The following is a 54010-nucleotide window of genomic DNA, read 5'->3' as shown; positions in this document are numbered from 1 at the left end:
TTCTTAACTCTTAGTTCTTAACTCTTAGTTCTTAACTCTTAGTTCTTAACTCTTAGTTCTTAACTCTTAGTTCTTAACTCTTAGTTCTTAACTCTTAGTTCTTAACTCTTAGTTCTTAACTCTTAGTTCTTAACTCTTAGTTTTTCCTTCCCAAAACGCAAATGTGTCCGAATTTCGAAAACTCGGACAACCACAACCGTAAAATTAATTTTGCTTGCATATACTATGGTAATTTTGAATCATGGAAAAAACCCATGCAATCAAGATTCCGTAAAAATGACTAAAAAAATACTTCTGCTTGCGCTGATTGCGCTTTTTGCATTCGATGTAAAGGCCCAACACTGGAAATGGGATGTGGGCTTGAACAGTACCAAGTACCAGTTCAAGGGGATCACCGGTAACCAGGTCGACTTCTTGAAGCCTACTGGGGGTATGCATGCCTCCTTCCGGTACAACAAGGAGCTAGTCGATACGACCAACCTGATTTCGAAGTTTTCGAAGACGGCCATCTTCTTTGGCAATCACCAAAAGCTTGCGAAAATCGCCAGCTTATTTCGCTATGAGGTGGGTCTGAACCTGAACCAATTCAACGCGACCGGCGATATCCAAAATATCATCTTGAACTATCAAACCAACTTCGCGGGCATCACAGCCGGCTTTGGTCCCGAAGTAAGAATCTACAAAGGCTTCTCCATTGCGGTGCAAGGGAATGTATCCGCCCAAAAGATGTTGACTGGCGTACAAACCCAAATCAGTAATTCCAAAAACATCAATTACGATTTGTCCGATAACGAAAATTTCAATCCCGTACGTGTCATGTTGGGCTACACCGTGGAGATCCACAAGCTACTCTTCGACAAAACTTCCATGTTCGTTCAATACCAAAAAGGCACCACCCTACACGGATGGATCGAGGGAAAAACAAGTTTAAATTTTGCACCTACATCAATAAGCATTGGCCTTAAAATCTCCAAATTCTAAGGTCTCCGTTAACAATTAGTTCTTAAAATACCACCCCGAAAGGGTTTAATATGATGAAAAAATTAGTTCCATTAATTGTTCTCCAGTTAAGTTTATTCGCCGCATTCGGCCAGAAGAAAGGACTTAATTACCAAGCCGTCATCCTCGATCCCAAAACGATCGAAGTTCCCGGAATCGCTGTCACCGGACAGCCGCTCTCCAACGGCAAAGTATGGGTCCGCTTCAGCCTAAAATCAACTGCGGGGATTGACTACGAGGAAACCCAACAAACCACGACGGACGAGTTTGGTTTAATCTCCTTGACGGTAGGTACCGGTATCCCAACCGCCACTTCGAAAGCCAAAATTTTCGATTCGGTGCTTTGGAACTCCGAACTAAAAACGCTCATCGTAGCCGTGAATTTTGACGGTGGAACGAAATACACTGAGGTAAGTAATCAGAGCCTCAACTACACACCTTATGCCTTGTATGCAGAGAGTGTGGACTATAAAAACGTCCGTGATTCACCCAAAAATTTAAGTCAATTCAATAATGACTCCGGATATTTAGTTCCCAAAGATCTCGATCCCTTGAAGAGCAACATTGCTAATAACACGAAGGCAATTGCCGACAACCAAGTGACCAATGAAGGTAAATTTTTAGTCGTAAATCAAACCATTGAAGCCTTAGACAAGAAAGTCAAAACGGATATCACGAACATCAACAATACCCTAACGGATCATGACAGTCGGATTAACAACAATGCGGCCAATATTACGAATACAACCAATAATTTAAGTTCACAGATTGGTCAAGTCCGTAACTTGACAGAGGCAACAGCCAATACGGTGAACAACTTGGGGACTACCTACGAATCAGCGGGTAATAAATCTGCAGCGACCAACTTGGGTGGCGGAAATCCATCGGATGTCCTATTCCCTACCCAACGAGCAGCGAAAACCTACATTGACAATGCCGTTAGCATTGCCGTAGCCTCAGGTGCACCTGATGCGACCACCTTGGCATCTGGTAAAGTTCAATTAACGGGTGATTTAGGGGGTACAGCCACCAACCCAACCGTACCTGGTTTGGCCAACAAAGAAAACATAAACAACAAATCGACAAACGTAGTTGCAGATGGGTCTTCAGATACAAAATATCCATCCGTGCGTGCGATCAAAACCTACGTGGATCAAGCTACCTTGGGGATCGCTCTACAAGCAACCGTGGATGCGAAAGCCGACAAAAACTCCCCTGTATTCACAGGAACACCATCATTACCTTCCGGAACGACGGCGGTAACGCAGAGCCCGGCCAACAACTCCACAGCCATCGCAACAACAGCCTTTGTTCAAGGGGCCATTGCCTCGGCAACCATCGTGGATGCCGATGCGAATACGAAAGGAAAGATTCAATTAGCCGGTGATTTGGGCGGTTCGGCGGCAGCACCAACTGTTCCTGCATTGGCGAATAAAGAAGATGTTTCCAACAAATCGACATCGACAGCTTTAGGTACGAGCAACAGCTTATACCCGACTCAAAACGCCGTAAAAGTTTACGTAGATAACCAAGTAGCTGCTGCAACGATTGCAGATGCGGATGCCAACACCAAGGGTAAATTGCAGTTGGCCGGTGATTTAACAGGTACTGCCGCTTCCCCTGCCATTGCCGCAAGTGCGGTAACCAGTGCGAAGATCGCCGATGGAACGATCGCTACAGCGGATATCGCCGACAATGCCATTACAACGGCAAAAATCACGGATGCTAATGTAACCGATGCGAAAATTGCCACCGTTTCAGGGTCTAAAGTAACAGGTAATATTTCGGGTAACGCGGCCAACGTAACTGGAACCGTGGCTATCGCGAATGGCGGTACGGGTGCGACAACGGCAACGGCTGCCTTGACGAATTTAGGCGCACAAGCTTCTGCAAATTTATCGACAGACATCAGTGCCGACGCAGCCTCCTTGACGAAATACCCAGCCGTAAAAAGCATGAAGGATTACGTAGACAACTCGGTAGCCGCTGCGACGATTGCCGATGCAACGACAAGTTTAAAAGGTAAGATACAGTTAGGGGGTGACTTAGCAGGAACCAACTCGACTGCTGCCTCACCGGTTATTACGGATAACGCCATCACGACAGCAAAAATTAATGCCGACGCGGTAACCAGTGCCAAAATTCTAGATGGAACAATAGCTACAGCAGATATTGCAAATGCTAGCATTACAAATGCCAAAATATCAGGACCTATTTCCATTGCTAATGGAGGTACCGGATCAGCGACCCAAAACTTCGTTGACCTGACGACCAACCAAACTATTGCCGGAACTAAAACCTTCTCCTCTACCATCACAGGTGACATCAGCGGAAACGCAGGAACAGCGACTACTTTGGCCACCGCAAGAAACATCTATGGCAATAGCTTCGATGGTTCTGCAGCCTTGACGGGTGTAATTGCGTCAACCTACGGAGGAACAGGAAATGGATTCACCAAAATCACCGGACCAACCACCTCAGAGAAAACATTTACTTTACCAGATGCATCTGCCACAATCTTAACGAGCAACGCAGCGGTAACCATCGCTCAAGGTGGTACGGGGGCGACAACGGCAGGTGCTGCATTAACCGCATTAGGAGCTCAAGCTACGGCTAACTTAAGTACCGATTTAACTGCTGATGCAGCCTCTACGACCAAATACCCATCGGTAAAAACCATCAAGGATTATGTAGATGCTAGCGTGGTTTCCGCGACACCAGATGCAAGTACGACAACGAAAGGTAAGATTCAATTGGCCGGCGATTTAACCGGAACAGCCGCTTCGCCTGAAATCGCTGCAAGCGCGGTGACCACCGCGAAGATCAACGACGGAGCTGTTAATAGCGCTAAAATTACGGATGGAACTATCGTGAATGCCGACATCAATGCCTCGGCTGCCATTGCGGATACCAAATTAGCGATAATCTCAACAGCAGGAAAAGTAAGCAATTCCGCAACGACCGCAACAGATGCCAATACGGCTTCTGCTATTGTAGCCCGTGATGCCAATGGAAACTTTACCGCGGGTACGATTACTGCGAACGTAACGGGTCTGGCGAGCAAGGCGAGCAACATCAACGGCGGTGGCTTGGGCGATATCCCCTACCAATCTGCTGCGAATACGACATCACTGTTAACCGGATCCACTTCATCAACGAAACAATTTTTAACCCAAACAGGAAACGGTTCTACTTCAGCCGCACCGGCTTGGGCGCGCGTTCAAACCACAGACATCAGTGATTTGGGGGGTAATGTGGGAACATTCTTAGCCACACCAACGAGTGTGAATCTAGCGAATGCGATCACCAACGAGACGGGTACGGGAACCGTCGTGTTCAACACCTCTCCTACCTTAGTGACACCTACCTTGGGTGTAGCATCAGCAACCAGCGTTGCCTTTGCCGGAGCAACCTCAGGAACAGCTACCTTGGCAGCACCCGCCGTGGCCGGAACAACAACGATTACACTTCCGTCGGCAACAGGAACCTTGGCTACCTTAGATGGTACCGAAACCTTGACGAACAAAACATTCACTTCACCCACATTTACCTCACCAGCTTTAGGTACTCCGGCATCCGGTGTTTTAACCAATGCAACGGGATTACCTTTAACAACAGGTGTTACGGGAACTTTGCCAATTGCGAATGGAGGTACGGGTGCAACAACAGCAACTGGCGCCTTGACAGCTTTGGGTGCTCAGGCGAGTGCTAATTTAAGTACAGACATTTCCGCGGATGCCGCATCTACCAGCAAGTATCCAGCCGTGAAGACGATTAAAGATTACGTGGATGCCAGCGTAACATCAGGTGCGCCGGATGCAACGACTACTGTCAAAGGTAAAGTTCAATTGGCAGGTGACTTAACCGGTACAGCCGCTTCTCCTGAAGTTGCTGCCAATGCCATCACGACAGTTAAAATCATAAACGCAGCAATTACTTCAGCTAAAATAGCGGATAGTACCATCGTTAATAACGATATTAGCCCATCGGCTGCCATCGTTGATACCAAATTAGCGACGATTTCGACGGCAGGTAAAGTAAGCAATTCAGCCACAACGGCTGCCTCTGCTAACACGGCATCGGCCATTGTCGCAAGAGATGGAAGTGGTAACTTTAGCGCGGGAACCATTACCGCCGATTTAACGGGTTTGGCGAGCAAAGCGACCAACATCAACGGAGGTGTTATTGGTGCCATTCCCTACCAAAGCGCTGCCAATACCACCAGCTTATTAACAGGTAATACAACTGCAACCAAAAAATTCCTCACTCAAACCGGTGATGGTACCGCAGCTGCTGCGCCCGTTTGGGCAGGCGTTGCTGTTTCGGATATTACCGGAACCTTGCCGGTCGCTAATGGAGGTACGGGTGTAACGACCGTAGCGGCCAATTTGGTTTTCGCAGGTCCTACATCAGGTGCCTCAGCTGCAGCTCCAAGCTTCCGTAGTTTGGTGGCGGCCGACTTGCCTTCAGGTTCGACGAATTACGTGATCAATGGCACGACGCAGCAAGCGAGTACCAACTTCAACATTAGTGGAGCGGGTACGATTGGTACCGACTTAACGGTAACCGGAAATGCAAGCATTGGCGGAACCGCAACCATCACGGGTGCTACAACCCTATCAGCCTTGACAGCTTCGAAAGGTGTATTTACTGACGCGTCTAAACGCCTAACGAGCACAGGAACTTTAGGAACAGACCAAGGAGGTACAGGCATGACATCCTTCAATAGTGGAGGTGCCATGTACGCAACGAGTACATCGGCATTGACGACAGGTACCTTGCCAACCAGTGCCGGGGGGACAGGATTAACATCTTTCACGAGTGGAGGTGCCTTGTACACAACAAGTACAACGGCAATAACATCGGGAACTTTACCGGTTACAGCTGGAGGAACGGGATTAACAAGTTTAACGGCAGGCCGAATTCCCTTTGGAAATGGTACAAGCGCTCTTGCAAATAGCGCCGATTTATTTTGGGATAATACCAATTCCCGCTTGGGTATCTTAACCAATAGTCCATCCACAACCTTCCAGATTGGAGGGGAAACAGCAGAGAATTTGAAATACTATGTTGATGGCAGTAATAATAACACCTTCAAATTGGGATATCGTGCTACAGGCTGGTTGATGCGTGCCGGAACCAATTCAGGTGTCGCAACGGATTTGAAATTTGCTTACATGAATAGCAGTGGTACAAATGACTATTTCACCGTTAGTAGTTTGGGTGGAGCTTCCGTTACAGGTAATTTCAATGTTAGTGGAACAGCCACTGCTGTATCAGGATCATTTACTAACTTAGATTTAGTGAATGGTGCCATACATTACCTTGGTACAGAAAACAAACTCGGCATTTTCACCTCTGCACCATCAAGTAAATTTCAAATTTTTGACGATGGTGCTGGTGATTTTCCATTCAAATATGATGCCGATGGAAATGGAGGAACTTTATCGTTAACCTACCGTAATAAAGCATTCAAAATAATGACGAACCAAAATAGTGGTGTGTTAGAAAACATGACCTACTATTATAACAATGGCACGACTGATACACAAATCATGCAATTAACAAATGCAGGTCAAGTCCGGATTCCTGCATTAATTTTGCCTACTGGTGCTGCAGCTGGAAAATACCTGACTTCTGATGCCAATGGTTTAGCTACTTGGGGAAGCTTAAGCACGGCAAGTGCAAGTGCTTCCGGTCTATTAGCTAGTGCTGATTGGTCAACATTCAATGGCAAGCAAGCGGCTTACACGAATTTAACGACGATTGGTTCATTGAGTAACGGGGCTGGATTCTTGAAAAACACAGGAACGGGAACATTTACCTATGCTAATCCTGCTGTGTCTGAAATCACAGGATTAGGAACAGGCGTTGCAACCTGGTTGGCCACGCCATCCAGTGCAAACTTTGCCGCAGCAATTACGGACGAAACGGGAACGGGATCAGTTGTTTTAGCTACCTCTCCTACTTTAGTCACTCCTACCTTAGGTGTAGCTTCCGCGACTTCGGTAGCATTTGCCGGATCAACATCAGGAACAGCCACAATTTCCGCACCAGCGGTAGCGGGTACGGGAACAGCGATTACCTTGCCAGCGGCATCAGGTACCTTGGCGACTTTAGCGGGTACGGAAACATTAACAAATAAAACCTTAACCTCTCCTATATTCACGGCACCCGCTTTGGGAACTCCGGCATCCGGTGTGTTAACGAATGCAACAGGCTTACCGTTGACAACAGGTGTGACAGGCACCTTACCAATCGCCAATGGTGGTACAGGAGCGACGACTAAGGCAGCGGCATTTGATGCTCTATCACCGATGACAGCTTCGGGAGATATCATTTACGGCGGGGCGAGCGGTACCGGAACGCGTTTGGCGAAAGGAACCGATGGTCAAGTATTAACATTAAGTTCTGGTATTCCGGCATGGACAACTTCTTCAGCAGTAACAAGCGTTGGTGCGATTTCAGGAAGTTCTACAGCAAATGGAGCTAGTATTACTTCCAATGTATTAAACCTTGCTCCAGCCGACGGAACTAACGGGGGTGTTGTAACAACATCAGCTCAAACCTTTGCCGGAATTAAAACATTTGGGAATACAACCAATGCGAGTTCTACCTCAACTGGTGGAGTAATCGTTTCAGGTGGATTAGGGGTAGCCAAAACATTATACGCGGGTGAAGACAGTTACATTAACGGTCTAAAAATTGGAAAAGGAGCTTCTTCACTTGTTACAAACATTGCGATAGGTACATCAACATTAGCAGCGGCAACAACGGGAGATAAGAATGTTGCGATGGGTACAAATGCGCTAGCAGCAACGACAACAGGTGCTGAAAATACTTCCTTGGGTTACAATACGATGGCTGCAAACACGGCTGGTGCTGGAAATACGGCAGTTGGAAGTAATTCCTTAACCGCTTTAAATAATGCAACATCTACGAATGCTTTACGAAATTCAGCCTTTGGCACTAATAGTCTTACAGCCTTAACATCAGGAGCTTATAATACAGGGTTAGGGTCAAACGCATTAGGTAATCTAACAAGTGGATCAAGTAACGTTGCTTTGGGTAATGAAGCCGGGCAATTAATTACAGCAGGAACTTCCAATACTAGTATGACTGGCGGTGTCATCATCGGTGCAGATGCTCGTCCCGCAGCAAGTGGTACGACGAATGAAATTGTCATTGGCTATCAAGCGCGTGGATTAGGTTCTAATACTGCGGTGCTTGGTAATAGTTCAACAACAATAACTTCATTAAATGGAGATGTGCTTATTGGCACAACTACAGATGGAGGTTCTCATAAACTACAGGTAACAGGTGACACAAAACTAACTGGGACATTAACCATTACAGGAGGAACGCCTGGTTTAGGTAAGGTATTAACCTCGGATGCGAATGGATTAGCATCTTGGTCGAACAATGGTGGCGGAGTATTGAGTAAAACTGCCAATTATACCATTGCAACAACCGATAACGCAAATATATTAGTGTTCTCAGGGTCAACAGCTTCTCAAACAATTACCTTACCTAGCGCTGTAACCGTAGGTGCTGGTCGGGAAATCACAATCAAGAATATTGCCAGCGTGTCAGTGAATGTTGGTTCCGCCGGTGGATATGTTATTTCTGATAGTTCAACTACAACAGCCAATACTTTAGCTATCGGTATTGAACCATCCAATAATTGGATTAAGGCAATCTCGGATGGTACGAATTGGATTATTCTACGCGCATTATTCTAATCCTAATATCCTTTGGGCTGTCCCATCAGCTCAAAGGATTTGTTCTAAAATGAATTAATGTCCAAACGTGACATACGATGTTTAAAAAGATACACATACAACTGATTACTTGCTTCTTGCTCTTATCGGGTTCCGTGTGGGCGCAAACGGGTATTGGGACGACAAGTCCGGCAAGTAAATTGCATATTAAATCGAATGGAACAATTCTTCGATTGGAAGGTTCTGACCATGCCTACCTGGAGCTATATCCACAAGGCGCTACAACCCGATATGCCTATTTTGGTTATCCGGGTGCGGCATCAACGCAGTTGACCTTTATGAATCAATTTAGTACGGGGGCTATCGCTTGGGGGACCAACAATATTTCGCGGGTGTTTTTGACATCGAGTGGTCAATTAGCCGTGGGAACCAGTGTGGGTGTTTCTACCCTAACAGTCGGTTCCGCAGATGGCACCGTACCTGGCGAAATAACGCTCAATCCTACAGCTGCTACGAATGAAGGGGGCCAATTAATCTTTAAAAAATCATTGAACGGAGGAACGGTCGACTGGATCCTTGATCAGTACGGTACCACGACATCGGATGCTCGTTTGCGAATTTTTGCAGGAAGTAATGAACAAAATGGCCTAATCATCAAGGAGAACGGGTTTATAGGCATGGGAAACATTGACCCTAGTGTTCGTTTACAAGTTAGTGGCGACATCATCGCAAACTCGATTGCGGGTTCATCGGACGCGCGCTTTAAGACGAACGTCAGCGCGATCGCCAATCCCTTGGAAAAAGTCTTGCAGTTACGTGGAGTGAATTTTGACTGGAATCAAAGCCAGTTTCCGGAGCGTGCTTTCTCCTCCAAGCGGGCTCTTGGATTTATCGCACAAGAGGTAGAAAAGGTATTGCCGGAAGTGGTGGAGACAGAGAAGTCGGCGGATGGCTATAAAGCCGTCCAATACGACAAGGTGGTTGCGCTTTTAGTCGAAGCCATCAAGGAACAGCAAAAGCAGATTAATCGCCTTCAGAAACAAGTCAAGCAACTTAAAAAGAAATCAAACTAGCGTATCAATGAAAAGATTCCTTGTTTTTCTTCTTTTCATTCAGGTATCCAACCTGCTTGCCCAAAGCTCGACGAACAGTGCGGGGTCGGGTATCTTTACCAACTCGGCGGTTTGGACGAGTCCCCGTGATTTGACGGGAACGGCTAACATCCAAAATGGACATACCATTTCCGTACCCGCGGGACATACGGTGTATGCGGATAAGATTACGTTTACAGGAACAGGAAAATTAACACTGACCAATTCGACGAGTAAATGGGTTCCGTCGACGAATTTAAATGCATCACCCCAATTAAATTCGTATAACTATCAGGCGAATTGGTCTGCATCATCCGTTTGGCAAGGTGAATCATTTAATTTATCGCATAACACACCTTGGATCGATTCATACCAAGGGTGGTCGGCGGGTACTTGGAATGCGAACAATTACACAGACTACCTCCAATATGATTTACAGAGCAACTTTTGGATACAGGGAATTATGACCCAAGGTCGGGCCAATAGTGCTCAATGGGTCACAAGAGCCCGCGTAGAAGTAAGTCCAGATGGTATCAATTGGGTAGTTGCCTTGGCTAATAATACAACATTAAATAGTGATCAAAATACCAAGGTAACGAAAATATTTCCGCGCGTTATGTTTGCACGCTATGTCCGAGTATATCCACAGGAAGTTTATGGTTTCGCATCCATGCGTCTAGGTATTTTATTTCGAGATTATCACCTGCGCTCCTGCAATGAAATACTAACTAAATTTCCCGGAGCGGTTTCGGGCGTCTACCCAGTTGACCCCGATGGTGCAACCGGTGCAAGTCCTACGACCACGTGCTATTGCGACATGACAACCGACGGAGGTGGCTGGACCTTGGTATTAAATTACTTACATCAGGGAAATACGAATCCAGCTTTGGCTGAAAAAACGACTTCCCTTCCCTTGCAGGGATCCACAACCTTGGGCACAGATGAATCGGCCAGCGCCACCAACTGGGGACATACAACACCTGCTTATTTGTCTAAATTTCCTATAAATGAAGTAAGGTTTTATGCCAAAACATCAGTTCATAATCGAGTTATTCATTTTAAAACAACCCATTCCAATACAATCAATTATTTCAAAACAGGAACAGGGAGCATGTCAGGTATTTCATCAAATTATACCGCTTTGAGTGGCCATTCGGCATATCTCCCACAAAGTACCGCGAATTACTTTACAGATCAAACAAACTTAGCAATGACTAATTTTCCCTTTTGGCTAAATGGAACTTACCATTGGGGGATTAAAGGATCTGGTAATCGTTGGGAAGTAGATGATTTCCCGAATAACTTTTCATATAGTACTCATCATCAAATTTGGATAAGATAATGCGAATTTTAGCCATCCTATTCTTATTGGTAATTACATACAATTCCTATGCCCAAACAGGTATTGGGACAACAGCCCCTGTTAATAAATTCCAGGTGGAAACAACCACGGCAGATCCAGCCACTTCGGGAACAGCGGCCAATGGAAACTTGCGATTGGGCGGGCTATCCGTGAATCATGTCTTGGATTTTGGCCTAAGCTCTACTTCAAACTTTGCCTGGTTACAGGCTAGGTCCAAGTCGGCCTATGGAACCAACTACCCTATTGTCCTTAATCCGAATGGCGGGGGAGTTGGAATAGGTACATCCTCCCCTTCTTCTACCCTAACGATAGGGAATGCGGCTGGAACCATAGGTGGGGAAATCATTTTAAATCCGACCACCACACAATACGAAGGAGGACAAATTGTATTCAAAAAATCCTTGGTCGGGAGCACGGTCGATTGGACGATCGACCAATATGGGACTACAGCTGTGAACGCTCGATTTAGGATATTTAATGGGGCAAGTGAAACTAATGGCATTGCCATTTTAGAAAACGGGAATATTGGCATGGGGACTGCCGTTCCTACGGCTAAACTAAATTTAGTCGGCGGAGGAATACGAATTTTTGATGGATTTGGTAATAGTACCGCAAGACCTGGCTTGAATACGAGCACCATAGGAAATTATGAGATTAGAGGAGTAGGCGCCGGAGGAGGTTCTACCCAAGGCGATGGGTATGATGATGGTTTTTTACGCTTGTCGGCAGGGGGTGGAACAAATTCAAACACCCAAGCATCGATTGATTTAAGCGGATATTCGAATGTGGCTGATATGGGCAGTAATATTTTGATGCGAACAGCCGGAACGGAACGGTTTCGAATCAATGCCGATGGAAAAATAGGCGTAGGTACTTCAAGTCCTTCCACCATGTTTCACATTCAAAATGGAAATGCCATTGGTTCAGGGGATCCCGGAAATAATACGGTACCTAGTATTTACTTATATAATACCAACTCCGCATCTACCTCTGCTCATTCCATAATGTCAATTCGAACGAATGGTAGTGGTGGTGGTAACCCTTATATATCATACGATATTAGTGGCATTAGAGGCTATTCCATGGGTATCGATAATGCAGATTCGGATAAATTCAAAATTATACCTAATTGGAGTTTTAGCAATATCAACACGCCAATGTTAACGATTGATAGTGACTTACGAGTTGGCATTGGAACGGCATCACCTTCGCGTAGATTACACGTTCAATCCAGTGATAACACGTCGGTCTATGTAGAAAGTACCACGAGCGATAATAATGGGATGGTGATATTCAATGCAAACACAGATCAAAACTGGGGACCTAACTTTCACGAGTTTTTGATGTTTCAAAAACAAGGAAATACAATCGGACAAATTATCGCTGCAAGTAATGGCTCCGCTGTAACCTATAATACCAATTCAGATTATCGCTTAAAAACTGATTTGAGAGACTTTAACGGACTTGATATTATAAATAAAATTAAGACCTATGATTTTGCATGGAAAGAGAATAGCACAAGAATGTACGGTGTTATGGCTCATGAATTACAAGAAATCTTACCTTATGCCGTTGCGGGAATTAAAGATTCTATTGATGTAAATGGCAAAATGATTCCCCAGGGTGTGGATTATGGAAGAATCACACCAGTTTTGGTCAAGGCTATCCAAGAACAAGATGAAACAATTAAAAACCTAAAAAAGGACAAGGAGCGTTTGGAGCAAATGCTGAAAGAAATTCAAGAACGCTTGTTGAAATTGGAAAATAAAGGAAATGAATAAAGGACTATTTATAACGCTGTTCGGGCTAGTTATTTCCATTACGAGCCTTGCTCAAACGGGAATTGGTACGACGACACCCAATGCATCTGCCAAGTTGGATGTGTCAGCAACTGATAAGGGATTCTTACCCCCACGCATTGCCCTAACCGCTTCGAATGTAGCGTCTCCAATAACCTCACCCGCCAACGGTTTATTGGTTTATAATACAGCGACGGCCGGATCTCCACCCAACAACGTTATACCTGGATATTATTTTTGGAATGGGAGTGCTTGGATAAACATGATAGGCTCAACAACCTCAAGTACGATTACGGGCAATGGTACAACAAGTACGATCGCTAATTTTGGTTCGGTCATCAACGAACAGACATCCAATTATACGTTAACAAATATAGATAACGGAGAAATTGTCATCATTAATAGTTCCAGTGCTACAACGATAACTGTACCGTCACTATCGGTGGGTTTCAATTGCTTAATTGTTCAGCGTGGCACGGGCCAAATTACAGTGACCGGATCAGGTGTGACGATCAATAACCGCTATGGATTTACGAAAACGGCTGGCCAACATTCCATTATGACCTTGGTTTGTATTGCAACCGGTGTATTTATTGCCTCAGGGGACATGACGAATTGATATGAAGTTCGTAATTACTATGTTTTGGGGGATATTTTGTGCTTTCATTAGCAAAGCGCAAATGTTCGCGCCCTACCAAGGGGCGCAGAATCAACCCAAAATTCAATTTGATTATTGGATTTACAGTACACATGCCGGAAATGGTAATACCTCGCAATACCTATTAACGCCCAATAGCAAAGCTGAAATGGATAAATTATTCAATACGAATAATTCCAATTCTACCCTCTTTCGTTCTGGTCGGACGAATTCCACTCGAATCTTAGATTGGCTAAACACTTCTGATTTATCATTAATCGGGCTAACAACCCCTAATTCGGGACTGTATTTTGCCATGAAAATCCAAGGCACTTTTATCCCTACGGAATCGGGAAACTACACTTTTTCCTTAGAAGCAGATGATGCGAGTGATTTGATCATTGAGGGAACGACGGTAATCTCCACCTATTCCGGACAAGCCGTTACTCCCTTAGGGACGCGAACAGGTACCCTTTCCGTGGTGGCGGGTCAAAAATATCGCTACGAAATACGGATGCAACAAGGAACGGGGGGTGCCGCAATGCGATTCTATTGGCGTTCTCCGACGCAATCAGCGGTTCCAACAAGCTTTACGAGCGTACATCCGACGAACACCTATTTTGCTGCATGGACACAAAATTTGGAGGAAATGGTCACGATACCGGATCGAGATGGGAGCACCGCAGCGAAAGCCGCACCGAGTGCTAAATACCTACAAACAGCATTCAACAATACGACGGATGGGGTCTATTGGATCAATTTACCCATCGTGGGCCCTACCCAAATCTATTGCCTATTGAGTAACACCATCAATGGAGGCGGTTGGATGATGATGATGAAAGCTACTCGAGGAACGACATTTTCTTATGATAGTTCCTACTGGACAGCCGTCAATACCCTAAATCCAAGTGCCACCAACCGAAATGATGGAGATGCCAAGTTTAATGCTATGAATTACTTTTTTGCGAAGGATATGATGGCATTATTTCCTGATATTCCATCAAATTATGGTTCTAGCAATACAGGTGGAAGTATTAATTTGTTGAGCAACTATAATAATTGGTGCTGGTTACAAAATAATTTTAATAATGGTGTTCGAATCACTCCCATACAGTTCTTTGCGAGTGCCAATAAACTATTTTTCGGCGATGCATCCTCCTTTGCAGGAAAGGGCACCGCTTTTTCTGCACAATCCGATGTTCGTTTTTACGGATTCAATTACATTAATGCAAGTTCAACTGCCAAAGTTCGTTGGGGGTTTGGCTGGAACGAAAACGGTGGAGGCCTTTATCCCGGAGGAGAACAAACCTCCAATGACGTGTCGGGAGGAATAGGTATGTCGGGATTATTTAGCACCAACATCAATTATTCCGCAGGAGATCAGTTTTCTTGTTGTGGGACAAATGTTGGAATTAATCGCTCGGCACGGGTGGAAATTTATGTTCGATGATATGAAGAAGATTTTATTTATTCTAATGCTTGTGTCTCCCTATGTTTTTGCCCAAACGGGTATAGGAACTACTACTCCTGATGCCTCGGCTAAATTGGACGTGAGCGCGAATAACAAGGGATTTCTTCCTCCTCGCGTAACCTTAACGTCAGGAACCGATAATTCCACAATACCCAATCCTGCGACGGGTTTATTGGTCTACAATACGGGCAATAATCCCAATTTGGTAGCAGGTTATTACTATTGGAATGGAACCAATTGGGCCACAATTGCTACGGCTACAGGGTCTGGTGTAAGTTCTTCTTTCATGCGTGGAACTCGAACAGCAGGCCAAACAACAGGCTTAAGTACGAACGGATTAGTGGCATTTACCCAAATAGACCAAGTGGCTGGACAAGATATTTCCCTAAACACGAGCACGGGTCAAATTACCCTAGCGGCCGGTCGTACCTATCGTCTACAAGCGCAGGTACCTAATTTTCAAACATCAAACTCAGATGCCCGACCGCAATTTGGCTGGTACAACGAAACAACAGGAGCCTATATTGGTAGTGCTTCTGCCTCTTATTCAGCCGCAAGTTCAGCGGGATGGGGGGCTACTGGAGGATTATCGGATGCCGTAATTACAACATCGACACAAACCGTGGTCTCCTATCGAATAATACAAACTTTTAATACAAATCAGTTGGGAGGCAGCGGAGATTTCTCCACGACAGGCTCTTATCCCTGGTTTACGATTGAGGTAATCTCCGGTAATCAACCAATTCAGCCAGATAGGATTGCCAAATTTGTGGATGCGGGGGTACCGGTAACCTTTGGCGATATCCAAGTTCAGATGACAACCTCAGGCAATCGGAGTTTACATATCCGAACAACTGGGACAAGTTTCACGGGAAGAGTATCCGCTTACACGACCTATGCAGGAGGTTCATTCACCTATTTTTCAGAAATCAATCAGACCATTAATTCAACTTTCGCTTACCTTGGGACAACATGGAGTTTTGGTGGAGATGGAGCGGTAGCAGTATATTATTTACGGGATACGACGAATAGTCGGTTCTATCGAATTACGTTAATGACAGGGGCAGGTTATTTGGCCAACATGATTTCGATTGAAAAATTGATTTAGATTTTTTCGAGAAATCCTATTATTTGTAGAGACGCGATACCTCGCGTCAAAACCCAAAAAATGTAGAGACGCGATACTTCGCGTCTAAACCCGACGATACCTCGCGTCTAATGTCCAACGACTAACAGACGCGAAGTATCGCGTCTAATGTCCAACGACTAACAGACGCGAAGTATCGCGTCTCTACAATACCGCATAAAACGAATGACTCACTACTCCACCCACTTTCTGCCCATCAGCCAGAAATAATCGATTATTCACCCAAGCATACCGCGGATCCGTAGATTCAAAACGAGCGAAAGTCCGCATATAAGCACCATCACGAAGTCCGTCATTGGTTAAATAAATTAACGCTCCATCCGTTGTCTGCAAAGTATAACGCGTATTAATCTCCACGACACCGTCCCGACGAATATGTTGCCAATCGCCACCACCCTCTAGAATGGTACCCGATAAATCGTTGGACCAAAACCGTCCACCCATGACACGCACAATCCGACGGGCTCCTAATTCTTGTACTTCGCCTAATTCAATTTCAGCTTCCATAAACAATGTCAATTCCATTAGGCCTTCGCGTTTAAAGTTTCCACATCAAATCCAGCAATCTGCTTGTATTTAGCCATCACCTCCGCCAATTCCGCATGCGGTATTTGGCCTTCCTCAAATCCTGCTGGGAAGCGTTCCTCCATCAAATCCATGATAAAATCCGGTCCCTTTTGGCGATTTTGTAAAACGACTTGCGAGGTTGCTGGAACACGTTCCGCATCATAGGCCAATAAAGCTTTTTCGACATCCGGTTCACGCTTGAGTGCCAATGCCAACGCATCTGCATCCAAAATAGCTTGCGAAGCGCCATTCGAACCAATCGGGTACATCGGATGCGCGGCATCGCCTAATAAAGTCACCCGACCGAAGGTCCATTTCGGCAAAGGGTTTCGGTCCGACATCGGGAATTCGAATATGCCATCATTGGATCTTTCAATCATCTCAGGAACATCGATCCAATCAAATTGCCATGACTGATAGATTTCCAATAGTTGAGCCTTATCTACTTGTCGGTTCCAATCGCGCACTGTAATCTCCTTTCCTGATTCCTGCGTTAGATTAGCCACCCAATTAATCAATTGATTTCCATCCGAATCCAGGCTCGTGCTAATCGGATAAATCACCATCTTCTGCTTCATGGAACCAATCATCGCCATGGATGCCCCCGTCAAATAAGGTTTCATGCGAGCGGTTCCCCGATACAAGACATTGCCTGAAAACACCACTCCACCCTCATCGGGATATAATTTCTTCCGCAAGGTCGAATGTATCCCATCCGCCCCAATCAAACAATCTCCCTTTTCTTGCGCCACGACATCACCCGTCTCCCGATTTACAAAGGTCGCAATTACCAGTCCGCCTTCTTCTCGATAATCCTGCAGATGCGCATTGGACAATATATTTTGAGCACCAAGCACACGCGTTGCTTCCTCCCACAAGAGCATTTGGAATTTACCCCGATGAATGGAAAACTGCGGCCAGCGATAACCGGCATGGGTCCCGCGGGGTTCCGACCAGAAAAATTGGCCTTGTCGGTTGGCATAGACCAACTCCTCTGTCGCCACCGCAATCTTGGCAATCTTCTCCTGCAAGCCCAAATTCGTCAAAACCCGTACCGAGTGGGGCAATAAATTTATTCCAACTCCCAAAGGCGTTACCTCTTTCACGGATTCAAAGACTTTGACCTCATAGCCTTCTTGGTGCAATCGCAATGCGGTCACCAATCCACCTATTCCACCACCGGCAATAATAATTTTCATCATTCAGGTTTAAAATTCTTCATCAATTCCACTAAATAGGCTACACTCTCAATCGGCATTCCATTGTACATCGACGCACGGAAACCACCGACGGTTGGGAACCCTTTAATCCCCACCACATTATTTTCCGTCAAATATTTCAAAAACTGTGCATCAATTTCCGGGTTAATCCCACGAAAACACGCATTTAAAACCGATCGATCCTCTTTGACCGCGATACCCTCAAACAAGGGATTACGGTCGATTTCGTCGTAAATCAGTTGGCCTTTCGCTTTGGATCTGCGTTGCATTTCACGTAAGCCACCTTGTTCTTTAATCCAGCGAAGCATCAAGAGTGCTACGTAAACAGGGAAGGTTGGTACGGTATGATAAAGCGATTGGTTATCGATGTGCGTACGATAGTTCCAGATGGTTGGGATTACCCGACCGGTATTTTCGGGGAGAACTTTCGTATTGACTAACACGCAGGTAATCCCCGCTATTCCAAAATTCTTTTGCGCCGAGGCGAAAATGATGCCAAAGCGATCTAAATCGAGTGGTTTACTCACAAAATCCGAGGTCATGTCGGCGACCAACGGGATATCCACCTCCGGATATTGATGGTATTGTATGCCTTCAATGGTCTCATTGGAAACAACATGCAGGTATTTTGTATTCGCAGGTAAAGACCATTCCTTTGGAATTCGGTCATATTTCATTTCGCTAGCTGAAGCTAACACTTGGACTTGGGCAACTTCCTTAGCCGCATCGATGGAACGCTGTGCCCAAAAACCGGTATCCACTATGGCCATGGAATCATTTGCACCCAATAAATTCATGGGAGCTACCGCCAATTGACTACTCGCACCTCCCGGCAACCATAGCACCTCAAAATAATCAGGTAATTGATATAATTCTGTCACGAGGGCCGTGGCCTCTTCGATAATGGCGGTAAATTCGGAAGCTCGGTGGCTGATTTCAGCGATACTTAAACCGGATTGATTGAAATCGAGAAGAGCCGCAGCGGCTTGTTGGAACACAACCTCCGGCAAGGTCGCAGGTCCGGGGCTAAAATTATGTTTACGCATAACACGAAAATAGGAAAATATCACTAAACTGCGTAATCATTGCAGAAAATCAGTAAAAACCATGGGCCTAAGCACAAAAATCAAACGATTCTGGAAAACCATTGGACCCGGATTGGTGACAGGTGCGAGTGACGATGATCCATCGGGCATTGCGACCTATTCGCAGGCAGGTGCGCAATTTGGCTTGATGACACTTTGGACGACGATTATCACGATACCCTTGATGGCGGCGATCCAACAAATGTGTGCTCGAATCGGATTGGTGACTTCGCAAGGCTTAACGGGAACTTTGAAGAAACATTATTCTAAGCCGGTTCTTTATGTGATGTTGGTATTTAGTACTCCTGCCATTGTCATGAACGTTGGGGCAGATATCGCAGGCATGGGAGCCGTGGGTAATCTCTTGTTTCCACAGATCGAGGCATCCTATTTTAGTGTAATGTTCACGATCCTTTTATTGGGGCTGATTATCTACCTGCCTTATCAAAAAATTGCCAGCACATTGAAGTATATGTGCATTGTGATGTTGGTGTATTTTGTGGTTCCTTTTTTATACAAACAGGATTTTGGGCAAATTGTGAGCGCCACGTTTATCCCTAAAATCGAATTTACGAAAGAGTACTTGGCCATCTTGGTGGGCATACTTGGTACGACGATTTCCCCTTACTTATTCTTTTGGCAGGCATCCGTCGAGGTAGAGGAAATGCAGCACAAGCACCGGCATATAATGGTGAATAAGCGCATCATTCATGCGATGGAAAAGGATGTGGATTTTGGGATGGGCTTTTCGGGCTTGGTGATGTATTTTATCATATTGACAACGGGGACTGTACTTTATGGAGCAGGCATTCACCAAATCGATACGGTAGAACAAGCAGCCATGGCTTTGAAACCTTTGGCGGGCGATTTGGCATACGTTTTATTTGCGGTAGGTGTCATCGGGACGGGCTTGATTGCGATCCCCGTTTTGAGTGGTGCGTTGTCTTATATCTATTCCGAAACCTTCGGTTGGGAACAAGGCCTCGATAAAAAATTCCATGAGGCCAAGGGCTTCTATGTCATCATTATGATTTCACTCTTGCTGGGTCTCTCGATGAACTACATCGGCATAACCCCCATTCAGGCCTTGATTTATACGGCTATCCTTTATGGCGTCACAGCGCCGGTGTTAATCGGGATCATCTTACACATCTCGAATAACAAAGAAATCATGGGTGAGTACACGAATTCGAGGTATTTGAATGCCATGGGTGGCATCGCGCTGGTCTTGATGGCCGTGGCGGCGATTGCGCTGGGGGTGCTTTATATATAATCCAATTCATAGTGACGCGGATACCTCGCGTCTAAACCCCAAAACTGTAGAGACGCGATACCTCGCGTCTAAATTCCTATGACTAACAGACGCGAAGTATCGCGTCTCTACATTCAGAGATAAAAAAGACACCCACCTTTTCAGATGAGTGTCTTCGTGGACCAGCATGGGCTCGAACCATGGACCCCCTGATTATGAGTCAGATGCTCTAACCAACTGAGCTACAAGTCCGCATTAGATTACGCTAATGTGTTGCAAAATTAATTAATTATTGCTTTCGAACTAATATGGAATGAATATTTTCTAAATTTAAGGCTTGAAAAAACGTTAGCAACCGGCGCATGTTTCCAACCAAAATCATCAATGATCCCATTTACGGATTCATTAAAATCAATAACCCTTTCATCCTCAAACTGATTGATCATCCTTTCGTTCAACGGTTAAAGCGAATCAAACAATTAGGCCTCGCCGAATTTGTTTATCCTGGTGCGCATCATACGCGCTTCCACCATGCTTTGGGTGCGATGCACCTGATCGATGAAGCGCTGAACAACCTCAAAGCAAAGGGCTATCAGATCTCCGACGATGAAATGGAGGCCGCCGAAATTGCCATTTTATTGCATGATATCGGTCACGGACCCTTTTCACACGTATTGGAATATACGCTATTAAACCACGTACACCACGAAGAGATTTCGAATCTAATCATGGAAAAGCTCAACCAACACTTTAATGGTCGTTTGAGCCTTGCCATTTCCATGTTCGATGATTCGTATCCACGGAAGTTTTTTCATCAATTGATTTCGAGCCAATTGGACGTTGACCGACTGGATTACTTATCCCGCGACTCCTTCTACACGGGTGTTCGAGAAGGCTTTATTGGTTCAGAACGTCTATTAAGTATGTTGGACCTCCAAGACGAAACTCTTGTCATGGAGGAAAAAGGGATTTATTCAATCGAGAACTTCTTGATGGCGCGCAGATTAATGTATTGGCAAGTATATCTGCACAAAACAGCCATCGCTGCGGAAACCATGTTGATCCAGATTCTTCGTCGGGCCAAAGATTTAATCGCACAAGGTAAAAAGCTTACCTGTTCAAAAGCCTTGATGCTTTTCTTAAAGAAGGAATATACCTGGGAGGAATTCACGGCGGATCCCAATTTATTATTGGCCTTCACTGATTTAGATGACCACGACGTTTGGGCAGCGATAAAAACCTGGAAGGATGCAGATGATAAAATACTTTCCATGTTGTGCAGCCACTTTTTGAGTCGGAAATTATTCACTTGCAAGCTTGGAAGCCAACCCCTCCCTAAATCTAAACGTACCGAAATTTCCGAAGAGATTAAGAGCAAGTTGAACATTAGTGATGAGGAATTATCCTATTTTGTTATCGAAGGTTCTACGAGTAATTCGGCTTATGTTCAGGGAGATAACACGATAAAAATCGTCGATAAACTAGGTCAAGTGGTCGAGTTAACTGAGGCATCTGACCTACCTACCATTCAAGCGCTCAGTAAGATTGTAAAAAAATACTACTTTTGTTGTCCAAAGAGCGTATATTTGCAAGGCGAACTGAACACGCATTAAATTCCCAATACCCTATATGAAGTTTACCGTTGACCAAATAGCGACCATCATTCAAGGAGCAGTAGAAGGCGACGGAACACAATTCATCACGGGCTTCGATAAAATTGAAGAGGGAAAACAAGGGAGTATCTCCTTCCTATCCAATCCGAAATACGAATCCTATTTATACGACACCCATGCCACAGCGGTTATTGTTGCGGCTGATTTGGCCTTAAAATCGTCCGTTAAAACAACGCTAATTCGAGTGAAAGAGCCCTATGTGGCCTTTACCATCTTGTTGCAAAAGTATCAAGAGATGATGTCTGTTCGGGAAATAGGCATTCAAACTCCCTCTCACATTGCTGCAGGGGTCGCTTTAGGAAAAGATTTGTTTGTTGGCCGATTTACGAGTATTGATGCGCATTCCAGTATCGGAAATAACAGTAGCATTCACAACCAGGTGAGTATTGGCAAAAACGTCCAAATCGGCGAGAATTGCACGATATTTCCGGGTGTCGTCATATACAATGACACGGTCATTGGCAACAATGTGGTCATTCATTCCAATGCCGTCATTGGTGCCGATGGTTTTGGGCATGCACCCCAAGCAGATGGAACCTACAAAGCCATTCCGCAATTGGGAAATGTTGTTATCGAAGACGATGTCAGCATTGGAGCCAATTCTACCATCGACCGCGCAACGATGGGTTCCACCTTTATTCGTAAGGGTGTTAAGATTGATAATTTAGTACAGATTGCACATAATGTAGAAATAGGCGCGAATACCGCCATTGCAGCCCAAACGGGTATTTCTGGTTCTACCAAAATTGGTGAAAATTGCCTCATCGGCGGTCAAGTGGGTGTTGCGGGGCATTTAAGTATAGCTCCTAGAACCATCATCACCGGACGTACAGGAGTCACCAAATCCATTAAATCACCTGGTCAAACGATGGGTGGTTTCCCAGCTACGAACAATGCGGAGTATTTAAAGCGCGCAGCGCTGATTCGCCAATTGCCGGAGCTGTTTGAAAAGATTAATAAAATTAAATAGGCTTACCCTTTCTCATGAATAATAAGCAACATACCATTTCAAAATCAGTCACGCTTTCCGGTGTAGGTTTGCATACAGGTGTTGTGGCCAATATGACCTTTTTACCTGCAGCAGCTAATCATGGGATTAAATTCCAACGCGTGGATTTACCGGGCCAACCGATTGCTGATGCTGATGTGGATTACGTAGTAGATACATCCCGCGGAACGACCATTGAGCACAATGGAGCACGAATTAATACCGTAGAGCACGTTTTAGCTGCTTTAGTAGGTCTTGAAATCGACAACATTCTTATTCAATTGGATGGTCCTGAACCACCGATCATGGATGGGTCTTCGATCAAATTTGTGGAAGCCTTAAAAGATGCAGAACCTGTCGAACAAGAAGCGCATCGTAAGTTTTTTGAATTAACGGAAGAAGTTCGTTTCAAAGATTTAGATAAGGGTATTGAATTAGCGGCTCTCCCACTTAATGACTACCGAATCGCCGTTATGGTGGATTATAATTCGAAGTTTTTATCAAGCCAACATGCCAATTTAAGTCATGTATCGCAATTCGAAAAAGACTTCTCCATGTGCCGTACCTTCTGTTTTGTGCATGAATTAGAAGCTCTTTATAAAGCAGGATTGATTAAGGGCGGTGATTTGAATAATGCCATTGTAATCGCCGATAAAGATTATTCAGAGTCTGAATTAGCTCATTTATCGGAGGTATTAGGAAAGCCTAAAGTATCGATCTCCAAAGAAGTAGGTATTTTAAATAATACAAACCTGCACTTCAACAATGAAATGGCACGTCACAAATTGTTGGATGTGATGGGTGATTTGGCATTGGTGGGTCGTCCGATCAAGGCACAAATCTTGGCCTCCCGACCTGGACATGCGTCCAATGTGGAACTGGCCAAAAAAATCAAGAAGTTGATGTTGGAGACAGAGAAAAATAATGTCCCTGTTTACGACCCGAAACAACCTCCTATCTGTACGCATGAGCGTATTTATGAGTTATTGCCTCACCGTTATCCTTTCCAAATGATTGATAAAATCATTTACTTGGATGACAATAGCGTAGTGGGTGTCAAGAATGTTACCATGAATGAAAATTATTTCATGGGGCACTTCCCGAACAATCCGGTCATGCCAGGGGTTATGCAAGTAGAAGCCATGGCGCAAACGGGAGGTATATTAGTATTAAGTTCTGTACCAGATCCCGAAAACTATTGGCCCTATTTGGTTGGAATTGAAAATTGCCGTTTCCGCAAGAGCGTAATTCCAGGCGATACCGTTATCTTTAAATGTGAATTAACCGCACCGATCCGTCGGGGAATTGCCAAGATGATTGGTAAGGCCTATGTCGCAGGACAAGTGGTTTGTGAGGCTGAAATGACGGCTAGTTTAGTTAGAAAATCTTAGGTATTTGAATATGAGTCAATCTCTTTCCGTAATAAATCCCAATGCCAAAATCGCCGATAATGTTCGGATAGATCCTTTCAGCGTCATTCATGAAGACGTCGAGATTGGAGAAGGTACATGGATCGGATCTAATGTTACCATATATCCCGGCGCAAGAATCGGAAAGAACGTACGCATTTTTCCAGGTGCGGTCATTTCAGCTATTCCCCAAGACCTAAAATTTGGCGGAGAAGTTACGACAGCGGAAATTGGAGACAACACGACCATTCGTGAGTGTGTAACCATCAATCGTGGTACTTCCGATAAAATGAAAACGGTAGTTGGCAAGAATTGCCTCATCATGGCCTATGTGCACGTGGCACACGATTGCATCATCGGCGACAACTGTATTTTAGCCAATGCCGTTCAAATGGCAGGGCACGTAACTGTTGGCGATTTCGCCATCATCGGTGGTTCGTCCGCCATTCACCAATTCGCATCGATTGGTCGCCATGTTATGATATCAGGTGGCTCTTTGGTTCGTAAAGACGTCCCTCCTTTTACCAAAGCCGGTCGGGAACCCTTAAGTTATGCTGGTATCAACTCCGTAGGGCTTCGTCGGCGTGAATTCAATGACGAACAAGTAGGTGAAATCCAAGAAATCTACCGTTACGTCTACCTAAAGGGTTTAAATAACCAAGAGGCGCTCAATCAAATCGAAGCGAATATTCCTAAATCTGCCCACCGCGATGAAATTGTTGATTTTATCCGTAACTCAGAGCGCGGAATCATGAAAGGATAAGACAGCCATGAAGATCATTGCCAAAGGTATTCACAAGAAATTCCGCCAGGAATGGGTCTTCAAAAATTTGAATTATACGTTCGAATCGGGTAAATCCTACGCGATTATTGGACACAATGGTGCCGGAAAATCTACTCTGCTAAAAACCTTGGCGCAATACAGTCTGCCGAATAAAGGAACGGTGGAGTTTGAGGGAACATCCGAACCCATTCACCAACAAATCAGTTTTGCAGCCCCCTATTCAGAGCTGATTGAAGAATTCACCTTACCGGAATTAATCGATTTCTTGGTCAAGCTAAATTACCTTCACCCCCGCTGGGATGTTGATTCATTCACTGATTTCATCGACCTAAACCCATCCGAAACGAAATTCATTAAGAATTATTCCTCCGGAATGCGCCAAAAAGTCAAATTAGGAATGGCCTTGGCCAGCGATCGTCCAATTCTTTGTTTGGACGAACCCACTTCTAATCTCGATGAAAAGGCTAAAAACTGGTTCTACCAAGCCTTAGAAAGCCAAAGACATAAACTAATCCTTGTTGCATCTAACGAGGCATCCGAAATTAACTTATGCACGGAAAGATTGGCCATTTCCGATTACAAAAATTAGGCAAATTTAAGATCCAAGCGTAATCGAATAAGGCCCGTCAGTGCAGCACAAAGGCCGAAGAAATAGAGAACACTTCCCCCATCAATAACGCCCTTACTTAATTGTTGGTAATGCGCATAGACCGACCACGTTTCAAGGCTCGGAATTTCTTGCATACCTTGCCATACAGCGAAGTTGAAAACCAATCCCAGCACAAAAGCCAAGGATTGTTTCGAGACCAAGGAAGAGGCTAAAGTCGAAAGACAAACGAATACGGCACAGAGTAACAATAAGCCGACATAAGACCCAATCACCAAGGACGCATCATAATTGCCCACAGGACTGCCCAATTGGCTAATTGAATAAACAAACACGGCCGTTGGGATTAAGATAATAGTCACCAAGAAAAAAGCGCCCAACAACTTTCCAAGGAGAATGGAATTCATGCGAATAGGCAAAGAACGTAAAAGATCAAAAGTCCGCATCTCAAACTCCTCGGCAAATAGACGCATGGATAAGGCCGGAATAAAAAACAGAAAGAACCAAGGACTTAAATCGAAGAATACACGCATTTCGGCAAACCCATAGTCGAGAATGTTCCCCTCCATCCACCAAAGGTAAATCCCCATTAAGATATAAAAGGCCGTCATGATGCCCAATCCTAAAAAGGAACTCAGAAAACTACTTAACTCTTTGCGAATGATTGCGAACATGTTAATCGAACATCGGTTTTTCTCGCTTCATGATTCCTGAAACGACAAGACCCAAAATAAACATGAAGAAAAGAGTTACTATAACAATCGTAACAAATTGAATACCTGGCCCTAACATCATTTTTGTTAGCTTTTCAGCATCTTCAATCTGACTCGTAGTCAAACCTTGATCTTCCATTCGTTCACGTGCCAAATCCATTTGTTTTTGAATCATCGAATTATCGATAAAATTGATGTAGATGTAATTAAAACCACCTGCAACAATTCCCCAAATTCCGCCCAATAGGGTCGCACTACCTAAACCTTCTCCATAGCTTAAAAAACCTTCCTGGTAATCGCGGACCTCTTTCAAAGCTAGAAAAAGTATACTAACATTTAATACGAAGGTAAAGAGGAAGGATACCCATCCCAATGTTTCTGAAAAATCCTCTGCCAATCCAGTATATTGAGTAATGACAGAAAATAAAAAGCTTACCAAGCCACCAATGATGGCCCATTTTACAAGAATAAGACTTTTAGATGATGAAGTTGAATCCATGTGATTATTGTTTGTAATACAACGAAATTAACAAATTTGGTAAAAAAGCAAGCGCAATCTTTTGCGAAAACTCATCTCTGGAAATACTGAATGCATCAATCCCCTGAATACCCTGCATCAATTGAAAATAATACTCCTTCCCTTCTTGCTTGATGATGACATCCTTGTATTGCCCCAACTCATGCACACTCAATCGAATGTAATCCTGCAAAACCATTAAACCCGATTCGCTTTGGTAGAAATAATACAACACCAAAGCACCAATCAATGCGGTGATAAACACGAAAATATACTGATACAAGAATAACTTCAGAAAATGAACCGACGCCCCACGGTTTGTACCCACCCACGTTTTGGCGAGATACACCTGAGCCAAGAGAACAATGACAAACGATGGCGCCTTTTTCCCGGCGAGGGGTATGATATCATTGACCGTCAATACATAACAATACAAGGCCATTAATACCACACATACTAAACTAACTACTACAATACGTGGCCACTGTCCTAATAGCTCCTTCATCTTAACGCTGGTAAACGATTTGATCTCCTTTAATAACGCTAACAATCTCCGTATCAAAAGTCTCTCCCAAGAAACATGAATTCTTAGACTTGCTCACAATATCCTTTTCCTGATAGACCGCTAAAAGACCACGTTGGTAAACGATCCCTTGCACCCTGGAACCTTCCGACAAGCTTGGTAATTCAACGCCCAACAAGTCCGCTGGCTTATGAGTTAAATAATCCAACGCATTCTTAAATCCATGCTTTTCAGCAGCTCCCACAAATGCGACCAACAAAGTCTCTAATCCAATCGTGCCAAAATCCGCATGATCAAACTCCAAAGCTTTTGCCTCAAATTCAATCGGATGGTGATCCGACACAACCGCATCAATAGCTCCTGTTTTTAAACCTTCCCAAAGTGCTGCTAAATCAGATTCTGATCTAAATGGAGGGAAAACCTTCTTATTCGTATCAAAATCCGCCACCGCATCTTCCGTATAAATTAACTGATGAACAGCCACATCCGCGGAAACGGGTAAGCCTTCCTGCTTCGCTGCTTGAATCAAGCTAACCGACTCCGCAGTTGATAAGCACGCAAAATGTAATCTAAATTGAGCACTCGCCAAACCAAAGGTATTGGAACGAACATAGCGTAAAAGATCCAAGTCGCGTTTGATACTCATGCTCTCCGACAAGACCGGTATTCCTTTTAAACCCAATAAGGTGCTTTGAAGGCCTTCGTGAATTTGTCCATAAAGCGATAGAGCTTCGGTGTCTGGCCGACTAACAATCGTCACAGGCAAAGTCTGCAAATACTGCAAACTTTTAGCCATCAAATCTACCGTCTGTAAAGAACCCGCTCCATGACCAAACCAATTCGCACCAGCACGATGTAAATCCAATAAATCGGTAAAGTTCTCTCCTTTGTTATCAATACTCAACGGAGCCATGGCGTGGAAAGATACATCACCCGATTTATCCTGAATAGACGCAATTGCATCGGCTTGTTGGGGCACCGGTGTTCCCGTAGGCAATAACAACAAATCCAACACGCCGCCCTTCTTCGCTGCTTGACTCAAACTCGTCCAATCCTCTCGGTGCTCGCCGCCCGGTAAGGTGTTGTGAACGCGTAGGTCAACCAGGCTTGGAGACCAAGATAAATCTTTGCCTTCAATAAGCACGTCGGCATCTGATTGAATAGACGACGCTATTTTAGTCCAATGACCGTTTTCAGCCAATAAATCTACGGTCTTCCCAAAATGAGCCGAACGTGAATCCTGTACCTTAACTGATTTAATTAAAATCCGCATGTTTCTTTTAATCTAAAAAAAAACCCTGAAATCAGGGTTTTAAAAATCAATGTCCAACAAATGCTTGATAGGTCGCTACATCCATCAATTGATCAATGTCGCCTAAATCGCTTGGTTTCATTTTAACTACCCAACCCGCTCCGTATGGATCTGAATTCACTAATTCAGGGCTGTTGTTTAAGTTGCTATTAAATTCTAGAATCTCTCCAGCTACGGGTAAGAACAAATCAGATACGGTCTTAACAGCTTCCACGGTACCGAAAACGGCATCTTGTGCGACTGTTTTACCCACTGATTCCACCTCCACGAAAATGATATCCCCTAATTCACCTTGAGCAAAGTCGGTAATACCGACAATCGCTACATCACCCTCAACTTTAATCCACTCATGTTCTTTCGTGTACTTTAATTCAGCTGGAAAATTCATATGTTCGTATTTTTTTGCTTGCAAAGGTCACGAAATTCGGGCTTGATTGCAAAATTTTTTTCGTAATTATTCTAGACTATATCGGATTTGGAAACCACCTGCGACCGTTGACCGGTAGAAGGAATTGGAAACCAATGGGTTATTCATCATTTTATCGAAATAGGCGGTCACAGACAACTTATCGCTCACGGAATAGGTCAACTGAGGTCTGAATTGGAAATTGACGAAACCTTGCGTAACAACGGTCTCCGCATCTAACTTTCGTTGCAAAGTACGCGTATCTCGAATCGTTAAATTCATGTTGAAACGCAAGTCATTCGGCAAACGAACGGCTCTGCCGTTAATCTTAAATGGAATTAACATATTCGCTTTGGTAAAGCCTACCGCAAAAGTCAAATCCTTGTTGGCCACTTCCGCCACCTGCGAATTAGCTAAGTTTAATCCGACACTTCGATCTTGATTGTACTCAAAACGTAATGAAATCCGACTTTTCGTAATTGCATTCACGCCGACCAAAGGCGAGAAACGCTCCGTAAAGGAAATCGTACTCATCACATACACCGGAATTAAGGTTTTCGTGTCTGGATCAAAACGAGAAGATAAGGGGTACAGCAAGCTATTCAAAGTCAAATTCTGGAAGTCATTCGCTAATTGACCATACTCTAAAGACGAAACAAAATTACCTACACTATAGGTACTCGAGTACATGTGGGTAATCGTGAAAGAGCTAAATTTCTTCGTGATACCTGGGAACAGATTCAATCCATTGTAATCCACTTTCCAGTTTGGCAAAGGGATATTATAGAAAGGTGAAAACTTCACTTCATTGGCTGACACACCCGAATAAGCCGCAAAGAACGCAGGAATCAACACATCCTGTGAATTACGATTATACAAACCCTCCGCTACCTTTGTGCGGTTTAAGCGCATCATCAATACCTCACGATTTGAGCGGAATTGCTCAAACACTTGAGTCGGATCCTTAAAGGCAGTCATGAAAGACAAGAAGGACATCGAATAATTACCTGAACGAACTGGGCTTTGGCTCTTAAATGGACCTCCGGGTTCGGCAGGCCGGAAAAACTCTTGGTAATTATCCCCTTTGTTGTAATTACCATCAACCTGAATTCGTAAATCCTTCGTGGGTTCCAACTGCGTTGAATAGGTCAAACGCTGCTGGCGCAATTGGGTAAACGGAATATTCTGAACCGTACTCTTCGATAGCCAACCATTCTCCGCAGCGGTAAATCGAATCTGATCACGCTGCCCGCCAGAGACAAAATCCAAGCCCGGTGCTCCCCAATTTCCATTCATTCCCAATCGTCCCGGTGACGGGTTAAATCCTGGCAATGTCGTCGATTCATTCATCGAATAATTCACTTGAATACCACGAAGGGTTAGTAATAATCGAGCGACCGACTTCAAGGCATTCTTTGGCGGAATGATAATATCATCCTCATCGCCTGGATTTCTAGCCACGTCCTTACTCGTTGGATTACTTGAATTTACCCAACGCAGAGCACGGATACGATTATAAAGGGAAACAAAATCGACCCGACCATTAATCGAGCGCTCCCGCGAATTCTTAATAATATTACCAAAAGGAATATCTAAGGAATCCTTGATATTGAATGAGTTAGCAAAATAATTATATCCCATTCGATGCGTATAATCTGCATTCATCCAATCGGTCAATGGTAATTTCTGTAGAGGCAATCGCCAAACCAATCCGGCTTGTTGGTCGAACTCCTTCGCACGCCCCAACGCTCGAATATTGAACATCACCGAATCCCGTTTCGCTTGGGTATCTAAATCCCCGAAAGGCTCATCGATGATCGTATTCACATTCGCTGAATAATTCACAATCATACTCTTCGTTAAATTCCAATTCAAGGCATATTGGCGATTAAAGAACCAATACTTCTCAAATTGAGGCGCAACACCAAGGGTTGTTAACTCTTGATTCCGTAATTGCGTCTTTACAAAACTACGGTCCATTTCCGCGCGTACGGTAATCGAAGCGGGGATGACATTGATATTCACATCTCTCAAAAGGGCAAACCATGGCGAATTCATGCCCCACTTAGCAAATGGCTCCCAGAATGAGGCAGACGTTGTATAACTGTAAAGCACGCTTCCTCGTTGACTCAATTGACGATAGGTCTCAGTCAATGTATTCGTACGAATCATTTCCGAATAAGCATAACTAAAGGTGAAGTTGGATAAATCCCACACATAAGCATGCTTGGCCAATGAACTTCGAATCTTGCGAACATTGGTAAAATTGAAACCCTGCCGCTCCGTATTATCCTCCACCAATTTCAAATAGGAATCTCTTTTAGCCTGTGTTCCAAACTTACCCAGGGCATCCTTCAAGAAAATATCGGGATCTAAAGGATCAAACTCAGGTGAAATATTTCGACGATCATAAGAGACATAGAAAGGAATCTTGAAGCCCCATTTACTTGGCAGGAATTTATCCAAGTTTAGATTGGCTGTGATGCCATATTCTTTCATGTTATCACGGGCACGATCTGAAATCTTCGACTGAACTCCTCCGAATCCATAGTTCCGGAAACTACCATTCATGGTGATCTGGCCTAAATCGGCCAATTTAATACCTAGCTTACCCAAGGCCGCTTCACCTGAGGTTTGATCAAAACCCGACGCACGCAATTCGTTCACCCAAATACAGAATGATTTATTTTGACCATCTTTCGTTGTGTTACGAACCCCAATCATCAAGGTCATCGAAGCGCTTTGATCCGGACGTCCCATGACCGTAATCCGGTATTTCTTACCAGTCGAAGAGACCATGATCAAACTAAACTGCTCATTCAAGGATTTACCTTGTCGGTCCCGCTCAATCTTCACCTGCTTCATCAAGTCAAACTCCACATCAAATTCATTATCCAATGGCCATATCTCGGTATCCAAACCCTGCCCCTTTTGCGTCTGACGAAGTCCCATTTGCTCCACCTCGTAATAATTATCCGTCAAATCCGTTCCGATTCGCAAGAATGCCGAAACCTGTCCATCAACCTGGTCTTGACTTTGCATCGATACAAACATCCGGAGACGCTTGTAATTAATAAAATCGAATGAAGAATTCTTAAACACCGCGCGCGCATCCCCAGGTCGAAGGTTATCCACACATAAACTCATCGATTGCTCGTTTAATCGCGCATTGTTGATCGTCGTCACATCCTGATCCCGAACAAAACCCGGAGGAACCACATAAGGAATCGTATTTACACCTTTGCTGGCTGGACCATTCTCCTCAATATTTACCGAAGCCACACGGAATTTAGCGTCGTAGGACTCAGGCATTTCTTGGCCATTTCGTTGGTCTAATTCACCGATAAACTTACGATAGGAATATCCTGAAAGCTGCAATTGAGCAAAACGCAAGACCACTGGATCTTGGAATTGACTCAACAACATACGGAAGAAACGTATCGACTTAAAACTGCTGATCTCACCGGCAGGCGTCGTATAGTTACGCTTATCCTTAATCGGAATTCTAAATAAATACCAATCTACCCCACCCTCGTTAACCTTATCTACAACAAATCCTTGACCAACTGCCAGAGCTCCTGGCTTCAAATCAACCTCGTACTGAAAATATGCCTCAACTTCATTGACGGTATTATCGTTATTCAAATCCTCCCGGTCTGGCATCATCGAATTTGCTTCTGTAATATTTGCATTACTTGGGTTATCAGTCGTAGGCGAATTATTTTCAAGCCCCATGTAATTCTTATAACGCTCCACCAAACTTCCGGAAGAATTATAATTAGCACTCAAATAGTGAATAAAATCATCCGCCGCAGGGTCAGCTTGAATCGAAGCCAAAGCCTTCGAATCCGTGACACGGGATTTGGTCTGCGTTAGATATTCGGAGAAATAGGTGGTTTCCGACAAAGAATTAGCTCCATCCACTAAGTTAGGCAAACCGTCTAAGCCGATGTCTTGTTGGCCCCTACCTCCTTGATTATCAAAAGCATTAATCACAAACTGACGCTTCGGCGCTAATCCCCAAGTGGTCTTTTCCACGTTCTGATTGTTACCTGTCAAGATCTTATCACCCGCGGGTATTCCATTCTCAAAATTCGAGAAGCCATCCGGGATAAAATCCTCCGATACATCCCCCAAATGGAAAATCAATTTACCCCCTGTCGTATTGTTCTTGTTGAAAATACCATCTCGAATCTTTCCAGCTTCCCCACGAACGAAAGGATCCATCAACCAAAACTCGATTTGCTCCACATTGGCATTATCGAAATCCGTATCTGATACAATGGCCCGCGTAATGGCACCAAAATTATTCTTTGGATTTGGCAACAAACCCTGTGCAGTTAAATTGGGATTAAAGTTATAGATACCACGTTCCGAAGGGAAGTACGCTACATCCAAAACACCAATCGGCAAATTGGTGATGTTATTCGCGAAATCTTTATTGGGAAATAGTCCTTTCGGAGTCACAATACGCTCATAGGCATAGGTATTGGTAATTGCGGGATCCAAACCAGGCACATCCAACGAGAAGCCACCCTGACCATACAAACTCGCGTCCACATTGTAAGCAGATATTTTCGCACGGCGATAATTGGAAGTCAAATCACGCCCATTTCCTGGAATGAACTCCTTCGGAGTCGCTCCCGGCCGCCATAAGGTAGGCTGAGAACTTAAATTATACATCACACGCGCCGACTCGAAATCATCAATAAACGCATTCCCCTGAACCCGATCATTCACATTCGGAATTAGTTTGGCAAATTCGCCCTGGAAATCAATCACCGAGGATTCTTTCGTTGAAATGACAGGTAGGGCATCAATCGCACGCGTCAAGAAATTTGATTTCTTCAAGATACTCGCATCAAAACCAATCAAGGTATTATTCACGGGTTCATTACCTATCGCCACCCTTCGTAAGAAAGCAGGTGGTGTTTCACTCATGCTTTGAATGGTGGCACCTAAGTGTACATCCTGACCCAAATTATAATCCAAACGAGTCCCCAGCATCGTACGTACTTGATTCGTAAATAAATCAGGTTTCTCGTAACAAACTTTTAACTCCCGTCCAGATTGGAATACTCCCTCATTTAATATCTTCACCTTACCCGATTGACCTTCTACGATGTAATCGGATCCTGCTACTAATGCTTGACCACCCGCAGAAACACTTACCGATTTAGGTTCCACTCCAAATGGCAAGGAAATATCTCCTCCTACACCTGCCTGGAAATTCCCTTTGATGAAAAACTTATTCTTAGAGGCTTGTTGGACCGCATCCGTCTGTGTCATTCGATACAATTTATCGAAGACATATTTATCGACTAAATTACTCTCCGCGGCGGTAAATTGTTTTTTCAAACTTGACCCAAAAGGCTCCAAAAGCGGGAATATAATCTTTCCATTTTTGGAATCAATCGTCACATCCTCAATGTAATCAAAGTTCCCATCGGGCTGTGGATCACCGGCAAAATTCAGTTTATCCAATCCCAAAACCTTCACCAAAGGAATGTCTTTGACCTTTTCCCCTTCAATTAAATTCGAGTTATCTATTCCCGTGGCATCATCCTTGTACACCAAACGCAACTGAAAATTTTGTTTGGTTAAGCCATTGGAATTTAACGAATAGATATTCTTCATCATCAAATCCCACATCGGATGGTTCAAATGATTCCGAATCGTTGACGACTTCAACATCTTCAAAATCAATACCTCATTATCCTGACGCGCTTGATAGTCTTCGGTTAATTCGCCAACCTTGTACTTACGCCCATTAAACGTATACTCATAAGAAACGGCTAATACCTCGTCATTACGCAGCGGAGCCACTAAGGAGATGTAACCCAACTGTGAGTTAACTTTGTACTCACGCTCATTCAATCGCTTGGCACCCTTCAACATATCAAAATCTGTACCCCGCTGAAGTCCATAAGTGGATTCCAATTGGTAGGACGATTGATCGGATTTACGAATTTGAGGGTCAGCCACTAATTTGGAATACAAACCATTATTCTTGTTATCAACGCTTTGACCTGGAAGAATGGGTTGCATAATCGGATTTCCCTTATTGTAGGGACTCGATTCGCCTAAATCCGACAGTGCGACCAAATTTCGAAGCGTTTCCGTGCTTTGCGTTCGATTAGTAACATAGACTTCCACACGTGTCACCGTGATTCCGCTGGTAATGACGGGCAAATTCTGGAGTGAGCGTTCGTAATTATTTCGGAAAAAAGTGGATAAAAAGAAGTGACGATTTTCATCGTATTGGTCGGCACGAAGTTCGAAAGAACGCCCTTGAGAGCCTCCCTTCATCGTTATACAATCCTGTTTCGAACGTTGCTGGGCGGCAACCAAAGTCACATCTAAATTCCCAAATCGCATCAAGGTCTTTAAACCAAAAAGGTTTTGAACACCGGGAATCAATTGGGAATTTAGGGTCCATGAGGTATTTCCAGCCTCAATATTTTGAAGAATGTCCTCTTCTTGCGTTTTCCAGTTCAGCTTTAATTGGTTTTGAAAATTAAAACTGGCTTTGGTATCGAAATTGGCGTTTAAATTCAGCTTATCGCCAATCTTGCCTTGGAAGTTGATCTGTGCTTGTTCATTAAAAAAGAGATTCCCGACATACCGCAATTGGACGGGAATAGCAGGATTATCGACATATTGTCCTTGGTAACCAATGTCCAATAATAAGCTACCATTGGGCTTGAAATAGACCTCGGATCCTCCAAATATTCGATCGATCGCAGGAGGTAATTCGATTTTAGGAAAAAGCCCACGAGATTGAACCGAACTTGTCCCATCAAGACTTTTGGAATAGGCATTCCAAAAACTACGATTGACCAAGGTATTTTGTTGGAGACTATAATCTGAAAAACTTCGACTATGAATGGGGCTCAACGAAAAATCACCCAAACGACGTTCCTGGAAAACATCCTCCCCGAGAATACGGGTAGACGTTTGAACCTGAGGTATTTGATAAATTGCAAAAGGTGAATTCTTTTTCGCGGCGATCGAGCTACGACGAAGAGAATATCGCGGTTTCCGACCGCTTTTTTCGAGGATTTTCGTAGAATCAACTTGCGCATTCATTTGACCGATGCCCACAACCGTCAATAGGCTCGCAAAAGCCAATCGAAACAATCGTTGTGAATTAGGATAAAACATCGTAGTCTTTAAAATAGTAAGCTTAACGTAATGCGAGTTTGATTAATTGCTCCACATTCGCATCGGGATTTGCTTTCAATAATTGGTCTAAATTCTTCTCCGCCGCTACTCGAGGAATACCTAAGGTAACCAAAGCCGCCAAAGCCTCTTGTTTGATACCAAAAGATTGATCATGCGCCGCTGCTCCCGCTTCCACGAACAAGGTATCTTTCTTGCACTTATCCTTTAATTCTAAAATAACCCGTTGAGCGGTCTTAGAACCAATTCCTTTAATGGATTGAATCAAACCAATATTCTCATTCATAATCGCTGAACGAATTTCACTTGATGAAAATGAGGACAACATGACGAGTGCCGTACTTAAACCCACACCTGAAACCGAGACCAAATCCAAGAATAAATATTTCTCATCCATGGAATGAAACCCCACCAAGGTATGGGAATCTTCTTTGATTTGAAGATGCGTGAACAATTGGATACTTTCATTGCCGTCTTTTAAGGCATCATAGGTCTGCAATGAAATCTTCACTTCATAGCCAACTCCCTGCACATCAATGATTACATGTGTGCGATCCTTATGAGCTAATTTTCCTTTTAAATATGCGATCATATTAGTTTATCCGTAAGCGTTGCCCCAAACGCAAGTTGGTCGAGGAACGTAAGTGATTTAATTTTTTCAGTTTGGAAACCGTAAGCCCTGGATAGCGGTCGGCAATTTCCGACAAGGTATCACCAGCACGTACTTTATGATATCGGGATTTTACTTTTTTTCCTTTACTGCGTTTATTAATAACAAGTATCTCGGGCTCATCTTTGGATGTACTATCAAGCGAAATCAATGACTCTTCCACCTGAACCCGAACGAAATAGACTAATTTTTTACCCTTTTTAACACGGTTCGAACGTAATCTATTCAGCTTTTTTAATTCGGCCAGGCTCATCCCCAAAACACGCGCAACTTCATGAAGACTCTGACTGCGCTTAACTTTATAAAATTTACGGACCAACTTCTCTACGATTCTTTTTGAAAGACTATCTCTTTGACTTGGGGAAATATATCCTGCCGAATCGAGAATTGATTGACGATTTTCTTTAAAATAGCTAAAATGAATACTAGGAATATTAATAGAGACCAAACGATTATCATTTGGAATTATGGAAGCCATGATATGCGGATTCACTTCCTTAAAGATATAATCCGGAATATTCGAAAACTTCTTTAGCAAATTCAGATTCAGATATCCTTTTACTTGAATCGTATCAACTGGAACCTTGCTTACCCACTTATCAGCAACTATCGCATGTTCCCAATTGTAATTCATCATATACGCCATCGCAATGAATTGAGGCACATAGGCACGAGTCTGCTTGGGTAGGCAATTATAAATCCCCCAAAAATCGCTCTTGCCACATTTGCGAATCGCACGTTTCACATTACCCGGTCCTGTATTATATGCCGCTAATGCTAAGTGCCAATCACCAAAAACGCGATATAATTGCTTTAAGTATTTGCAGGCAGCTTCGGTTGCCTTTTCAGGATCAAAACGCTCATCGACAACTCCATCTACCCGTAGACCAAAATCACCACGCGCCGTGTAAGGCATGAATTGCCAAAGGCCCCCGGCACCCTTATTTGAAATAGCTTTCGTTTCTAAGCCCGACTCGATAAGTGATAAATATTTTAACTCCTCAGGTAGATTATACTGCTTGAGGTATTTCTCATATAATGGAAAATAGATGTCCCGCTTTTCTAACATACGACGGGTAAAATCTACTTTCTTGAAGGCAAAATATTCAACAAATTGATGGGTATACTGATTATAAACTAAGGGAATTTGATTCTGAAGCTTAGCCAACCTACTTGAAATGAACGCAGGATCAATCATCAACGCAGTTGGCATCCCTTGCTCACCCATGGACAATTCCTTCAATAACTCAAGATCTTCCTGCGGAAGGTATTTATTGACAGAAACAGGTGCTTGAACCGGTGGAGTACTGGCCGTTATTTGCCCCCAAACCGGAAGGCAAAACAAGCATAAGACCCACAAAATCAAGAACCTAAATTTCATTCGTTAATTAATTTTGAAAAATCCAAAATTCCCTTTTCCTCAAATGGTCGACCTGTCACCTGAAAACCCATGGGAAGACCCACAGCGTCCACTCCCATCGGAACCGATACCGCCGGCAAACCCGTAATATTGGCTTGAACAGTAAATAAATCGCCCAAGTACATCTGCAAGGGATCAACTGTCTTCTCGCCTAATTTATAGGCCGTCGATGAGGTCGTCGGTGAAATAATAAAATCATTCTCAGCTAAAATATCCAAGGTTTTTTCCTGAATCAATCGACGAACCTGCTGCGCCTTCGTATAATAAGCATCGTAGTAGTCGGCACTCAAAACAAAAGTCCCAAGCATGATTCGACGCTTTACTTCCTCACCAAAAGCTTCATCGCGCGTTTTCTTGTACAACTCCATCAAATCGGAAGCTCCTTCCGTCCGATGGCCATATTTAACACCGTCGAAACGTGCTAAATTCGAACTCGCTTCAGCCGTAGTTAATACGTAATAAGTGGGCAATAATTGTTCGATGTAAGGAAATTCTACAGAAATAACTTCGTAGCCCATTGACTTCAATTTGTCTACTTTCGCAAAAAAGGCCTCTCGAATTTCTTGTTGAAGACTAGGGTGTTCTACAATTTCCTTGATATAGGCTACCCGTTTTTTAGGTTGATTACTGGAAGCTATTTCATCAACGACCGTATTGTCATACCCATCTTTCCCTTCGATGACCTTCAAAACCAAAGCTAAATCTTCCACATGATGCGCCATAGGGCCAATGCTGTCAAAAGAAGACGCATAAGCAATAAGACCCCAGCGCGAAACACGTCCATAAGTAGGCTTCAAACCCGAGATTCCACAAAATGCGGCCGGCATACGAATCGAACCACCCGTATCTGTTCCTAGAGATACCTGACACATACCCGCTTGAACGGCCACCGCAGAACCTCCTGAACTACCGCCAGCTACATGGGCTGTATTCGCAAAATTTAACACGGGACCAAATGCAGAGTTTTCATTGGTCGATCCCATACCGAATTCATCACAATTCTGCCGACCGATAATAATCGCATCAGCATCTAGCAGTCGCTGAACAGCAGTAGCTGAGAAGGTCGATTGAAAACCATCCAATATTTGACTACCCGCCTGGCTCGGATGATCCGCATAACAAAGCAAGTCTTTAATCCCTACAACAAGTCCTGCCAAAAAACCCGCATTTCCAGCTTTAATTCGCTCATCCACCTCGCGCGCGCGTACGAGAGCTTCTGCCTCGTAAACAGTTAAGAAAGCATTTAATTGAGCATTATATTCCGAAATTCGGTCCAAATGACCTTGCACAATCTCCACACAGGTACGCTTGCCAGCCATTAAATCTCGACGTATTTCCGAGTAGGCAACAGGAACTAAATTCATTAAAAAAGGGGATTCTTTTTAAACACAAAAGCATAGTTGGCGCAGGCCAACTATGCATTGAAAACAAAAACGAGAAGTCTATTTCTTCGTTTCGTCTAATTCTTTATTAATCTGATCTTTTACTTCATTCTTAGCATCTTGGAACTCACGGATACCTTTTCCAAGACCGCGCATCAATTCAGGTAATTTCTTACCACCAAAGAATAACAAGATTGCTAGGCCGATCAACAACAACTCGCCACCGCCTAAACCATTTAGAAACAATAATATGCTTGAGATATTCATAGTATTCATTTTTTTATTTTGTAAATATATTCAATAGTCCTTAATAATCCTTCTTCAGGCGTTAAACATTCACATGTTTTTCAAATTCATCCAATTCATTTTTAATGGATTTACCTACCCACAAAACAACGGCTAAATCATCTGTAAAACCGACCAATGGTAGCACATCAGGAATGAAATCAAATGGGGAAATAAAATAAATTAATACCGCTACAATTTTAACTAACGTTATTGCCGGCAATTTCTTGTATGTACCAGCGACATATGCCTTAATCAATTCGCTGAAAAGGACAATGTAATGATTTAATAATCGCACCACGGATATATTACTTGTGGCCGCCAATTCTTGCACCTTAATCAAAGACTTTTGAAGCAAACCTAACATTCCTAATTTATCATTCGCGAAAACAGCTTCCGCCTTTTCCATCGCTTTCTTAAAATAATTAGATGATACAATTCGATCAATAAAGCTTGTTTGAGTTTCCATTTCCTCCATTTAATCCTTAAATATACAAAAATGATACTAATATCGAAACGAGTCTATCCTGATTCCTATTGATTTTAAAAATAGATTCCATTATTGGCGATTATGTCTTATTTTTGCGACGATTTTAGTATAATCATTCCTAAAAATAAAAACAATGAAAATCACCGTAGTAGGAGCAGGTGCCGTAGGTGCAACTTGTGCTGACAACATCGCTAGAAAAGAATTAGCTGATGAATTAGTGTTATTAGATATCAAAGAAGGTATTGCCGAAGGTAAAACCCTTGATATGTTTCAAACGGCCTCTTTGTTAGGTTTTGATACGAAATTAGTCGGTTCGACCAACGACTATTCTAAAACGGCCAATTCTGATGTCGTGGTTATTACTTCAGGTTTACCTCGTAAACCCGGTATGACGCGTGAAGAATTAATCGGTGTGAACGCGGGTATTGTAAAGAGTGTTGTGGAAAATATCTTGAAATTCTCTAAGAATCCAATCATTGTGATTATCTCAAATCCAATGGACACAATGACTTATTTAGCGAAATCCGTTGCTGGATTAGATAAGCACCGCATCATCGGTATGGGTGGTACCTTGGATTCAGCTCGTTTCAAGTGCTATTTAGCCAAAGCCATGGATGTATCTATCAATGACATCCACGGAACGGTGATTGGTGGTCACGGAGATACAACCATGATTCCATTGAAGCGTTTAGCAACTTACAATGGTGTTCCAGTTAGCCAATTCTTGGATGCTGAAACGTTAGACAAAGTAGCTGCCGATACGATGGTAGGTGGTGCTACACTTACTGGCTTATTGGGAACTTCTGCTTGGTATGCTCCAGGTGCTGCCGGAGCTGCGTTGGTTGAAGCTATTGTTCGTGATGAGAAGAAAATCATGTCTTGCTGCGTATCGCTTGATGGCGAATACGGCCAATCAGACATCTGCTTAGGTGTTCCAGTGGTATTAGGCAAAAACGGTTGGGAGAAAATCGTCGACTATCAATTAACAGAGGACGAGCAAGCTGCGTTCAACAAATCAGCGGATGCCGTTCGTAACATGAATTCCGTTTTAGCTACTTTATCTATCTAGGTAAAAGCGCTTATCAAAAAAGGCCATCCGGTTGGGTGGCCTTTTTTATTTTTCTTTATTTCGATCGTATCGCAATTACCGGGTCCATTTTGGCGGCTACCCAAGCTGGGATAATACCCGATAAAACCCCAATGAAACTCGAGATAAATAAACCTGTAAGTACATTCCCTGCCGTTAGTGATAAAGGTAAAGCATCCTGTGGAATCAAGGTAATCAGTACGACGAGTCCAATTCCGACCAAGCCTCCAATCAAGCTCAAGAATACCGCCTCAAATAAAAACTGAAAGAGGATGAAATAATTCTTCGCCCCCAAGGACTTTTGAATACCAATGATATTCGTGCGTTCCTTTACCGAGACAAACATGATGTTGGCGATTCCGAATCCACCTACCAACAAACTAAATCCGGCAATTAAGGCTCCTGCAATATTCAAGGCCGCAAAAATCCCATCGAAAAAAGCCTGTAAACCATCTAAACGATTAACTGAAAAGTTATCTTCCTGCTTGGGCTTAATCGAACGTAAGCTCCGCATCATCCCCGTAATTTCCCCCTCGAGGGCTTCTTGACCTACATCACCTTTAAATGCCTTGATGGCAATATCTGGAGCAGGTTTATCTTTTTGGAAGATTGCAGCAAAGGTCGTATATGGAATAATCACCTTTTCATCCGGCGTACCACCAAAATTCAACACATCCTCCCCTTTCTTCTCAATAACCCCAATAACCATAAACTTGATACCATTCAACTTAATCACCTCACCCACCGCCGAACGACCATCTACCAATGTTTCCGCCACTTTGGCGCCGATAATACAGACAAATAATCCATTCTCTGATTCAATAGGGAGAAAGTATCGACCATCTTGAATCGGTGTACTTGTAATCTGATTATATTCATAAGATGCTCCAGTAAGATTGGCATCCATGCTGCTACTTCCCCGACTCACACTGGCCGTTCTTCCGCCATCCATAATTGCCACCGCTTCCGCATTTTCCAAGTGCTCCTTCAAGTATTTATATTCCGTAAACTTCATTTCCGGACGATTCAAGTACTTCCACCACGGATAATTATTTTGCATCAACCACGGCCACTTCCCCACATATAAAACTCCCGAACCTGCAAATGAATCAATTTCCTTCCGAATTTTATTGTTCAACGAGTCTACCGCCGTAAATACAGCAACGATTGCAAAAATACCTACGCTCACTCCCAAAAGGGATAGCGTAGTACGCAATACATTCGATCGTAAAGCTTGATAAGCGAATATAAAACTCTCGTAAACTTGTCTGATAAAAAACATAGATTTCAGTTTGAACTCAAATTTACGATTATTCATGAAACGATATTGTGCAATCGGATGAAATGACTTCTAGAAACTTTGAATGGTTATATGTTGGTAAGATTGGATTTCGTAATTTTAAAACTCAATTCGAACATACATGCATTGGAGTAAGCGGGACATCGAGCAATTAAGCATTCATTTTGAGGGAGACCTCTACATGACTGACTCCGCTGACGCCCGTCGCACCAAACGTCTCTATGCAACGGACGCTTCTGTCTACGAAGTACAGCCCCAAGCGGTTGCCCTTCCTGCCAATTCCAAAGACATCAAACGGCTAATCCAATTCGCCGCCTCCCACAAATCAAGTATCATCCCCCGTGGAGCAGGAACCTCTTTAGCCGGACAGGTTGTTGGCGAAGGAATCGTTATGGAGATGTCGCATCGGATGTCGAAAATCATCCAACTCAATAAAAAAGAACATAGCGTCTGGGTTGAACCTGGCATTATCCGAGACGATTTAAATAAACACCTCGCCGAAGCGGGCGTATTTTTCGGTCCTGAAACTTCGACGGCTAACCGTGCTTTAATCGGGGGGATGATCGGAAACAACTCCTGTGGCTTACATTCCATCGTTTGGGGTTCGACACGGGACCACCTGATCGAGACACGCGCTATTCTTTCCGATGGCACCGAAATTCATACCGAGCCCTTAAGCAAAGAAGAGTTCTACCAGAAAACCACATTAGGGAATCTCGAAGGTAAAATTTACCGTGAATTGCATCGAATTCTGAATAATCCGGAGGTACAAACCTTGATTCGAAATCGGTTTCCTAAATCCGATATTAAACGACGGAATACAGGATATGCACTCGATGCATTGCTTGATATGCAACCCTTTCATCCAGAAGGTAAAGCTTTTAACCTTTCTGCCTTATTCGCAGGATCTGAGGGAACTTTAGCTGTCGTTCATGCCGCTAAATTAAACGTATTGGAAGAAAAGAATCCGTTTATCGGATTGTTGTGTTTACACTGCTCGACCTTGCAAGATGCGCTACATGCCAATGTTTTAGCTTTGGAATATGAACCCACCGCCTCCGAATTGGTGGATGATTTTATTCTTTCGTTTACGGAGGATCACCCCAACTTCAAAAACGATCGTGCCTTTATCGACGGAAAACCTGCGGCAATGCTCATGGTCGAATTCCGGGAAGATAGCCAAGAGGCATTGGATCTAAAGATCAAAGCTTGCACGGAGGATGTTCAAAAAGCTAATTTAGCCTATGCTTTTCCGGTACTTTATGGAGGTGAAATCAATAAGGGTTGGGATATCCGAAAAGCAGGATTGGGATTAATTCGGAATCTGAAAGGCCTAAAACAACCGGTTAATTTAATCGAAGATTGTGCCGTATCGCCGAAAGATTTACCCGCCTATGTGGCTGACATTCAAACTCTTCTGGCAAAACACAACGTTCAAGCCGCCTATTATGCGCACGCAGGTGCCGGCGAATTGCATATTGAACCCTTTCTCGATATTCACTCGAACGGAGGAAAAACACTATTTCGCTCACTATTAGCCGAAACCGTTGAAATCCTAAAGAAATACCAAGGTTCCTTGAGTGGAGAACATGGCGATGGACGTCTTCGAGGTGAATTCATTCCTCAAATGATGGGGCCAGAAATATATGCCCTATTCAAGGAAATCAAACAATTGTTTGACCCACAAAATATCCTAAATCCAGGTAAAATTGTGGATACCCCTCCCATGGATGAGGCATTCAGGAAAAAAGAAACTAGTCTATCCACGAAACACTATTTTCATTATCCAGATACCGATAGCCCCTTAGGCCTTGCCGAAAAATGCTCGGGATCTGGAGATTGTAAAAAGACAGCCTTAAGCGGCGGTACGATGTGCCCGAGCTTCATGGCTAGCCAAAAAGAAGCAGACAGTACGCGTGGACGGGCCAACATGCTTCGTCAATTACTCACCGAACAAGGTGCCGAGGCCTATTCAAATCCAGAATTATTGGATGTCTTAGACCTATGTCTTTCCTGCAAAGGATGTCAAACGGAATGTCCCTCAGGCGTTGATATGGCTAAATTAAAAGCGGAAACGTGGCAACAGCATTACGATCAAAAAGGAACTCCTTGGCGTACATCGTTGATCGGCCATTTCCCAAAACTCCAACAAGTAGCGAGTTACATCGCACCACTGTATAATTTAGCAATCAATTTCCCAGGCACTTCCATTTTGGTTAAAAGCCTCATGGGATTCTCCTGGAATAGAAGCATTCCCGAAGTACATTTCACCAGCCTCGAATCTTGGTTTAAACGCTATTCAAAGAAGAATCCACAAGATACCTTCGAGAAAGGCTTCGTTTACCTATTCGCGGACGAGTTTACCAATTACAATGAGGTAGAACTCGGTAAGAAAACAGTCTTACTCTTAAATGAATTGGGCTATGGAGTGAAAATTCCATCGCAAATCATCAGCGGTCGGAGCTATATCTCCAAAGGGATGTTGGCCTTCGCTAAAAAATTAGCCAAAACCAACGTATCACTTCTTCACGAAAAGATTTCGGCAGAACATCCCTTCATCGGCATTGAACCCAGTGCGATCTTAAGTTTTCGAGATGAAATTCCTCAATTGGTTGAGGAAAACCAACGAGCCGATGCATTGAAATTAAAGGAAAACTGCCTGTTGATCGATGAATTCTTGTTGAGGGAAATCAAAGCAGGACGCATCGACAAAGCTGCTTTCACAGACAAATCAGAAAAGATTGTACTTCATGGCCATTGCCACCAGAAATCAATCGCAGGAATTAGTTCCACAAGACAAGTTCTCGCATTCCCGGCCAATTACGAAGTTGAATTATTACCAACGGGTTGCTGCGGCATGGCGGGATCATTTGGATACGAAAAGAAACACTATCCATTATCCCAGCAAATCGCCAAACTAGTGCTCTATCCTCGCCTATTAGCAAGTAAAAGAAATACGATTATCGCGATGAATGGAACATCTTGCCGTCACCAAATCAAGGATGGCATCGACAAAGAGGGATTCCACACGGCAGAAATTATGTACCAAGCGCTGGCACAAAAGACTTTAAAACCATGATCCAATACAACATATCCATCTTCGTAGAGAATGCCATCGAAGAACAAGCTATCAAAGCCCTTACGCAACACATTGTTCCTGAATTGAATCAATGGGATTTCATTGAACAAGCACAGGTCTTTGAAATTTCCTCCCATCAGGAGCCGGATTCGAAAGGCTTTTCCATTCAGTGCCTTATTCCAGTAAGCGAGGAAAGACGGAAGGAAGCCATCGAAACCTTGATTTCTACGTTCTTCTTGGAAGAATTCCCAAACAAATTTGTGTATTTCCCGAGCCAGCTAAGACGGCTTTAAGCCCAATGAATGGGTTTTAGTCCCTGGGAAACTAAAAAATCATTCGTCTTAGAAAAATGGCGAGATCCGAACCAACCACCCCGATTCGCAGATAATGGTGAAGGATGTGCCGAAGTTAGCATCAGGTGTTTAGGATCCGATAGTAAGGAAGAAAACTGTTGGGCATGATTACCCCACAAAAGAAACACAATTGGTTTTTCGTGCGAATTCAAGGCTTTGAGAACAGCTTTCGTAAATTCTATCCAGCCTAGTTTGGAATGTGAACCTGCCTCTCCGGCCCGAACGGTCAACGAAGTATTCAACATCAAAACACCTTGAGCAGCCCAATCACTCAAATCTCCCGAAACACGCATAATCCCCAAATCCATGTACAATTCCTTGAAAATATTCTTCAAAGAAGGAGGAAATGGACAAGCTTGAGGAACCGAAAAACTCAAACCATGAGCCTGTCCAGGTCCATGGTAAGGATCTTGACCTAGAATAACTACACGGGTATCTTGATAGGAACATAACTGAAACGCTTGGAATAACTGCTCTTGGGGCGGGTAAACAGTTTCATTAGAATAGGCATCCACGACACGATTCGATAATTTCTCAAAATTGTCGGACGCTAAGCTAGATTTCAAGATGGATTTCCAATCATTGTGCAGTAAATCCTGTAATTTTACGCTATCGTTCATCATAAGCCAAAACATGTCCTTGCAAGCATTGCCCGAAATATCCATTGATGTCATTGTCACCCATATCCCGGATATTGAGATACAGCGACCCTATCAATATTATTTCAGCTACCAAATTACCATCTTAAATCGGTCCATGCAACCTGTCCAATTGGTCAGTCGGTACTGGGAAATCAAAGACGGAGGCTTGCATCAAGAAGTGGTGAAGGGATTGGGAGTCGTGGGCCAACAACCCATTTTGGAACCCAATACCTCATTCACCTACACCTCGGGATGTCCGCTCATGGCTGAATTTGGTAAAATGCAGGGACATTACACCTTTTTGAACTTAACGAATCAAGAAACGTTCCAAATACCCATCCCTGCCTTTTCCCTAACCACTCAATTCGCGCAAAACTAATGTTCAAACGATTCGCATTTAATTGGACAGCTCAAACAGCACATGGATTACATTCTCCTTTTGTATATGATTTATATACAAAAGTGATTGATCCGATTTATCAGTCGGCCCCCCAGAACATCACCGAAGCACTTATTCATGGAATCGGCCAACATATGAAATTAGCGGCCGGGAAATTGCATGTGATCGATATGGCCCAGGTTCTATCGGATCAATTAAATCTAATCGATGAATTGATGCAAGACCCATCTCATCTGTTGATTTGTGTTAATATTAGACAATCGGATGAAACGCATCAAAATTGGCAATTTATAGCAGCTAAGGAACAAGCGATACATAGCATTGAACTCTATGAATTAGGAATCATTTCGTTAAATCCAATTGCTCCGAAGCAATTTTTCCGACTCAAAAAGTCATAAAAAAAAGGAGCAACCTTTCGATCGCCCCTCAAAAAAAAAAAAATATCGAATTAAACGGGCTTCGCCAATTCAACCAAAACGCGCTTGCCTTTGATTGCTGCTCCAGCCATTTTATCTAACACTACTTTTGCATATTCCTTCGGAACATCTACGTAAGTGTGCTTGTTTTCAATTTGAATCTGTCCCAAGACATTTCCAGGAATTCCTGTTTCACCTGCGAAGGCTCCCACGATATTCGATGGAGAAATCTTTTCATTAAAACCAATGTTGACGAACATACGAACCATGTTCTCATCACTGCGGTAAGGTTTTCCCTCACGATCCATACGCGGACCACGTGGGCCACGATCACGATCGCGATCTCCACCACGCTCAAAACGTCCGCCACGATCTCCGCCGCGTGAATCGCGGTCGAAACGACCACCACCCCGACGCTCACCGCCACGAGAATCACGATCACGGTATCCACCGCCACGCTCTTCACGTCCGTACTTACGAGATTGACGTTCGAATTCGCCTTCTAAATTCTCATCACCAAACTCATTCTTTTGGATACCCATGTTCATCTTTACCAAGGCAGCAACAATTTGCTCCGTCGTAAATCCTGCATGATGTAAATTTTCCAATGAATCCGAGAATACCTCTAAATCACCTTCGTTGATCGTCGCAGCAACACGCTCAATAAACATGCCCTTCTTGATACCCACAACATCTGTGAATGATGGAATAACACCTTTATCGATTTTCACCTTCGTGTAGTTCATGATCTCACGCAAGCGATTGCGTTCTGAACCTACTACCAAGGTAAATGCCTTACCAAATTTACCGGCACGACCTGTACGACCAATACGGTGTACGTAATACTCTTCATCTAATGGGATATCGTAATTGATTACGGCATCAACATTATCAACGTCCAATCCACGCGCCGCTACGTCAGTAGCTACCAAGATACACACATTTCCATTACGGAAACGGTTCATCACTTGGGTACGTTGACTCTGGCGTAAATCCCCGTGCAAGCCTTCTGCCGCATAGCCGCGAGATACCAATTCTTCCACCACCTCATCGACGCGCTTCTTCTGATTACAGAAGATCAACATCAATTTCAGGTTATAAAAATCAATCAAACGTGTTGTTACCTCCATTTTGGCACGGCCCTTCACGTCGAAATACAATTGCTCAATATTGACGTTGGTGATTTCATTTTTAACAACCTTCACCAATTTAGGTTCAGTCAAATAACGACTTGTCAAGGCCATAATAGGCTTAGACATCGTTGCTGAGAACAAAACGGTTTGACGCTCATCGGGCATTTCTTGCAAAATGCTTTCTATGTCTTCACGGAATCCCATGTCCAACATCTCATCGGCCTCATCCAAAACAATCATAGAAGCTTGTTGGAGCTTCAAGGCACGACGCTCAATTAAGTCAATCACACGACCTGGCGTACCCACCACGATGTTTGCACCGGCCTTCAAAGACTTAATCTGACGATCAATTGAATCACCCCCATAAACGGTCGTAACCCAAACCCCCTTCGTGAATTTTGCCAATTTCTTCATTTCTTCCGAAACCTGAACGGCCAACTCACGCGTTGGGCATAAAATAATTGCTTGAACGAATTTCTCAAACGGAACGATATGTTCAATCATCGGAATACCAAACGCAGCGGTTTTACCCGTACCTGTTTGTGCTTGTCCGATAACGTCACGACCCTCTAAAACGTAAGGAATTGCTTCTGATTGAATGGGGGAAGCAAACTCAAAACCCATTTCTTTTACTGCTTCTTGGATACCTTCCGACAAAGGAAGACTATCAAAGCGAATTTTTTCACTCATGATTTGTATGTTTAATTATGATGCCCTAACACATCCGTAATCAAACCTAATAACCCTCTAAACTGTCTGGAAGGGGATTTGCAATTGCTTGCAAGCGATTTATGCGGATGCATTTGTACTAATATGCCACAAAAGTAGGCATACTTACAATGGAAAGCAAATGAATTGGATTATTTTAATACAGACTTCTTTGAGAAAACAAAAGTAACACCGGTGGACTCACTGGTTTTCACCTCCATACGAGCCGGCGAAAGTCCCTCTCCCACAAGACGGTTCTTGATTAAAAAACCACGTTTAAGTGATGACCGATCATCTTTACCCGACTGAACAAGTATTTTTAAAGACACCTCTTTATGCTTGTTTAACCCTTCGGCCATGCGCTTAAAAACATAGTCGGTAGGCTTTTCCAATAAATCTGTTTTTTCATCAAACAACAACTCAGAGCCTGCCAATTCCAAGGGATCTGTGTTAGTGGAATCAGATAAGAATTGATGTAAACCTACGATAATGGAAGTTTTAGGAACCTCGAAAGTAGAACCATTTGGCCAAGCTAGCGTAGTTAACGAATCCGCACGTAGTTTCGTGGAATCTAAAACAGCCCTTGTTAGACTATCATTCAATTTATTCAGACTATCGACAGGGATAATTTCATCGGCTTCAGCGACAATCTCCTCTGTATCCGTTGAGCGAAAGGTTGTATACCAAATAACCCCTCCACCTAAAACCAGGATAATTAACATGTACACAAAGGTGCTCACCGTCAAATTTTGCAACCAATTTCCATCAACGATAGGTTCTTGATCATCTGCATACGTTAACAGAGCACCCGTATCCACACGCAAAATATCGGACAACAAAAGAATCTCAGAAACCCCTAATTGAATTTTAGGTGGACATAGAACAAAAAACTGCTGTTTTAAAGCGCTAAAATATTCACCATAGGCTTTCCAGTCTTTTAAAGCCGCATATTCTTCTTGCTTCAGTCGAAAACCGTAAAGCCCAAAAAACAATGTCAAACCTTTCAGAATGGCTGAACTTTTCGCCCCCATTTCGCGAGAAAGCAACAAGGCAATGGCACTCTTTTTGTCAGGAATTAAAATACCCATCATGCCTTCGCCGTATCGAAGTATGCTATCCTCACTGAACTTTTGCGTACCCTCCGCTAAAATAGCTTCGATGTCCGCAACGGGTGCCGGTTTCTGAAGAATAAAATTATATAAGGCATTAAATCGAATCCGATTTCGAACCAATTTCAACAATCCACCCAAGATAATTGCCTCCCAAACCGGAAATAACTCTTCCACCTTTTCAACAGGTTCAGAGATAAGTTTGGCCATTCGCTCAACAATTTGCGACTTTTCTTCTTCGGTAATTACGTAAAACGATTGATTCATAAGGCTACAAAATTACAAGGACAAAACGGATTTCACACATAAGTATCCGCTTATTTTTAAATTATTAACGATGCATTTCTTACCTTTGTTTTATGAAAAAAGTATTGTTTATTGACCGCGATGGGACCATCATAAATGAGCCTATTACTGACCAACAGGTTGACTCCTATGAAAAGCTCGCCTTTTTACCAAACGCTATTTCAGTCTTAAAGAAAATTGCGGAGGAGTTGGACTTCGAATTAGTCATGGTCACCAATCAAGATGGCTTGGGTACTGCTTCATTTCCAGAAGAGACCTTTTGGCCAGCTCACAATAAAATGCTTGAAATCCTTCAAAACGAAGGAGTGAATTTTGCGGATATACATATTGATCGTAGTTTCCCAGCCGATAATTTACCTACCCGTAAACCGGGCATAGGGATGTTGAAGCAATATTTTTCAACCGAATATGATTTAGTGAATTCCTTTGTGATCGGTGACCGTTTAACCGATATTCAATTGGCTAAAAACCTTGGTGCCAAAGGAATTTTCATTGGCCCTGAAAACGCTGTTTCAGACGATTTAAAAGAATCTCTTGGATTAGTTTGCGCATCCTGGGATGAGATTTACCGTTTCTTGCGCCTACCCGAGCGAAAAGTGAGTCACCAACGAAACACGCATGAAACCAAAATACTGATCGATTTAAACCTAGATGGAAGCGGTAAAGCCAACAACCAGACTGGTCTCGGTTTCTTTGATCACATGTTGGATCAAATTGCCAAACACGCGAATGTTGACTTAGCTGTCAAAGTAGACGGTGATTTACACATCGACGAACACCATACAATAGAAGACACAGGAATTGCTTTAGGGGAAGCCTTTAGCTTGGCATTGGGAGATAAACGTGGAATCAATCGTTATGGTTTTCTATTACCCATGGACGAATGTTTGGCACAAGTTGCCCTAGATTTTTCGGGTCGAAATTGGCTAGTGTGGGAAGCCAGCTTCAAACGTGAAATGATCGGAGAAATGCCCACCGAAATGTTCTCACACTTCTTTAAATCCTTCTCAGATGCGGCAAAATGCAATCTGAATATTCAGGCAAATGGTGAAAATGAACACCACAAAATTGAAGCGATATTCAAGGCTTTTGCGAAAACAATCCGCATGGCCGTCGAACGCGACATAAAAAATTTAAATTCTTTGCCGAGTACCAAAGGATTACTCTAAACAAATTCTTAATTTTGCACAAATAATTAAATACTATGGGATATTCAGGAGCAGCATTCTTTATCATTTTGTTCGCAATTTCAATCGTTATTGGAGCAAAACTTCAAAAAATCTACAAAGAAAGAGGGAAATAATTCCTCTTTCTTTGTTTACAACCATCCCTCATCAGCGAAGCTTACATAGCTCGTGCTAGTTAGTATCAAATGATCAGAAATGATCATATCCAAACTTCCAGCCGCAGAAATCAATTTTTGAGTCACATGTTTATCTGCTTGACTTGGACTTAATTGTCCAGAAGGGTGATTATGTGCCAATATCAAACTGCTCGCTTGTAGCTGCAAAGCAGCTTTTAAAATCATTTTACTATCCACAACCGTTCCGGAGATACCTCCCCTACTCACACATTCTTTTTTTATCAAGCGAGCTGCCCGATTTAAATAAATAACCCAAAATTCCTCATGGTTCAAATCTGCTAAATGCGGTTTTAACAACTGATAAGCATCCATAGAAGAGCGAACAACCTCAACAGACTGCAAAGCCACAAATTCCATTCGACGGCGACCTAATTCCAGTGCTGCCACCAAAACCGCAGCCTTTGCCTGACCAATTCCCTTCACACGCTGAAATTCAATCAAACCCCACCGGCCGAGTAAATTTAAATCCCCCTCGACATGTAGAAGTATTTCGCGCGCTAAATCCAAGGCAGAACGTTCGCGAATTCCTGTTCCAATAAGTATAGCTAACACCTCCTCGACTCGAAGCAGGTCCTTACCCTGTGCGTATAAAATCTGCCGGGGTTGCTCCGACACCTGTAAATCGTGAATCTTTTGATAAGCCATGTACGAATGTACTGCCTATAAACAAGAAAACCCCGCGGTGTGCGGGGTTTATCAAGTACCTGATAATAAGGAATTAAGCTGCGATTTTATTCGCCAACTTCGCTAATTTTGATTTCTGATTAGCTGCCTTATTTTTATGAATGATGTTCTTCTTTGCTAATTTATCCAACGCAGAAGACACTTGCTTGAACAAGTCAGATACAATTGCCTTATCAGTCGTCAATCTCAATTTCTTGATCAATGTACGAGTAGATTTGTGTTGGTAACGATTGCGCAAACGCTTTGACTCATTTGCCCGAATACGCTTTAGTGCTGATTTATGATTTGCCATTTTTTAAAAAAATTCTCTTTTCTGTAAAATTGAATTGCAAAAGTAAGTAAAAGGTTTAGAATTTACAACACTACCACTAAAAAAAGCTGATGAAATATTTATTCACATTCCTGTTCATGATACAGCTCGTTCATGCAAATCCAAATTGGGGTTTTTATGCCCATAAAAAAATCAATAAGCTGGCTATTTTTTGTCTCCCTTCTCCCCTCGTCATATTTTACAAACGACATGTGGAAGAAATTGAACGTCTGGCGGTTCTACCTGACCAGCGACGTCACAGCATGGATCAAGAAGCTGCTCGTCATTACATCGACTTAGATCATTATTCCATCTCTGAATTAAAATATCGTTCCTGGGAAGAAGTCTGTTCTCGCTATTCGTCTGATACTTTATCGGCTCATGGAATCGTACCGTGGAATATTTTAG

General features: G+C 43.4%; 41 protein-coding genes and 1 tRNA gene (1 of these 42 running past the window's edge). 21 read left to right on the top strand and 21 right to left on the bottom strand.

Going from position 1 to position 54010, the window contains the following annotated elements:
* Positions 1–276 precede the first annotated feature (276 nt).
* From ACMH5P_RS01280 to ACMH5P_RS01245, 8 genes are all read left to right on the top strand, one after another.
* Positions 277–981: a hypothetical protein gene (locus tag ACMH5P_RS01280; protein ID WP_459492506.1), complete on the top strand. Its 705-nt coding sequence runs from the start codon at positions 277–279 to the stop codon at positions 979–981.
* A gap of 50 nt (positions 982–1031) precedes the next feature.
* On the top strand, positions 1032–8741 hold the full coding sequence (locus tag ACMH5P_RS01275; protein ID WP_459492505.1) for a hypothetical protein: 7710 nt from the start codon (positions 1032–1034) through the stop codon (positions 8739–8741).
* Between the two features lie 77 nt (positions 8742–8818).
* Positions 8819–9793 carry a tail fiber domain-containing protein gene (locus ACMH5P_RS01270; protein WP_459492504.1) on the top strand — a complete coding sequence of 325 codons (975 nt, stop codon included), beginning with the start codon at positions 8819–8821 and terminating at the stop codon, positions 9791–9793.
* Between the two features lie 7 nt (positions 9794–9800).
* The gene (locus tag ACMH5P_RS01265) at positions 9801–11153 is read left to right on the top strand and encodes a fibrinogen-like YCDxxxxGGGW domain-containing protein (RefSeq protein ID WP_459492503.1); all 1353 of its coding nucleotides are present in this window, start codon (positions 9801–9803) and stop codon (positions 11151–11153) included.
* A complete protein-coding gene (locus tag ACMH5P_RS01260) occupies positions 11153–12955 on the top strand; it encodes a tail fiber domain-containing protein (protein ID WP_459492502.1) in 1803 nt (600 codons plus the stop codon). The genes ACMH5P_RS01265 and ACMH5P_RS01260 overlap by 1 nt, the downstream gene beginning before the upstream one ends.
* On the top strand, positions 12948–13592 hold the full coding sequence (locus ACMH5P_RS01255) for a hypothetical protein (protein WP_459492501.1): 645 nt from the start codon (positions 12948–12950) through the stop codon (positions 13590–13592). Before ACMH5P_RS01260 ends, ACMH5P_RS01255 begins: the two co-directional genes overlap by 8 nt.
* Before the next feature lie 61 nt (positions 13593–13653).
* Positions 13654–15060: a PA14 domain-containing protein gene (locus ACMH5P_RS01250; RefSeq protein ID WP_459492500.1), complete on the top strand. Its 1407-nt coding sequence runs from the start codon at positions 13654–13656 to the stop codon at positions 15058–15060.
* A gap of 1 nt (position 15061) precedes the next feature.
* A complete protein-coding gene (locus tag ACMH5P_RS01245; RefSeq protein WP_459492499.1) occupies positions 15062–16189 on the top strand; it encodes a hypothetical protein in 1128 nt (375 codons plus the stop codon).
* A gap of 183 nt (positions 16190–16372) precedes the next feature.
* Here the strand turns inward: ACMH5P_RS01245 and ACMH5P_RS01240 are convergent, their stop codons facing one another.
* From ACMH5P_RS01240 to serC, 3 genes are read right to left on the bottom strand one after another with little or no spacing between them, the layout of a single operon-like run.
* Positions 16373–16753, bottom strand: coding sequence for a DUF3237 domain-containing protein (locus ACMH5P_RS01240; RefSeq protein ID WP_459492498.1), 381 nt, complete (start codon positions 16751–16753; stop codon positions 16373–16375).
* Entirely contained in the window at positions 16753–17997 is a 1245-nt protein-coding gene (locus tag ACMH5P_RS01235) for a flavin-dependent oxidoreductase (RefSeq protein WP_459492497.1), read from the bottom strand. Before ACMH5P_RS01235 ends, ACMH5P_RS01240 begins: the two co-directional genes overlap by 1 nt.
* Complete coding sequence (gene serC, locus ACMH5P_RS01230) at positions 17994–19061, bottom strand: 3-phosphoserine/phosphohydroxythreonine transaminase (protein ID WP_459492496.1); 1068 nt, start codon at positions 19059–19061, stop codon at positions 17994–17996. Before serC ends, ACMH5P_RS01235 begins: the two co-directional genes overlap by 4 nt.
* Before the next feature lie 61 nt (positions 19062–19122).
* On the opposite strand from serC, the gene ACMH5P_RS01225 reads away from it, so the two are divergent.
* Entirely contained in the window at positions 19123–20373 is a 1251-nt protein-coding gene (locus ACMH5P_RS01225; protein WP_459492495.1) for an NRAMP family divalent metal transporter, read from the top strand.
* A gap of 157 nt (positions 20374–20530) precedes the next feature.
* Here ACMH5P_RS01225 and ACMH5P_RS01220 read toward each other — a convergent pair.
* Positions 20531–20604 (bottom strand) — tRNA-Ile (locus ACMH5P_RS01220).
* 110 nt (positions 20605–20714) lie between these two features.
* Between ACMH5P_RS01220 and ACMH5P_RS01215 the strand changes: the two genes are divergently transcribed.
* From ACMH5P_RS01215 to ACMH5P_RS01195, 5 genes are read left to right on the top strand one after another with little or no spacing between them, the layout of a single operon-like run.
* Positions 20715–21965, top strand: a complete 1251-nt coding sequence (locus tag ACMH5P_RS01215) for an HD domain-containing protein (protein WP_459492494.1) — start codon at positions 20715–20717, stop codon at positions 21963–21965.
* 16 nt (positions 21966–21981) lie between these two features.
* Positions 21982–22995: a UDP-3-O-(3-hydroxymyristoyl)glucosamine N-acyltransferase gene (gene lpxD, locus ACMH5P_RS01210; RefSeq protein WP_459492493.1), complete on the top strand. Its 1014-nt coding sequence runs from the start codon at positions 21982–21984 to the stop codon at positions 22993–22995.
* A gap of 14 nt (positions 22996–23009) precedes the next feature.
* Positions 23010–24404: a bifunctional UDP-3-O-[3-hydroxymyristoyl] N-acetylglucosamine deacetylase/3-hydroxyacyl-ACP dehydratase gene (locus ACMH5P_RS01205; RefSeq protein ID WP_459492492.1), complete on the top strand. Its 1395-nt coding sequence runs from the start codon at positions 23010–23012 to the stop codon at positions 24402–24404.
* Between the two features lie 10 nt (positions 24405–24414).
* Positions 24415–25185, top strand: a complete 771-nt coding sequence (gene lpxA / locus ACMH5P_RS01200) for an acyl-ACP--UDP-N-acetylglucosamine O-acyltransferase (RefSeq protein ID WP_459492491.1) — start codon at positions 24415–24417, stop codon at positions 25183–25185.
* Positions 25186–25192: 7 nt separating this feature from the next.
* A complete protein-coding gene (locus ACMH5P_RS01195) occupies positions 25193–25795 on the top strand; it encodes an ABC transporter ATP-binding protein (protein ID WP_459492490.1) in 603 nt (200 codons plus the stop codon).
* On the opposite strand, the gene ACMH5P_RS01190 is transcribed toward ACMH5P_RS01195, so the two are convergent.
* The 11 genes from ACMH5P_RS01190 to ACMH5P_RS01140 form a co-directional block, all read right to left on the bottom strand.
* The gene (locus ACMH5P_RS01190; RefSeq protein ID WP_459492489.1) at positions 25792–26487 is read right to left on the bottom strand and encodes an ABC transporter permease subunit; all 696 of its coding nucleotides are present in this window, start codon (positions 26485–26487) and stop codon (positions 25792–25794) included. The two genes, ACMH5P_RS01195 and ACMH5P_RS01190, sit on opposite strands and share 4 nt — an antisense overlap.
* Before the next feature lies 1 nt (position 26488).
* A complete protein-coding gene (locus tag ACMH5P_RS01185) occupies positions 26489–27025 on the bottom strand; it encodes a DUF4199 domain-containing protein (RefSeq protein WP_459492488.1) in 537 nt (178 codons plus the stop codon).
* A gap of 4 nt (positions 27026–27029) precedes the next feature.
* Positions 27030–27548: a hypothetical protein gene (locus tag ACMH5P_RS01180; protein ID WP_459492487.1), complete on the bottom strand. Its 519-nt coding sequence runs from the start codon at positions 27546–27548 to the stop codon at positions 27030–27032.
* Between the two features lies 1 nt (position 27549).
* Positions 27550–28839 carry a dihydroorotase gene (locus tag ACMH5P_RS01175; protein WP_459492486.1) on the bottom strand — a complete coding sequence of 430 codons (1290 nt, stop codon included), beginning with the start codon at positions 28837–28839 and terminating at the stop codon, positions 27550–27552.
* Between the two features lie 46 nt (positions 28840–28885).
* Entirely contained in the window at positions 28886–29266 is a 381-nt protein-coding gene (gcvH, locus tag ACMH5P_RS01170; RefSeq protein ID WP_459492485.1) for a glycine cleavage system protein GcvH, read from the bottom strand.
* A 66-nt stretch (positions 29267–29332) separates the two neighbouring features.
* Positions 29333–36448, bottom strand: a complete 7116-nt coding sequence (gene sov, locus ACMH5P_RS01165; protein WP_459492484.1) for a T9SS outer membrane translocon Sov/SprA — start codon at positions 36446–36448, stop codon at positions 29333–29335.
* Positions 36449–36470: 22 nt separating this feature from the next.
* A complete protein-coding gene (ruvA, locus tag ACMH5P_RS01160; protein ID WP_459492483.1) occupies positions 36471–37058 on the bottom strand; it encodes a Holliday junction branch migration protein RuvA in 588 nt (195 codons plus the stop codon).
* A gap of 1 nt (position 37059) precedes the next feature.
* Entirely contained in the window at positions 37060–38517 is a 1458-nt protein-coding gene (locus tag ACMH5P_RS01155; RefSeq protein ID WP_459492482.1) for a lytic transglycosylase domain-containing protein, read from the bottom strand.
* The gene (gene gatA / locus ACMH5P_RS01150; RefSeq protein WP_459492481.1) at positions 38514–39920 is read right to left on the bottom strand and encodes an Asp-tRNA(Asn)/Glu-tRNA(Gln) amidotransferase subunit GatA; all 1407 of its coding nucleotides are present in this window, start codon (positions 39918–39920) and stop codon (positions 38514–38516) included. The genes ACMH5P_RS01155 and gatA overlap by 4 nt, the downstream gene beginning before the upstream one ends.
* A gap of 78 nt (positions 39921–39998) precedes the next feature.
* Positions 39999–40205: a Sec-independent protein translocase subunit TatA/TatB gene (locus ACMH5P_RS01145; RefSeq protein WP_315575355.1), complete on the bottom strand. Its 207-nt coding sequence runs from the start codon at positions 40203–40205 to the stop codon at positions 39999–40001.
* Between the two features lie 61 nt (positions 40206–40266).
* Positions 40267–40692, bottom strand: a complete 426-nt coding sequence (locus ACMH5P_RS01140; protein WP_459492480.1) for a YkvA family protein — start codon at positions 40690–40692, stop codon at positions 40267–40269.
* Between the two features lie 154 nt (positions 40693–40846).
* On the opposite strand from ACMH5P_RS01140, the gene mdh reads away from it, so the two are divergent.
* On the top strand, positions 40847–41782 hold the full coding sequence (gene mdh / locus ACMH5P_RS01135; RefSeq protein WP_459492479.1) for a malate dehydrogenase: 936 nt from the start codon (positions 40847–40849) through the stop codon (positions 41780–41782).
* A gap of 55 nt (positions 41783–41837) precedes the next feature.
* On the opposite strand, the gene ACMH5P_RS01130 is transcribed toward mdh, so the two are convergent.
* Entirely contained in the window at positions 41838–43082 is a 1245-nt protein-coding gene (locus ACMH5P_RS01130; RefSeq protein WP_459492478.1) for an ABC transporter permease, read from the bottom strand.
* A gap of 139 nt (positions 43083–43221) precedes the next feature.
* Between ACMH5P_RS01130 and ACMH5P_RS01125 the strand changes: the two genes are divergently transcribed.
* The gene (locus tag ACMH5P_RS01125) at positions 43222–46179 is read left to right on the top strand and encodes an FAD-binding and (Fe-S)-binding domain-containing protein (protein ID WP_459492477.1); all 2958 of its coding nucleotides are present in this window, start codon (positions 43222–43224) and stop codon (positions 46177–46179) included.
* Complete coding sequence (locus ACMH5P_RS01120; RefSeq protein WP_459492476.1) at positions 46176–46472, top strand: DUF4286 family protein; 297 nt, start codon at positions 46176–46178, stop codon at positions 46470–46472. Before ACMH5P_RS01125 ends, ACMH5P_RS01120 begins: the two co-directional genes overlap by 4 nt.
* On the opposite strand, the gene ACMH5P_RS01115 is transcribed toward ACMH5P_RS01120, so the two are convergent.
* Positions 46469–47155, bottom strand: a complete 687-nt coding sequence (locus ACMH5P_RS01115; protein ID WP_459492475.1) for a uracil-DNA glycosylase — start codon at positions 47153–47155, stop codon at positions 46469–46471. The two genes, ACMH5P_RS01120 and ACMH5P_RS01115, sit on opposite strands and share 4 nt — an antisense overlap.
* 10 nt (positions 47156–47165) lie before the next feature.
* Between ACMH5P_RS01115 and apaG the strand changes: the two genes are divergently transcribed.
* On the top strand, positions 47166–47552 hold the full coding sequence (apaG, locus tag ACMH5P_RS01110) for a Co2+/Mg2+ efflux protein ApaG (protein WP_459492474.1): 387 nt from the start codon (positions 47166–47168) through the stop codon (positions 47550–47552).
* Complete coding sequence (locus ACMH5P_RS01105; RefSeq protein ID WP_459492473.1) at positions 47552–47971, top strand: hypothetical protein; 420 nt, start codon at positions 47552–47554, stop codon at positions 47969–47971. Before apaG ends, ACMH5P_RS01105 begins: the two co-directional genes overlap by 1 nt.
* 50 nt (positions 47972–48021) lie before the next feature.
* Here ACMH5P_RS01105 and ACMH5P_RS01100 read toward each other — a convergent pair whose 3' ends face one another.
* Together ACMH5P_RS01100 and ACMH5P_RS01095 are read right to left on the bottom strand one after the other, a co-directional pair.
* Positions 48022–49812, bottom strand: coding sequence for a DEAD/DEAH box helicase (locus ACMH5P_RS01100; RefSeq protein WP_459492472.1), 1791 nt, complete (start codon positions 49810–49812; stop codon positions 48022–48024).
* A gap of 170 nt (positions 49813–49982) precedes the next feature.
* Positions 49983–51206, bottom strand: a complete 1224-nt coding sequence (locus tag ACMH5P_RS01095) for a hypothetical protein (protein WP_459492471.1) — start codon at positions 51204–51206, stop codon at positions 49983–49985.
* A 92-nt stretch (positions 51207–51298) separates the two neighbouring features.
* On the opposite strand from ACMH5P_RS01095, the gene hisB reads away from it, so the two are divergent.
* Complete coding sequence (gene hisB, locus ACMH5P_RS01090) at positions 51299–52414, top strand: bifunctional histidinol-phosphatase/imidazoleglycerol-phosphate dehydratase HisB (RefSeq protein ID WP_459492470.1); 1116 nt, start codon at positions 51299–51301, stop codon at positions 52412–52414.
* A gap of 149 nt (positions 52415–52563) precedes the next feature.
* Here hisB and radC read toward each other — a convergent pair whose 3' ends face one another.
* Both radC and rpsT read right to left on the bottom strand, forming a co-directional pair.
* Positions 52564–53253 (bottom strand): RadC family protein, encoded by a 690-nt coding sequence (gene radC / locus ACMH5P_RS01085; RefSeq protein WP_459492469.1) that lies wholly within the window; start codon positions 53251–53253, stop codon positions 52564–52566.
* Between the two features lie 73 nt (positions 53254–53326).
* Positions 53327–53584, bottom strand: coding sequence for a 30S ribosomal protein S20 (gene rpsT, locus ACMH5P_RS01080; protein ID WP_315575331.1), 258 nt, complete (start codon positions 53582–53584; stop codon positions 53327–53329).
* A gap of 89 nt (positions 53585–53673) precedes the next feature.
* Here rpsT and ACMH5P_RS01075 point away from each other — a divergent pair, with 89 nt between their 5' ends.
* Positions 53674–54010: the 5' portion of a zinc dependent phospholipase C family protein gene (locus ACMH5P_RS01075; RefSeq protein ID WP_459492468.1), read on the top strand. The gene runs 521 nt beyond the window's last position; the window shows 337 of its 858 coding nt (coding positions 1–337); it begins with the start codon at positions 53674–53676; the stop codon falls past the right edge of the window.

The sequence above is a fragment of the Aquirufa sp. 5-AUSEE-100C1 genome, assembly GCF_054558655.1.
Note: the sequence above shows the minus strand (reverse complement) of the source record. Positions and strands in the feature narration are given on the sequence as shown.

Excerpts from the sequence above, each read along its gene's own strand:
- serC (WP_459492496.1), bottom strand. The coding sequence starts at position 19,061 with ATGCGTAAACATAATTTTAGCCCCGGACCTGCGACCTTGCCGGAGGTT.
- sov (WP_459492484.1), bottom strand. The coding sequence starts at position 36,448 with ATGTTTTATCCTAATTCACAACGATTGTTTCGATTGGCTTTTGCGAGC.
- ACMH5P_RS01175 (WP_459492486.1), bottom strand. The coding sequence starts at position 28,839 with ATGCGGATTTTAATTAAATCAGTTAAGGTACAGGATTCACGTTCGGCT.
- ACMH5P_RS01225 (WP_459492495.1), top strand. The coding sequence starts at position 19,123 with ATGGGCCTAAGCACAAAAATCAAACGATTCTGGAAAACCATTGGACCC.
- lpxD (WP_459492493.1), top strand. The coding sequence starts at position 21,982 with ATGAAGTTTACCGTTGACCAAATAGCGACCATCATTCAAGGAGCAGTA.
- hisB (WP_459492470.1), top strand. The coding sequence starts at position 51,299 with ATGAAAAAAGTATTGTTTATTGACCGCGATGGGACCATCATAAATGAG.
- ACMH5P_RS01270 (WP_459492504.1), top strand. The coding sequence starts at position 8,819 with ATGTTTAAAAAGATACACATACAACTGATTACTTGCTTCTTGCTCTTA.
- apaG (WP_459492474.1), top strand. The coding sequence starts at position 47,166 with ATGTCCTTGCAAGCATTGCCCGAAATATCCATTGATGTCATTGTCACC.
- rpsT (WP_315575331.1), bottom strand. The coding sequence starts at position 53,584 with ATGGCAAATCATAAATCAGCACTAAAGCGTATTCGGGCAAATGAGTCA.
- radC (WP_459492469.1), bottom strand. The coding sequence starts at position 53,253 with ATGGCTTATCAAAAGATTCACGATTTACAGGTGTCGGAGCAACCCCGG.
- gatA (WP_459492481.1), bottom strand. The coding sequence starts at position 39,920 with ATGAATTTAGTTCCTGTTGCCTACTCGGAAATACGTCGAGATTTAATG.
- ACMH5P_RS01100 (WP_459492472.1), bottom strand. The coding sequence starts at position 49,812 with ATGAGTGAAAAAATTCGCTTTGATAGTCTTCCTTTGTCGGAAGGTATC.
- ACMH5P_RS01195 (WP_459492490.1), top strand. The coding sequence starts at position 25,193 with ATGAAGATCATTGCCAAAGGTATTCACAAGAAATTCCGCCAGGAATGG.
- ACMH5P_RS01140 (WP_459492480.1), bottom strand. The coding sequence starts at position 40,692 with ATGGAAACTCAAACAAGCTTTATTGATCGAATTGTATCATCTAATTAT.
- mdh (WP_459492479.1), top strand. The coding sequence starts at position 40,847 with ATGAAAATCACCGTAGTAGGAGCAGGTGCCGTAGGTGCAACTTGTGCT.
- ACMH5P_RS01255 (WP_459492501.1), top strand. The coding sequence starts at position 12,948 with ATGAATAAAGGACTATTTATAACGCTGTTCGGGCTAGTTATTTCCATT.
- ACMH5P_RS01280 (WP_459492506.1), top strand. The coding sequence starts at position 277 with ATGACTAAAAAAATACTTCTGCTTGCGCTGATTGCGCTTTTTGCATTC.
- ACMH5P_RS01105 (WP_459492473.1), top strand. The coding sequence starts at position 47,552 with ATGTTCAAACGATTCGCATTTAATTGGACAGCTCAAACAGCACATGGA.
- ACMH5P_RS01155 (WP_459492482.1), bottom strand. The coding sequence starts at position 38,517 with ATGAAATTTAGGTTCTTGATTTTGTGGGTCTTATGCTTGTTTTGCCTT.
- ACMH5P_RS01190 (WP_459492489.1), bottom strand. The coding sequence starts at position 26,487 with ATGTTCGCAATCATTCGCAAAGAGTTAAGTAGTTTTCTGAGTTCCTTT.
- ACMH5P_RS01145 (WP_315575355.1), bottom strand. The coding sequence starts at position 40,205 with ATGAATATCTCAAGCATATTATTGTTTCTAAATGGTTTAGGCGGTGGC.
- ACMH5P_RS01120 (WP_459492476.1), top strand. The coding sequence starts at position 46,176 with ATGATCCAATACAACATATCCATCTTCGTAGAGAATGCCATCGAAGAA.
- ACMH5P_RS01115 (WP_459492475.1), bottom strand. The coding sequence starts at position 47,155 with ATGATGAACGATAGCGTAAAATTACAGGATTTACTGCACAATGATTGG.
- ACMH5P_RS01260 (WP_459492502.1), top strand. The coding sequence starts at position 11,153 with ATGCGAATTTTAGCCATCCTATTCTTATTGGTAATTACATACAATTCC.
- gcvH (WP_459492485.1), bottom strand. The coding sequence starts at position 29,266 with ATGAATTTTCCAGCTGAATTAAAGTACACGAAAGAACATGAGTGGATT.
- ACMH5P_RS01125 (WP_459492477.1), top strand. The coding sequence starts at position 43,222 with ATGCATTGGAGTAAGCGGGACATCGAGCAATTAAGCATTCATTTTGAG.
- ACMH5P_RS01215 (WP_459492494.1), top strand. The coding sequence starts at position 20,715 with ATGTTTCCAACCAAAATCATCAATGATCCCATTTACGGATTCATTAAA.
- ACMH5P_RS01265 (WP_459492503.1), top strand. The coding sequence starts at position 9,801 with ATGAAAAGATTCCTTGTTTTTCTTCTTTTCATTCAGGTATCCAACCTG.
- ACMH5P_RS01130 (WP_459492478.1), bottom strand. The coding sequence starts at position 43,082 with ATGTTTTTTATCAGACAAGTTTACGAGAGTTTTATATTCGCTTATCAA.
- ACMH5P_RS01250 (WP_459492500.1), top strand. The coding sequence starts at position 13,654 with ATGTTCGCGCCCTACCAAGGGGCGCAGAATCAACCCAAAATTCAATTT.
- ACMH5P_RS01180 (WP_459492487.1), bottom strand. The coding sequence starts at position 27,548 with ATGAAGGAGCTATTAGGACAGTGGCCACGTATTGTAGTAGTTAGTTTA.
- ACMH5P_RS01095 (WP_459492471.1), bottom strand. The coding sequence starts at position 51,206 with ATGAATCAATCGTTTTACGTAATTACCGAAGAAGAAAAGTCGCAAATT.
- ACMH5P_RS01205 (WP_459492492.1), top strand. The coding sequence starts at position 23,010 with ATGAATAATAAGCAACATACCATTTCAAAATCAGTCACGCTTTCCGGT.
- ACMH5P_RS01235 (WP_459492497.1), bottom strand. The coding sequence starts at position 17,997 with ATGATGAAAATTATTATTGCCGGTGGTGGAATAGGTGGATTGGTGACC.
- ACMH5P_RS01240 (WP_459492498.1), bottom strand. The coding sequence starts at position 16,753 with ATGGAATTGACATTGTTTATGGAAGCTGAAATTGAATTAGGCGAAGTA.
- lpxA (WP_459492491.1), top strand. The coding sequence starts at position 24,415 with ATGAGTCAATCTCTTTCCGTAATAAATCCCAATGCCAAAATCGCCGAT.
- ACMH5P_RS01185 (WP_459492488.1), bottom strand. The coding sequence starts at position 27,025 with ATGGATTCAACTTCATCATCTAAAAGTCTTATTCTTGTAAAATGGGCC.
- ACMH5P_RS01245 (WP_459492499.1), top strand. The coding sequence starts at position 15,062 with ATGAAGAAGATTTTATTTATTCTAATGCTTGTGTCTCCCTATGTTTTT.
- ACMH5P_RS01275 (WP_459492505.1), top strand. The coding sequence starts at position 1,032 with ATGATGAAAAAATTAGTTCCATTAATTGTTCTCCAGTTAAGTTTATTC.
- ruvA (WP_459492483.1), bottom strand. The coding sequence starts at position 37,058 with ATGATCGCATATTTAAAAGGAAAATTAGCTCATAAGGATCGCACACAT.